Below are 57,671 nucleotides of genomic sequence, written 5' to 3'. Positions count from 1 at the left end.
GCGGAGGAATATTCTAGCCTCTGCTACTGTTTTTTCCCAAACAACTCCTTCCACCTCTGGGACACCTGCCGCACTATATCTTCCCTGGGAATCAACTCATCGGGGTAATCCGGTTTCATCCGGGCATCTATCACAATTGGACCGCTGTAAATAATTTTGTTGTGCCCAACCTCATAGGCTGCATAAATATCCCAGGCCGGGTCAAAACGGGTAAATACGGTCCAGAGAAAACCGGTCTGATCTTTCAGGGCATCGGCATCGTCGACCAAAATTACCAGCGGCCATTCTTGCAATTGCTCCCGGCCGTGTTCCACAACCTGGCGGGCCAACTCCGGCGCTGCGGAATAAGCAGAGCCGGAAATCATCAGGCAGCCACGGCAGTAAGGTTTGATTTTATCAATGCCGGCAATCGGGCCACCGGTATACTCTCCCGGCAGGTCACGCACCGGGTCCCCCAGGCCCAGCATAATGGCCTTGCTGCCCTGGTTAAACTTGCGCCCGGTGTAATCAAGGGTATCCATGGCCGTATTATTGATAATGAACAGGTCCCTGGCCGGATTGAACCGCGCCAGCACACTTTCCAGAAATACGGGGAACTTCTTCAAATCAACCGGGACGTCAGTAATCATGAGGACCTTGGTCAGGGACAGTTGCCCCTCCCCCAGTATTCTAAAGGCATGGGCCAATGCTTCCCGGTGGTAGCTTTCCCTGACCACAGCCCCGGCCAGGGTATGGAACCCTGCTTCAGCATAAGTCCACAAGGCCCTGACGCCGGGCATAATCAGGGGAAATATCGGTGCCAGCAGATCCTGCATCCATTCCCCAATGAAATAATCCTCCTGGCGGGGCTTACCCACTACCGTGGCCGGATAAATAGCGTCTTTGCGGTGATAAACCTGTTTGACGTTAAACACCGGAAACTCGTGAACCAGCGAATAATACCCGTAATGGTCCCCAAAGGGTCCTTCCGGTTTTCTTTCAAACGGGGGCACTTCCCCGCAAACAGCGAACTCGGCCTCGGCAATTATAGGATGCGGGTGCCCGTCTATTTCTGTCATGTTCAGTTTTTCCCCCATTAAAAAGGACGCATATATCAATTCCGGCAATGATTCAGGCAAAGCGGTAATGGCCGCGATGACCAGCGCCGGCGGGCCGCCAAGGAAAAGGGTTACAGGCAGGGCCTGTCCCCTATTTTCCGCCTCGTGGTAATGAAAACCGCCGCCCTTATGAATCTGCCAGTGCATACCCGTCTGGTTTTCCGAAAATATCTGAATCCGGTACATGCCCAGATTATGCTCCCTGGTTACCGGGTGTTCCGTATAAACCAGCGGCAAAGTGACAAAAGGCCCGCCATCCCCCTGCCAGCTCGTCAGGACAGGCAGCTCTTTCAAATTTACTCTCGGCTGCCGCACCTGGAGCACAGGCGCTTTGGCAGGGCTTACGCGGCGCAGGCCGCTTTTGGCAATGCTGAAGAGCCAGTCCCTTTCCTGCCAGAGGTTGGATAATTTGGGCGGCAAAAGTTTGTCCATCGCCTGGGTAATTTTTTTAACAATCGCTTCCGGCCTCGGTCCTATGGCCATCTCTACCCTTTCCCGGGTGCCGAATAAATTTGTGACCACAGGAAACTTGCTCCCTTTAACATTGGTAAAGAGCAGGGCCGGCCCTTCATCTTCAATTACCCGCCGGTGAATTTCCGCCAGTTCCAGATAGGGGTCCACCTCAGCATTAATCTCGATTATCTGGTTTTCTCTTTGCAGCATCTTGATAAAACTTCTCAGGTTTGTATGCATGGTTACTCTCCTGTAATTTTTTTATCTCGTGACAAAGCTTGTCGGCTGCCACCGAGGCATTTGCCACCAATTGCCTTATTTCCCAATCTTCAGCCCCGTCAATGTGCACCCCTGCCACCACAGCAGCAACCAGGCCTGTTTCCCGGCAAAGCCGCTCTCCGACGGACGCGGCCATTTCCGCATCCTTATGCCCGGGTACAGGGGTAATCCAGGTATCACATGAAAGGCAGCCCTGATCCTGCAGACTTGTGCGGGGTACGCTTAAAGTCGTTCCGCCTACATGAGGTTTTTCCCCGCCCGTCAGAGTAATAGCAATCCCTTCGCCGGTTATGACAGCCAGTATATTTATTTTGTAGCGGCCCTCACCGGAGGAAACCCTGATTTCTTGCATGCTTTCATTCACCCGATATAACATTACTGTATGAAAATTCCTCTTCCCCGGTAAACATTATTTTATGATATCTTTTATCCAATCAATGCTTTTATATCAATATTATATTCCCTGATTTTGCGGTAAATCGTGCTTCTCCCTATATTTAACCGGGCCGCGGCTGCGCTGATACTGCCGCCGCAATCAACAATAGCCTTTTTAATGGCTTCCTTTTCCAATTCCTGCAGGGTTCCCGTCTTTGCGGCAGCGGCCTTTTCTTTCTGCCTGTTCCTGATATTTTCGGGCAAATCCCGGGGCGTTATTTCTTCACCTTCAACGACATTCACCAAACCCTCAATTACGTTTTCCAATTCCCTTATATTCCCCGGCCAACTGTATCCCTGCAATATTTCCAGGGTTTCCGGCAACAATTTTAATTCAGGTCTACCGACTTTTGCCCTGTATTTATCCAAAAATGCGTTTACCAGCAGCGGGATATCGTCTTTTCTCGCACGCAGGGGAGGAATAAAAATGTTGACAACATTCAATCTGAAATATAAATCCTGACGGAAAGCGCCCTCTTCAACCATTTGGGCCAGGTTGCGGTGCGTAGCCACGATAACCCTTGCATCAACTGTCTTGCTTTCCTGCCCGCCAACCCGGAAAAACTGCTTCTCCTGCAGCGCTCTCAATAAACTGACCTGGGCCTGCAAAGGCATATCCCCTATCTCGTCAAGAAAAATTGTCCCCTTATCAGCCAATTCAAATTTACCGGGTTTTCCGCCTTTGCGCGCCCCTGTAAAAGCACCTTCCTCGTAACCAAACAACTCACTTTCCACCAGTTCGGGCGGAATAGCAGCACAATTCACAGCTACAAAAGGCCCGTTCCGGCGGGAACTTTCCTGGTGAATGGCCTGAGCCAGCATTTCCTTGCCTGTCCCTGTTTCACCCTGCAGTAAAACGGTTGAGTCATTCTTGGCTACCCTTTTGCATATGGAAATCACCTGTTGCAGGTATTTGCTTTGACCGATAATCTGGTCAAAGGTATAGCGCACCACGTTTCCCCGTTCAGGTAAACCTCTTCCGGACTTTTTACCTGTTACCTCCGAAGCGCTTTTGTCTTCCGGGTTAACAATAGCCACCATTCCCTGGGGGCTGCCGTCCGGGCCGTATATGCGTTTAGTTCTGGTATTGACCGGTGTGGAACCGTTTTTTGTGCTTACAGTCAGTTCCCTGGTATGGGAAGTGGCGCTTTCTATCACCCACAAGTTATTCAGATTAAATAATTCCTCGATGTTCTCTCCCAGGCATTCTTCCTTTTTAAGGCCCAGAATCTTGCAGGCAGACTGGTTCATTTCCCGCACAATTCCGTCTTCGTCAATCATGACCGCGCCTTCCCGCATCAATTCCACAAGGCCTTCGTATTTCGCCCTGTTCAGATTAAACCTGGTCTGTATATCAAGCAACCGCATTTCCCGTTCAATGTTCTGGGCAGCCATTTTAACCATGCAAAACACCCGGTCACTGCCTTTTCCGCTTTCACCGGTTACATCAAGTGTCCCAAGCGTTTTGCCCCCAGGGCCTTTTATTGGTACAGCGGCACAAGCCAAAATATGGTTTTCCCTGACATAATGCTCCGTAGCAAAAACCGTTACCGGTTGGTTTTCTGCCAGCGAAGTTCCGATAGCATTGGTCCCCTTGAAACGTTCAGACCAGTTGGCTCCTTCGCACAGCATAACTTTCCTGGCATGACTGGAAAAATCATCGTCAGTGAAACACTTCAAAAGGTAACCTCTGGCATCGGCCAAAATCACCATAAAACCCAAACCCCGCAAGCACATAAACAGGTCTTCCATAATAGGGGTGGCTACCTCTACCAACTGCCGGTTTTCCTGAATAGTTTCCCGCAATCGGGCCGGACTCAAGAGCTCGTTTTTTTTCACTTTATGGTGGTTAACCTCGTATTTGCGGCATCGCTCCCATGAACGCTTTATAATAGGATCCACCTGGACCGGGATTTCCCCTGTTTCCATAAAGGTGTTCCACAGACCCGCTTCATTATTCCCCATACCCTCACCCTTTGCCGGTAAAGTTTTTGCGTGATTAGTTCCTTTTCTTTCGTACCTCCATTATACCAAGGATAAGCTATTTTTTCAGCAAAAAAAAGGACTCCATTTTCAGGAGTCCCCGGTTTTTCATCTGTTAAAAGTTATAAAGAGTGTCAATTTCTTCGCCGGTAAAGTCCCATGTAGTATTATGCGGCGGGCATTCTTCCCGGAAAAACTCGGGTAACCGGTCATGTTCCCTGGTAAACCCGGCCGCCTCATTGAATGCGCGTTCAGTCCGTAGCACAGACTTACCTAATTCGGTGATATCGTCATTCGTAAGGTTCAAACCGTACTCGGCATTAATCATGTCTACGATAGCCTGAAAAGCATCGGCGTTATCCAGGATACAAAAAGCCACAAACAGGCAAAGCCCTGCGCTGTCCAGTGCTGCGGTGGCGATTTGCAGGTTTCTGGACAACTCTATGTTGCCTTCTTTCCCCAGTGGATTTACCTCTCCACCCACTTTTAAAACATTGGTGGCCACAGAATAACCGGCTGTATGGTCAGCTCCCATCGGCGAAGTAGCGTAGGTCAAGCCGATTCCTTTAACGGCCCGGGGGTCATACGCGGGCATAGCCTGCCCTTTGACCACGGGAACCCTTGTAACGCCCAGGGCCTTGCCCGTGAAGGCAGCGCCATTGCCAAGGATGCGGCCAAGGTAAGTACTTTTTTCGATTTCCTTCAATAAGTTCAACATCCCCGGTCCATCGCCGAAGGGGATTACCCCTCCTTCCATAGCAACACCCATAGTTACAGCGGTTTCTATGGAATCAATGCCAATATCGTCGCAAATGCGGTCGGCCTGGGCGATAATGTCCAGGTCATCTATGCAACAGTGAGCTCCAAATCCCCAGATGGTCTCGTACTCAAAACCAGCCGTCAGGTAATTTCCGTCTTTATCATTATATATCTGCGAACAACGGATTACACAACCGGCATGACAGCCATGGGTGGGTTTTCCGTTTCTGCTGACAATTATATCATGCATTGTTTCACCGCTTATTTTATTAGCATGTTCGTAACGGCCCAAACGGAAATTTTGCGTCGGTAACCCGCCGGCTTCATTGATTATATTGACTAACACATTTGTACCATAGGTGGGCAATCCCTGGCCCGTGACGGGATGTTCCCGCAACCCCTTGGCCAGCCTGCGGGCAGCCTCTTTAAACTTTTCCTGGTCCGCAATAGCAACGCCCGGAGCGCCGGCATCGTCTATGGTAATATATTTAACCTTTTTTGCACCCATTACCGCCCCCAGACCGCCACGTCCGGCGCTGCGCAGATTGCCGTCGGGGTCTTTCACCGAAATATTGGCTGCCGCCATACGGGTTTCTCCGGCCTGGCCGATAGTTAAAACTCCGATCTTGCTGCCAAATTTCTCCGTCAGTCGGGCAACTACTTCGTAATTTCCCTTGCCCACCAGTTCGTTTTCTTCCTGCACCCGGCAGCCATTTTTATCAACATGAATGCTGTAAAATTTATCCCCTTCCGGCTGTCCCTCAATAATCAGCGCCTTTATGCCCAGCCTGGCCAGCTTTTGGGCAGCAGTGCCACCGGCATTGCTCTCCTTAATCCCACCTGTAAGCGGGCTCTTGGCGCCTACAGACAACCGCCCTGAATTGGGAGCAGCCGTGCCGCTCAGCAACCCGGGCGCAATTACCAGTTTGTTGTTTTTGCCTAAGGGATGACAAGTTGGTTCCACTTCTTTACCCACAATCGCCGAGGTCAAGGCCCTTCCGCCCAACCCCTTCCATTCAGCGGGGACATCTTCCACGGTAACTGTCTGGTTCGTCATGTTTACACGATAAATTTTCATAACCAAAAGACCTCCCTTTATTTTTAGTTTTGGCCGGGCGGCAAATTGCTTCCGGCGCCCTTACGTTTGCATTTCCACAACAGCAGGACATGCAAATCTGAAGAAATTTCATCATATGAATTGCCGCCTTGTATTTTTAGAAGCAATTCTCGTGCCAACCATAATAAAATAATGCTGGTCCCTGAATTACAGGATTTTATCGGTCTTTTGGACTTTTATGACGTTTCCCGTTTTGGTACTTTCTCGTGCAAAGAAATCGTAATACACCATGTAAAACCAGTAATTAAATACAATATGCCTTTTCTCATAATGAAACACCCGTCTCAAATTAAAACAAGCCTCTTCTTTTTCAGAAGAGGCTTGTTAACTATATTAACAAGCGCCTGTTAACTGCTTTCCTGATTGTTTGTCCACGCAGGTGTTTTATTGTTACCGCCAACAGTACTGCCCATACCGTCATACCTGCCACAGCGCCCAAAACCATAACCGTCACAAAACCGCTGTTCATCCCTTCAATCCCCGGTTTCCTTATCAGGCTTATCCATGAGGAGATATAAAAAACCGTCACGCCAATTACATAGCCCAACCCCAAAGACGCCATGATTTCAAGGGCGCTTCTGGCCCAGGCATAAAGTCTGATAAACATAATCCCGCATATAAGCATAAAGGCGGAAAACAGCACCTGCAATATCGCAAACCAATAAAAATTGTCGTTATAGTATTCTAACACACGGCCGAAAATACTTGGCATACTGTTTTGCAGATATATCATTTCCTCCTGTTCCGCCGATGCCGCCGAACCTGGATAGAGCAGGTTCAAACTCCCGGACAGTACCATTTGACCGGCAATGATGATAAATAACCAGCCAATAAGCCAAACTGACAATGGCTTCTTTGCCAAACTCCCCATATTATATATCCCCCCACAGATACACCACAATACACCCAACAACCTGACACCAATAGCCAATTTCTCTTCTCTGACAAACAAGCACCTATCCCATGCCGGAACAGGTGCTTTAAATAAACCTGAAAAGTTATTGGCTTAAAAAACTGTATTGATTGTGAAAAAAATAACTTACCTGGCGTCCCGCCTCCCTTATTGCAGTTCATTTAATAGACAAGCTCTTTTTAATGTTTTTTATAATTTATGTATGAATTCCTTCCTGTAAAAACACTTTTTCCGTAAACGGTTGCATTTGGCCGTCGAGTGGTCATATAGGCGGTTGAATGGTGTTCCGTGAAAAAAACGCGACCCTGTGGTCGCGTTTTTTGTAGGATGTTTGCTACATCATATACCGCGATTCGGGGCTACAGCAGTCGCAGCCTCTGGGCCAAGCACAGCCTGCTTAAAGGTATCCAGCCCCACCCGGTCAATAAGTTCTCCCAGGCGTTCATTATGCCTGGCATTTCCCTTGTACCAATTAATAATTTTATCAACCAGCTCTAAAACCTGGTCGGGTTCAAGCTGATCAGCAATCCTGTCCCCCAACCGGGGTTTAACGCCGGCGTTACCGCCTACCATCACAACATAACCTTTAGATGTTCCCATTATGCCTATGTCCCTTACCGCCGGTTCTGAACAGGAGTTCTGGCAGCCGGAAACAGCCATCTTGAATTTGCCTGGTAATTCCATGCCGTGATATTTTTTATCCAATTCCAGCCCCAGCCCTACGGCATCCTGCTGGCCGCGCTTGCAGAATGTGGTGGCCGGGCAGATTTTTACGCTCCTGACACAGAGCCCGACAGCATGTCCTGGATCCATGCCCAGGTCATTCCAGGCTTTCTCAACATCTTCATGCTTCAGACCTACAATGGCCAATCGTTGCGCAGAAGTAACCTTGATCACTTCCGCACCATATTTCTCCGCCACATCGGCAATTTTTCTCAGGGTTGCCGGATTGGTTATACCGCCCGGTATATGGGGAACAATGGCGTAGGTTTTTTTGTCTCTCTGCAGTACTGCCCCTTTGGGTTGAGCCAAAGCCTTCGCTTCTTCGCTGGCCTCACCGAACCCGGCGCTGTTCAGTCGGGTCAACAGTTCTGTCTCGTCTATACCATGGGTCCTGGCCGCTCCGGCAACGGTTTCCGCCGTGGCAGACGGACATCCCAGACATTGCATGCCCATGGCCCGAAATACATCGGCCGTTTTGGGGTTTAATTTCAATACTTCGCCTACCGTCATATTTCTGGTTATCTGCATGATATCCGACCTCCTTATAATCAAAAACCAATGGCTCAATTCTGTCTTTCACTAGTTTTTCCACTTACGCCTTCAATATGTAATGCAGCTAACCAATATGTGATTCATTTAGTTTATACTACAGTTAATCAAGGGACAGACACTGGACGGGGCAGCTATCCACACAGGCCCCACACTCTATGCAGGCCTCAGGGTGGACTTGCACTGCCTTACCGTCCTCAACCCGCCAGACGCCCTGCGGACAGACATCGGCACAGGTTCCGCACCCTATACATTCTTCTACGTTTATTTTTGGTGCCATGTTCTATCACTCCCTTTTTATATAATGCAATTTTTAAGCATAGGGACCCATTAGTTGCTCAATGATGGGTCCCTTCTACCACTTTAACCCCTTTGGCTTCAACTACTTTTTTAATTTGGTTTTTAAAAGGGCATTTCTGGTAGTCCTCCAAATCCATACACATGCAGGAACTCAAATGCAGAACATCCAGGTCATAATTCTTCAGTTTTTCTACCAGTCTGGAAACCCGGCGCCCACTGCAACCCCCGCAGGTAAAGAAGCCAATAAGTTCGGTGTCAGGGCCGTACTGTTCGAAATGTACTTTTCGGTTATTAAAGGCTTTCAGGCAGCCCACGCCGGGACACACTTCAGAGACAATGTTGCAGCGGACCACCGCCACTTTGGTAGTCTTCTTCTCTTCTTTGTTCTTGCCGGAAACCATGGAAAAGTACCTGTCTTTTGTCTCCTGTACCAAATCTTCAGTTATTTCATCAATATTTTTTTCCCTGGCCAGTTTTTCCACTGCGCTTTTGGCCATTTTCCTGACGAAACCGGGCACCTTTTCCATCTCACGCAAAGCTTCTTCTGTCCATTTCATAAGCGCCACTCCTTTATAATCGGCAACCGGTGGCCCTGCGCCCCGATCGCACCCTAATACCATTAATCTGCAGTTTATGATTTTTCCGCTGTTATAATCAGGTCATTGGACTCTTCTTTGGACCACGCCCTCTTTTTATAATTTCCGTAAGTCTCTATATTTTTAAAGCCCACCTCAGCCATAACTGCCAGCAAATCGTGCCGCCGCCACGGGGTCAATGGCTCTGACAGTACGTGGAACTTCCATTCTCCAGCCTTCTCCCGTTGAAAAACAAGGATGTTAAACTGTACCTGTTCATCGCTTATCAGATCCGTCATCCTGAGAAACAGAACTTCTTCCCGGTGGTCGCGGTAAACATTCAGGGGCATGTACCTTTCTCTGTTTAAAAAAACTTTATCGTAATTTCTCATTTGAATTATAAGGATTCCGTTATTCTCCAGACAATCATAAAACTCCTGGATGGTTGCAACCAAAACTTCCTTTTCCCTGATATGGGCCAGTGAATTGCCCAGGCAGGTAACCATATCAAACTTCTGATTCAATTGTCCAAGGCCGTCCGCCCCCATTTGGTACAATTTCACCACAGCACTGGCAATTTTGGCATTTTCCCCGGCTTTTTCAATCATTTCCCCGCTGGGGTCTATCGCTGTAACATCCAGCCCCCATTGAGCAAACATGATAGCGTGTCTGCCGGTGCCGCAGCCTACATCCAAAACCCTGCTTACACCTCTGGCGGCAACAGTTTCTTTAAAAAAAGGCCCTTCATTCCGGAGTCTCGTTTCCCAATCAATCATTTTATCATAATAAAAACCAAAAACCTCAAAAATATTGATGTTATCCTCCAGCTGCATGAAAACCACCGTCCTTCTCCTGACCTCACTGAAACCGGTCCTGCCTTCATTGTACAAAAATAAAAAAACACCCACTATGACGTGGGTCCGAAAAAACTGTGATATATATCACATTCGACCACGGGCTTTTAAACCGTATAATACCTGGACTTATAAATGTCCATAAGCTGCTTAATTTTTTCTTCTTCCACAAAACCGGTAAAGCTTTTGGTTTCAAAATACCGCTGCGGAAAACAAATATTTTCCAGGCGGTAACCCAGTTTTTCCTTTAAATCGCGTTTTAATCGGAAAACTTTCTTTCCGAGTTCACCTAAACTTTCTTCATTCCAGTCCAGGCCAATAGCTCTTAACGCCGAAACCACCGTTCGCCTGTCATACACGTTCCGGGCAAACAGGCAGATGACAAGGGAGTTTAGTATGTTTCGCTCAATTTCCTCGTTAATAATTTTGTCAACCACCTGCTCAGGGTCCCACCCCTGCAGCTTCTGGTCTATCGAGTAACCGGCATTATCCAGGTGAGAGTGCCTTGCCCCAACGGCCTGCCCAAATATAAAAGCGTGTCCGGTGTGATATCCGGCCATTTCATGACCACCGAGGCACATGGCAAAATCACAGCCACCGTATTTGGCGGCGGCGTACCATGTCCCCCTCGCCAGGTCCCTGTAAAAATCCGAATCCATAGCCACCAGCCGGTCAATTATCTCTCTGTAGACAGAGGCATTGCCAAAGGCAGGCCGACAGCCGATCATTTCTTCCCTAACCAGTTGCTTTTCAAAAGCCTCCGTCAGCCAGCCCAGCAGTACCCCCGTTGAAATACTGTCCAGGCCGTAAAGCTCTGTCTTTTCAATCAACTCCAACAATTGGTCTCTGTTGTCAATACCAAGGAACGAACCCAGGGCAAAAACCAGCTCATGATCGTAAGAGATAGGAGTTGTATAGTATTCGTAATGGTCTCCGAACTGGCGCCTGACCTGGGCAATGTGAATACAGCCAATGGGACACCCGGAGCAAGCCAGTTTCCTGACCAGACTGTGCTTGGCAAAAGCCTCGCCGCTGATCTCCTCTGCCCCCGCAAAGCTCCCGGCCTGCAGGTTCTTGGTAGGCAAACCGTTCATGGCATTTAAAGGCAGGACATTTACAGCCGTTCCCAGCCCATGATACTTATCCATCACTTCCGTTTCTACAACCCTCTGGTATATTTCCTTGTAAACCCGCTGGTATTCCTTTTTATCAGTAATAGCCAGCCCCTCTTCCCCTTTTACTACCATAGCTTTTAAATTCTTGCTGCCAAAAACGGCGCCCAGTCCCAGGCGGCCAAAATGCCGGTATGTATCCACGTTTACACCGGCAAAAGAAATTAACTTTTCCCCGGCGCGACCGATGCGAATACAACTGCGCAGCCCAGAACCGGTCTCTCTCCTGCGCAGAATCCGGCCTGTCTCCTCAACAGTCAGCCCCCACAAAGGTTCTGCGTTCTTAAACTCCACTCCGTCAGCAGTAATTACCAGATAAGTTGGCTTAGTGGCTTTTCCCTTCACAACTATAGCATCATACCCGGTAAAACGCATGGCCAGTCCCAGCCGCAGCCCTGCATAACTTTCACCCAGCTCCCCCGTTAAAGGAGAACGAAACATGGCCACTACCTTGGTCACCACAGGAAAAATCGTTTCCATAGGTCCTATGGCGAAGACAATAGGTTGGTCACCGTCCAAGGCATCCTTCTCCGGCATTATATATTCGTCCAGTAATTTTGTGGCCACACCTACCCCGCCAAGATAAGCCAGTAAATCTTTGCGATTATGCGCCTTTATCTTTTGCTTGTTCAGGTCAATCTCTAATACCCTGATACCGTTCGCATTAATCATTTCGAACCTCCATAGTGATTACTTGGTGTGGGCAATAACGGGTACAGGTGCCACACTGAATACATACGATGGGCTTTTTTTCATCTTCATCAAAGAAGATGGCCTCAACACTACAGGCTGCCACGCACTTGCGGCAGCCAGTGCAAAGGTCTTTTTTGAAAATTACCCCGCCTCCCGGTCTTTCTACCAAGGCCTCCGCCGGGCAGGCTTCCGCACAGGCAGGTTTCAGACATCCCCGGCAGATAACCGCCAGGAAACTGCTTTGCAGACCGCCTGTCGATCTGATCTGAATGGCACTGCGTCTCGGCGAATAGTCATTGTGTATGACCCTGGCGCAAGCCAGCATGCAGGAATAACAGCCTATACACTTGGCCATACCCGGAGCTTTTAGGATTTTTGCTTCTGCCACCTGCATCACCTTCTGAATGTGAAATATGTAACAATTCCTATGATATTAATTATATCACACCGCGGACACTGTTCAATGGAAAATTCATCCCCGGCCGAACGGCCGGGGATGAATTATTTAACGACAATATTCACCAGTTTCTTGGGCACGGCAACAACCTTTACCACCTGTTTGCCTTCGATCAGCTTTTGCACAGACTCCTGGTCCATAGCAAACTGCTGCAGCCCGCCTGCATCCAGACTTGCCGGCGCCATCATTCTCTCCTTCACTTTACCGTTGATCTGGATGACAATTTCCACTTCGTCCTGGACAGTTGCAGCCGGGTCATATTTGGGCCATGGCTGAGTATGCACACTATCGGTAAACCCTAGTTCATGCCACAGTTCCTCCGCTATGTGCGGCGCAAAGGGCGCCAGCAGCAAGATCAGGCTGTTCATAGCCTCAGCTTCTACGGCGCTGTTGCGTCTTTCATTCTTATCCCTGTACTGGTACAGAGCGTTCACCATTTCCATGATCGCGCTAATAGCCGTATTGAAGTTGAAACGCTGGCTGATATCGTCGGTTACTCGCTTTATTGTAACGTGGGTTATCCGGCGCATTTCCCTGTCGGCCGGAGCCATTTCCTCCACATGGGCAGTGTCATCCAAACCCGAAACATAATTATATACCAGCCGCCAAACCCGGTTGAGGAAACGGAAAGCCCCTTCCACGCCCTGGTCGCTCCATTCCAGGTCTCTTTCCGGTGGCGCGGCAAACAGGATAAACAACCGGGCCGTATCGGCGCCGTACTTGGCAACGATTTCCTCGGGACTGACCACATTGCCCTTGGATTTGGACATCTTCGCGCCGTCTTTTAAAACCATACCCTGCGTCAACAGATTGGTAAAGGGCTCCTCAAAACCTACTAAGCCGGCGTCATAGAGCACCTTGGCAAAAAACCTGGAATAAAGCAGGTGCAGAATCGCATGTTCCACGCCGCCGATATATTGTTCCACCGGCATCCAGTAATCCACGGCCGCCCGTTCAAAAGCAACTTCCGTTGCGTGGGGGCTGCAGTACCGCAGGAAATACCATGATGAACAGATGAAGGTATCCATGGTATCGGTTTCCCTCTTCGCCGGCCCGCCGCAGGTCGGACAGGTGGTATTCACGAACGAAGGGCATTCTGCCAGCGGCGACTGGCCTGTGGGCTTGAATTCCACATCGTCAGGCAGCATAACCGGTAACTGTTCCTCGGGAACAGGTACAGTACCGCATTTATCACAATAGATGATGGGGATGGGCGCTCCCCAGTACCTCTGCCGGGAAATTAACCAGTCCCGGAGCCGGAAATTTACAGTACCCCGGCCTATTCCCTTTTCTTCCAAATATTTTATTATCTTATTCAGAGCTTCTTCGTTCGGCAAACCGTTAAAGGGCCCGGAATTTATCATAATACCTTGCGCTTCAAAAGCCTCTTCCATCACGGCAGGCGGTTCCGTTCCCTCCGGTACGATTACGGGCCTGATGGGCAAATTATATTTGGTGGCAAAATCAAAGTCACGCTGGTCGTGAGCCGGTACACCCATAACCGCCCCTGTACCGTAATCCATTAAGACATAGTTGGCTATGTACAAAGGAATTTTTTCGCCGGTCAACGGGTTAATGACATGGACACCGATAAAAAGGCCCTCTTTTTCATTATCCCCCGAAGTCCTGGCTATTTCGTTTAATGCCTGGGCCTTTTGCACAAACTCGGTGGCTACTGCTTCGTAGGCAGTACCCCTGGTCAGTTTTTCCACCAAAGGATGCTCCGGCGCAAGAACCATGAAGGTAACGCCGTATATAGTATCGGGTCGCGTTGTATAAACGGTGATTTCATCGTCCGTCTCGGCCACCTTAAACCGGACCTCGGCGCCTTCGCTACGGCCGATCCAGTTTTCCTGCATGATTTTTACCTTATCGGGCCAACCCTTTAACAGTTCAATATCTTTAAGCAATCGGTCTGCATAGTCGGTAATCTTGAAAAACCACTGAGCCAGTTCTTTTTTACCCACCTGGGCGCCGCAGCGTTCACAGGCCCCATTGACAACCTGCTCATTGGCCAGCACCGTCATACAGTCAGGACACCAGTTAACAGCCGATTTCTTTTTGTAGGCCAACCCCCGTTTATAAAACAGGAGGAAAAGCCACTGGGTCCATTTATAATAATCGGGCAGGCAGGTGGTAACCTCGCGTTCCCAGTCATAGCTAAAGCCCAGCCTCTTTAACTGGTTCCGCATGTTTTCTATATTGCTCAAAGTCCATCGGGCAGGCGGTACGCCATGCTTAATCGCCGCATTCTCAGCCGGCAGTCCAAAGGCGTCCCACCCCATAGGATGCAAAACGTTATAACCCTGCATGGTTTTAAATCTGGCGACCACATCGCCGATCGAATAGTTGCGCACATGGCCCATATGTAAATTCCCCGAAGGATAAGGGAACATTTCCAGCGCATAATACTTGGGCTTACTACGGTCATCCTTTACTTTGTGTAAACCCATGTCGTCCCAAATCTTTTGCCATTTAGTCTCAATTTCTTTAAATGAATATTTTTCTTTCACGACTACACTTCCCCCTATGCTGTAACGTTAACAGTTTAAACTCAGCAACACTGTAGTTAAGCTGTTTCTATATTTGCCGCATCCTGCAGGTTATATTCCTCGATGGCCATCTCACGAAGCTTGTATTTCTGGATTTTTCCGCTGGCCGTCATTGGAAACTCTTCGACAAATTTTATATACCGGGGGTGTTTGTACTGGGCGATACGCCCTTTGCAAAACTCCCTGACTTCCTCCTCCGTCATCTCCACCCCTTCGCGCAGCCTAATCCACGCCATAACTTCCTCGCCGTATTTAACATCAGGTACACCGACAACTTGCACATCCAGTATCTTGGGGTGGGTATAGAGAAATTCTTCTATCTCCCGCGGGTAAATATTTTCCCCTCCGCGGATAATCATGTCTTTCACCCGGCCGGTTATTTTGCAGTACCCGTTTTCATCCATGACAGCAAGGTCTCCCGTATGGAGCCATCCATCTTCGTCAATGGCGGCATGGGTCGCTTCCGGCATCTTGTAATAACCCTTCATTACATTGTAGCCCCTGGCGCAAAGTTCGCCCTGTACACCCCTGGGCACTTCTTCCCCCGTTTCGGGATTCACAATTTTCACTTCTACACCGGGAATACTCCGCCCCACGGTGGTCACCCTGAGTTCAATCGGGTCGTCTACCCTGGTCATGGTAATAGCCGGGGAAGCCTCTGTCTGACCGTAAGTAATGGTAACTTCCTTCATGCCCATCCGTTCCATAACCTGCTTCATCGTTTCAATGGGGCAGGGCGAACCGGCCATAATCCCCGTCCGCAGGGAACTGAGGTCATATTTGTCAAAATTGGGCAGGTTTAATTCAGCAATAAACATGGTTGGTACCCCGTGGACGGCCGTGCAGCGTTCCTTTTCGATAGTCTGCAGCACCTGCACAGGATTATAGGATACCAGCGGTACCATGGTGGCTCCTGATACAACGCAGGTCATGGTGCCCAGGACACAGCCAAAACAGTGGAACAGGGGTACCGGGATACAGAGGCGGTCCTTATGGGAAAAGTTCATGCAGTCGGCAACCGCTATGGCATTATTGACAATGTTTTTATGGGTTAGCATTACTCCCTTCGGAAAACCGGTTGTACCGGAAGTGTACTGCATGTTAATTACATCATCAGGGTCCAGGGAACGCTGCCTTGCATCCAGTTCCTCATCAGAAACCGATTTCCCCATTTCCATCATTTCATCCCATGAAATCATCCCCGGCGGACAGTTTTCACCGATGTAAATCACGTTTTTTAACAAGGGAAGCCGGGCAGATTTAAGTTCGCCCGGTTTACATTCTTGCAGTTCCGGGCATAATTCCGTAATCATGCCTGTATAACTGGAATCCCGCCAACCATCAATCAATATGAGCGTGGTGGAATCCGATTGCTTCAGCAGGTATTCCAGCTCAAAGACTTTGTAGTTAGTATTGACAGTCACCAGTACAGCACCCATTTTGCCGACAGCGAACTGACTGATCACCCATTCCGGTACATTAGTGGCCCAAATCGCCACATGGTCGCCCTTTTTAATTCCCAACTTCATGAAACCCTTTGCCGCCAGCCGGCAAACTTCGTTAAACTGGGCGTATGTATAACGCAACCCTCTGTCTGCATATACCAGAGCCTCGTTATCAGGATAGGTTTGGGCCTGTTTGTCCAGCAAATCTCCCACCGTAATATTCAGAATTTCATTTGGCTTGGTAATGTCTGTTCCACTCAACTACTTTGACCCCTTTCGTTTAAGTTCTACTTCCCCTAAACAAACCAAAAACCTTTCGCCCGCAAGGGACGAAAGGTTAACTTCCGTGGTACCACCCTAATTGGGAAACAGCAGTTTCCCCACTCGGCAGGATAACGGCCTGTTCCGGTATAGGCTACTGTTTTCACCTATACAACTCAGGAGCGAGTTCAAAGAAATTTCTTACTGCCTTGCACCCCCCGGCAGCTCTCTGAAAAGCAAATTCCTTTTACTACTCTCCGTCATCGACTTCTCTTTTCAAATGTATGTCAATTATTATAAGTTAAAGACCGGTAAAAGTCAATCGTTTAATAGCGGACAGATGCAGCAACTTCCGCCAGGTCTGCCTCTATATTATCAGCTTCCAGAACCTTTGAGAAGACCTCAATTATCTTCGGGTCGAACTGAATACCGCTGCCTTTGACAATGTCGGCCAAGGCGCTTTGTTTGCTATAACCCTTTCTATAGGGCCGGTCCGTAGTGATGGCATCAAAAGCGTCAACGACCGAAATAATTCGAGCCCCCAGAGGAATTTCTTCTCCTTTTAACCCGGCCGGATACCCACCGCCGTCATAATATTCATGATGGTATAAAACAATAGGAATTACTTCTTCCAGAAAAGGAACGGAAGAAAGAATGGTGGCGCCGATTTCCGGATGTTTTTTAATTTCCTTAAATTCAGCCGAAGTCAGCGGACCCGGTTTTTTGAGGATAATTTCACTTATCCCTATCTTGCCTATGTCATGCAGGATAGCAGCATAAAAAATATTCCGGATATCTTTTTCAGGCAGTTTCAATTCCCGGGCCACTGCAACGGCATAATTGGTTACCCGTTCTGAATGCCCTTTGGTATATGGGTCCTTTGCATCGATTGCAGCAGCCAAAGCCTGAATAGTATGGGTATATAGTTGGCTGATCTGCCGGTTAGCCTGAGCCAACTCCCTTGCCACCTGGGCATTGATATCGGCCATCGCTAAAAGTTTTTGCTGGTTTTCCCGCTCATTAATTAAAATTTTTGTGATAAATAAACAGCTTAACAGGTAAGCAACAACGATAAAAATGCCTTCAATAACGAGCAGTTCGACCTGACCGGACTTGTACCACGTTTTAAACCCGGGCCAGGAAGCTAGCAGATGCAGAGCAAGTGATACGGCCGCAGCATTAAAAGCGCCGGAACAGTTATATACCAGCCCCGCATAAATGGTGGGGATCCCATAAAAAAAGAACATGAACTCCTTGTAGGGTGTTGGCACAATAATAGAAAATACGCTTATAATAAGAAAAAAAACCAAAATGATCAAAAAAGAATACTTATTTTTTTTGAGTGCAGTTAATATGGAAATATCCCACAGACGCTGTTTTTTAAAACCGCTTGCCATTACACTTCTCCTTAAGTAATAAGAACTGTAAAGAAAATGATAATAATTATTCGACACCCACTGATTTTTTCCTTGCTACATTTCAATAATTTTTTTTAATTTTTTGGCAATTATGAAAATAGATTTCGGCCATTAATACATAAAAAGCCCCGCTTTCAAGCGAAGCTTATCGCACCGGCCAACCTGCAAATCTAAAAAACGCTTTTAAAAATCTACCACTTTCGCATCCGCCCAAAGATGTTCCAAATTATAGAAGTCGCGGTCTTCTTCCTGAAAAATGTGTACCACAAAAGTTCCGTAATCCATTAATATCCAATGGGCATCTTTCATCCCTTCGATCCGCAAAAAGTCAGCATCTTTTTCTCTTAGTTTATCTTTTATGTTTTCCGCAATTGCCTGTACCTGGGTAGAAGAATTTCCGCTGCAAATTAAAAAGTAATCACAAACGGGAGAAATATCTGTTAAGTCCAAAACCACAAGGTCCCTGGCCTTTTTGTCTTCCGCAGCCCGGATAGCCGCGTAAATCAATTCCTGAGTATTATCTGCCAAAACTCAATCCCCCTAAATAAATCTTGCTATTGTTATATTCTATGGAAAAAAAGGTAAACCTGTCAAGGGGTCTTCTGTCCCGCCCCGGAAAGTATAAGGGCATTACGGGCCTCGATACTTTTGGGATGAATAATTCCGTTTTTGGCGATGACATAATTCAAGGTGGAGTTAAGCCCGGCCAGCACGGCTGCGTCTAAATTTTTTGCCGCCAGCTCTCTTAGCCTGTCTACCCCTGGAAACTGGCGTCCCGGTTCTATCATATCAGCCACAAAAATGACCTTATCCAGTGTAGTCATATTTTCGTCTCCCAGGGTATGGCGGCGAATAGCGTTTAATATTTCTTCGTCTTGCACACCAAATTCCCGCCGGGCTATTTCCGCCCCCACTTTTCCGTGCAGCAGGTCAGGAACCTGCCTCTCCAAGAAATCAACTGACAGTTTAAACCCGGCGCTTAAATCCAGCAGTTCCAGGGCGCTTCGGTTCCTGGCACAATCATGTAAAACAGCAGCAATACGGGCCTTATCTAAGTCAATATGAAAACACCTGGCCATCTGTTCAGCCGTTTTTAACACGCCAATGGTATGACGAAACCGGTGGTCGTCCATCATCCGCCGTAGTTTTTCGAGGTCAATACCGTCAATCATGCTTCTCGCTCCCCATTAATGAACCATATATTAAACTATTTTACATGCAGGTAAACATTTCCTTTATTACAGGCAAAAAACCTCCATCTTAAAAGAAGGAGGTTTGGCAAGTAAGGCCCTATTGGGCTCCTTCGCCTCTGGGCTTGGCCTCATTAACAGTAAGAACCCGGCCATTAAATTCTTTGCCATTCATCTCTGCAATTAACCTGTCTGCATCTTCGTCTTCTACTTCTACAAATCCAAAGCCTCGCGACCTTCCGGTCTCGCGGTCAGTTATTATTCTACTGCCAACTACCTTACCGTGAGCGGCAAAAGCTTCCGCTAATTCTTCCGGCTTGGTAGCCCAAGGCAAATTTCCGACATAAAGGGTCCGCACCAAAACCTTCACCTCTCTTTCAATTTCTGCCACAACTGAAACAAAAACACTGGCCCAACCCTTGGTAGGATGTTGGTAGCCAAAAACGAGTTTTAATTTAAAAGGCACCTGGGTTCTTGAACCCAGGTACCTTTTTTAAAAACAGACAGCTGCCTGATACACCCACGTGGAACCTCGAGATTTGAAAACCCAAAACAATAAGTTTTTATGTCTTTTGTTTCTAGTAGTATTATGTTCAAAATGAATCACTATATGCTGTAAGTCTTTTGGTAAATTGCACAAATGTTACTAGATTTCTACGAACAAATTACCTGTACAGTTTATGCCTCTCGATGTATTTTTCCACGCATTCAGGGACAAGGTATTTAATAGGTTCACCATTTTTAATATAATGCCGTATATCCGTGGAAGAAATATCAATCCGGGGTATTTCAAAGGTAAAGATTCTACCCTGAAATGACGGCGGCAATCCTTCTATCTGCCTGCGCATTTCAGCTAAAGTATACCCCGGTCTGGTAGCTGCGGCAAAATAACACAGTTTCATTACTTTATCAACATTTTTCCAGGTCGTTATTTCCAACATGGCGTCGGCGCCGAGAATAAAATAAAGCTGCGTCCCGCTACCAAACAGTTCGTAAAACTTTTTTACAGTATCAACGGAGTAGGAAAGACCCTGCCGGTCCAATTCTTCCCTGGAAACCTCGAAATAGGGGTTTGACTCAACAGCCAAACGTACCATTTCGCAGCGGTGTTCTGCCTGAAGCAACTTTTCATGTTCTTTATGCGGAGGTTCTTTGGCCGGTATAAAAATTACTTTTTCCAGGCCAAACCGATGCCTGGCAAATTCAGCAATTATCAAATGGCCAAGGTGTATCGGGTTAAAAGTTCCTCCCATCAATCCAATTCTTCTTTCATTAGCTTGTATCATGCAAAATCAACCCCTGTTAATGACAGTTATAACAGGTTCCAGAGTATTACAGGCAAAAAGAAGCAACCAATTTCCTTACGAGAACCGGCAAGGGATATTAAGAAACAAGGTGATTTTCATGCTGAATATCCGGGACTATCTCGAGGATATCCACCATATTTTATCTGTCCAAAGCCCAGCCCAATTTAAAATGTTTATTTACCGGTATATGCCCAATGACCCACGGGCTCAATATCTGTTATCACTGGACCGAAATGAACTCAAGTTATATATGAACCGGCTCAAAAAGCAAATGCTCCCATGGATTGAGGAATCATTGGAAATTATGTCTGATGACCCTTTGCACTAATCCGGCCAGGGACGGTCGGTGGCCGCCGATTAACCCCTCACCTGTCCATTGCCAAAAATAATATACTTTGTTGTTGTTAACTCGGGCAGGCCCATGGGGCCGCGGGCATGGAGCTTCTGGGTACTGATACCGATCTCGGCACCGTAACCGAACTGGAAACCGTCGGTAAACCGGGTGGAAGCATTGACATAGACAGCCGCTGCATCGACTTCCTCCGTAAACCGGCGGCTCTTATTGTAATTGTTGGTAATAATGGCCTCTGAATGCTTAGTCCCGTATTTATAGATATGGTCTATTGCTTCATCCATATCCCGCACAACTTTTACGGCCAGAATCAAATCAAGAAATTCTGTATAATAATCTTCTTCTGTGGCGTCTTTAACCCAGGGAACAATCGCTTTTGTTTTTTCACAACCCCTGATTTCCACATTATATTCATCCCTCAATTTGTTGAGCAACGGCGGTAAAACTTTATCGGCCACCTCTTCGTGCACAAGCAGTGTTTCCATGGCATTGCAAACGCCGGGCCGCTGTGTCTTGGCATTAATAACGATATTCATGGCCATATCCAGGTCGGCTTCATTATCGATATATACGTGACAGTTGCCTACCCCCGTTTCAATAACAGGTACCGTGGCATTTTGTACCACCGTTTGAATCAGTCCCGCTCCGCCGCGGGGAATGAGGATGTCAATGTATTCGTTTAATTTAAGCATGACATTCACGGCTTCCCGATCGGTGGTTTCAATTAACTGGATAGCGCCCGCAGGAATACCGGCAGAAGTGGCGGCATCAGCAATAATTTCAGCTATCCGCTTGTTAGAATTGAAAGCCTCTGATCCGCCTCTTAACAAAACGGCATTTCCCGTTTTCAGACACAGCCCCGCCGCGTCTACTGTTACGTTGGGCCTTGCTTCGTAGATCAAGCCGATAACCCCTACCGGCACTCTGATTTTACCTATCTGAAGTCCATTGGGCCGTTTCCACATATGAATAACTTCTCCAACGGGGTCCGGCAGAGCGGCAATAGCCCTTAATCCATCCGCCATTTCCTTAACTCTGTCGTTGGTTAGCAACAGCCTGTCCAAAAGGGCCGTGGACAGTTTCTTTTCACGGCCGGCCTGCATATCAATGCTATTGGCTTCCAAAATGTCATCCGTTCTGGCTTCCAAAGCATCTGCCATAGCCATCAAAGCCTTGTCTTTGACAGCCGAAGACAGATGGCCCAGTTTGCGGGCCGCCTCTTTTGCCTTTTGGGCCTGAGCAATTACCTTTTCTTTTACCATCACACTTCTCCCCCTAAATACATATTACCAGGTTATCACGGTGAATTACCTCATCGTAGTCTTTATAACCCAAGATGTTTTCAATATCTTTTGTTTTGGCGCCTTTTATCTGCATAAGATGGTTATGGTCATAGTTCACAACGCCGCGGGCTATCTCTTCTCCTGTAGTCCTGGCCAGACTGACGGTATCACCGGCCAGAAAATCGCCCTGTACATCGACAATTCCGGAAGGCAACAGGCTTTTCCCTTCATCAATCAATGCCTTGCACGCGCCTTCGTCAATGACTATTTTACCTTTTACAGCGGAACCGAAAGCAATCCATTTTTTCCTGGTTTGCAGCCGGTTGTGTTTGGGCAGAAACAGGGTGCCGATTTCTTCCCCTTTCACAATATCTGAGAGAACCTGCCTCCTGCGTCCATGGGCAATAATAACAGGTACTCCGGAGGTCATGGCCAGTCTGGCGGCGTGAATTTTGGTGGCCATGCCGCCGGTCCCTAGGTCAGACCCGGCACCGCCCGCCAACTGTTCTATGGCCGGCGTAATTTCCTCTACCACATTGACAAGTTGGGCATGCGGGTCGGTCTTCGGATTACCTGAATACAGGCCGTCAATATCTGATAAAATCACCAACAGGTCCGCGTTAATAAGACTGGCCACCATGGCAGACAATGTATCGTTATCACCAAAACGTATTTCCTCTACGGCTACCGTGTCATTTTCATTAATAATAGGCAGCACATTCATTTTCAAAAGAGCGCTTAAGGTATTCCTGGCGTTGGAAAACCTCTTGCGGTCCATCATGTCTTCACGGGTCAACAACACCTGGGCTACGGTGCCGCCATACTCGGCAAACATTTTTTCGTACATATGCATGAGAATTCCCTGACCCACAGCGGCTACAGCCTGTTTTTCGGGAATGGACCTGGGCTTTTTGCCCAGTCCCAGGCGGCCCATTCCGGCCCCTACAGCGCCTGAGGAAACCAGGAGCACCTCTTTTCCTTGATTCCTCAGATCCTGCAGCTCCCTTACCAATTGTTCCATCTGCCGCAGGTCCAGCTTTCCTGTATGGTGGGTTAACGTGCTGGAGCCGATTTTCACCACTATTGTTTTGGCGTCCTGAAAATTCCTGAAACTCTTTATGCCGGTTTCCATCTCTGGTCACTCCGCTTTTACAGATTAGGCTATCTGTACTAGTTGGGCAGTTCTATCTGAGGTTTGGTCTTTGAAGGCCGGTATAACAAAATGACGTGCCCGATAAGCTGAATGAGATGAGCATCCGTTGCGCTGGCCACCCTTTCAGCTATCCGGTCGATCTCTTCGGCGCAATTGTTTAAAACCCTTATTTTGATTAATTCACGGGCCTCCAGGGCATCATCGATTTGCTTAATAACATTGGGCGCCAAAGCGCCTTTGCCAATCTGAATGATGGGGTCTATGCCGCTTCCCATGGCTCTCAGAAAACGCTTGTGTTTACCTTTCAGGTCCCGTGTACTAGCGTCATTCATCTACGCTAGCCGCACCTCCTTGCATTCCTGTGAGGAAATTTCTTTCCCCAATTAATACCTATTATTATAGCACAATTTAATAAATAAAACACAGAAATAAAACAAAAGTTGAAAAAAGCAGGCTGAAAACCTGCTTTATCACCCAATTTTTCTCATATCATCCCGGTCCTTCCGGGTTTTGCGGCGCCGGTTTTCGTAACCGGGCTCTCCTTTTTTCCAACCGCTGTTCATTTTGCTTCGCTCAATGACTAAATTTTCTTCCTTGATGACGAAGTCATTCCTGGCAGTACAATAGTACGTACGGTCTCCCTGCCTGCAGTTGCCACACTCCAAGCAATCCATTGAAAAGTTATACCTCCATTCAAGCGACTATCTTCTAAATAACATATTCAAATTCCAGGTCTTTAATACGTACAACATCACCGTCCTTGATGCCTCTCTTTCTAAGTTCGTCTTCTACGCCCATCCTGCGCATGATCTGTTGAAAACGCTTGACGGCTTCCTCGTTTTCAAAATCAGTCATGGCAAAATGTTTTTCGACTTCCCTGCCTTCAACCACATAAACACCATCTTCATATCTAACGGTAAACCTTGGCGCTTCGCTTACCTTGGTAACTTTCAAATGTTCTACCTGAGTGGGAGCATCGGTAAGTTCATCCAATAGTTCGGCCAGTCTGTACACAAGAGGCTTTACCCCTTCAGCAACTGCGGCAGACATGGGAAATATTTCGTGCTTATCCCCTAAATACCCCTGTAAGCGGGCCAGGTTTTCTTCCGCTCCGGGCAGGTCCATTTTATTGGCAGCAATGACCTGGATCCGTTGGGCTAACTCTTTGTTATATAATTGTAATTCGTGGTTAATCGTTTTGTAGTCTTCAATGGGGTCCCTTCCTTCGGAACCCGATATATCAAGTACATGCACCAAAACCCTGGTTCGCTCGGTGTGGCGTAAAAAATCATGACCTAAGCCGGCCCCGGCGTGGGCTCCTTCAATAAGGCCGGGTATATCAGCCATGACAAAACTTTTACCTTCGTCAACAAAGACCACTCCCAGATTGGGGACCAAGGTAGTAAAATGGTAATCGGCTATTTTGGGTTTAGCCGCCGAAACTACCGAAATTAACGTGGACTTACCGACATTGGGAAAACCTATCAGGCCCACGTCGGCCAAAACCTTAAGCTCCAATTCCACCCAGCGTTCTTCACCCGGTTCGCCCTTTTCCGCAAAAGCAGGAGCCTTATTCTGGGCCGTAGCAAAACGGGCATTGCCCCGTCCGCCGCGACCGCCCCGCGCTATGACGGCAGTCTGCCCGTGTTGGGTGAAATCGGCCAGGAATTCTCCTGTTTCCGCGTCTTTAACCACCGTCCCCACGGGAACCCGGACGATAAGGTCCTCGGCATTTTTCCCATGCATGTTTTTTCCGCCCCCGTGTTCTCCACGGGCAGCCTTATAATGGCGCTGGTAGCGGAAATCCACCAGTGTGCGTAAACCTTCATCAGCCTGGAACACGACATTGCCGCCCTTTCCCCCGTCGCCGCCGTTGGGCCCTCCTTCGGGGACATATTTCTCCCGCCGAAAAGCAACAACGCCGTTTCCCCCATCGCCACCTTTTACATAAATCTTCGCCTGATCATAGAACATCATCAAATCCCCTATCTAATTTCAATTATATTGACAAATTTGAGCCTGTCAAACGTTAATTGACGTGCTACTAAAGATTTCTCTTCCGTTTAAAAGGTTCCTGCCGAACCCGGTAAAAGCTTTATTGCAAAAGTCGAGTAATAGCCTCACTGACAGGTTCGAACAGTGTCTCAACAACCGTAGAAATATTCGGTACCGGCAGCCTCAGGACTGCCAGGAAGCTGAATAACATGGCCGCCAGCATTAAAGTGCCAAACACAGCCAGCACCCGCCATTGTTTCTCCCTGATCAGGGGCGGGACTTCATAAGCTATTATCAGGATAAAAATTGAAATTAACAGCGGAATCAAATCTTGTCCTCCCAGAAAATTTCATAGAATTGATTATTTTATCGTAAAAGGATCCGAGATGATATTCGTTCTCCTGACCTTTCCCTCAACTTTAATGGTTACCGGTAAATCAGGGTAAATATCATACCAGTCCTTTTCAATTTCCCGCCAATAATCGGGGTACCGGCGGTGAATGGAGACACCAAACCCGAAAACATCTGCTCTCAGTTTTTTCTGGGCCTTTCGGAGGGTTTTCCAGGCCAGTCCTTTCACTGCGCGGGAAAAGGTGGCATTTAATTTTTTCAAGACCTTTGGGTCCCCTACCTGTACATCTCCATCTACTTCCCCAATATTGGCCTCCGCATAAATGTTGACTTCCATGACTATACGCCCATTTTTTATAATAGGTTTAAAGCGGCTGTCGGAACTTATCTGCAGAAAGGACAGTTTTCCCTTGCCATTCTCTGCACTTGCAGGAATAATGCCGCCCTGCGCCTTTCCCAGAATATACAAAAACCCCTTGGTTTCCTCGGGCGTCAATCTGCCCACCATTTTTTCCCCGCGGAACACGGCCAAACCATCCAGGGCTATCGTCTGCCGGGGCTCCATCTGCTTTCTCTGGCTGCCGGCAGCTTCCGAGGAAGCAATGGTTCTCACCATGGGAGCTACAGCATCCCAGCCCGGTTCCAGGAGCGCTTGGGTAAATAAATTTAAATCCACGGGATAGGATTCCGAGACCAGGGGGCTGGTCTTGGTTAGAATTTCCGTAATTTCATTGGTGAGGGTTTGTTCAAGTTCCGGCATATTTGCCAAAATGGTCCGGGCATCCTCCTTTCCGACAAGAACCCAGTTTCTGAGCCGGATATCTTTGTGCCGCTGCAGGTAATCAAGGATATCGCCGATACCCTGGCGGGCTGTTTTCTGTCCGATCAATATGATATCACTGTGGTATAAGACAAGGGTCCGCGGAGCCCGATGAGTCATATTCCGCTCAGCATCGTAAAGAGTATTGCCAACTTCGGCAACCAGCCAATCGGGGTTTTTTTCTTCCGCCGGCTGCTGCCTGCCGCCCAACTGGCGGGACCTGACCACCAGGGCGCTGGTCCGGTATTTCTGCCGGTTACCCTCTTTAAACCGGTCTATCCCCAGGGCGGAAACAATGGATAAGTCCTCCACTTCCCGCCGGCTCCAGCACCCGCCAGTAAATATCATAGTAAAAATCAGAATTACTGTAACAACAATTTTTCTAGGCATTCCGCCGACCACCCCTCATTCTGATTGTTGCTACCAGCAACAAAAACGCCGGAATGAAAAGTTCAAACACAAAGGCATATATGGGAAAAACCTTCGATATAAAATCTACCAGTTCCCGGGAATTTCCAAACATCGATACAGAGAAAACCAGGGTGATAATACCCATCGGATAAACCAGCGGCCGTTCATTTTCCACTTTAAAAAACTGGGCGCAGGCCAGGACCGCCGCCAGGTAAAAAACCGCCACCTTGATGGTAATGCCGGCCACCCAGACAATTACGATAACCGCTTCCACCCTTTCCAAAAACTCCCCCAGGCTTATGTATTTAGCCAGTTCCAGAGTTGGAAACATAAAATGGGAATCCTGTAGAGATCCAAAAACCATGGTGCTGGCCATAATCAAAGCACCCAGGATAATCGCTATAAGAAGAACAGCAATAATTAATGTGTTTCTGGCTTCTTCGGATTTATTCAGGTACGGCAGCAACATCAGGATCACCGCCACTTCACCCCGCCAGGCGCTTGGCGTCAACGAACCGAGAATAACAGGCTTAATACCTCTTTCCAGCACCGGCAGTAAGTTGCCCGGGTTCATTTCGCCAATGTTGAGGGTAATTATTATAAGCAAGACCCCGATAAAAAGCGGAAACACAAACTGGTTCATCCGTACTACTACTTCAAACCCGTTCCTCACCGCGGAAGCCGCCAGCATTACTACCACAATATTAAAAACCAGCAGCGGCGTTTCCGGCAAAAAGGCGGTAACCAGAAAATCGCCAAACTCCCTGACTATAATGGCATTAACATGGAGAAAAAAAATAAAGTAAAGCAGGCCGATTGTTTTCCCCAAAACAGGGCCCACCAATTGCGGCGCATATTCAATAATGGTTTGATCGGGGAAATACAAACCCAGTCTGGCACAAACCAGGGACACGGTAACGCCAAAGCCTGTGGCCAAAAAGAATACGGAAATCCAGCCATCTCTTCCGGCCGTCTCGCTTGTTATAGCCGGAACAAACAGGAACGCCGTTGCTGAAACTACGGTTACCAGCAAAAAAAGCATCTGGGTACTGGCTATTTTTTCGTCTTTCAAAATCACTGTGGTTTCCTCCTGGCAATTTTACGTGAAATACGATTTTCATTATTTTCGTTTCTTTTTCTTTCTTCCGGCGCCTTCGGCTTTTGGCCGTATTTCTGGCGCGCCGCGTCTTTATAGCCGTACGTCCGGGGCCGAACAAACATGGACCACCAGGGCGCCCGGAAAAACATATCCTTCAGGTCGCGCAAACTGGTAGGGGCCAGCGGGGAAATATACGGAATACCAAAAGACCTCAGGGCGCATAAATGGATCAAAATGGCCAGTAACCCCGTCATGATGCCGAATAAACCCAAAAAAGCAGCCAGAACCATCAGGGTAAACCTCAGAATTCGAATGGAAAATGAGCCTGAATAAGACGGCAGCGTAAAGGAGGCTATCGCCGTCAGCGCCACTACAATAACCATAGCCGGTGATACCAGGCCCGCTGTTACAGCCGCTTCCCCAATTACCAGAGCGCCAACAATACTGACCGCCTGACCGATAGTTTTGGGCAGCCGGACGCCCGCTTCCCTCAACACTTCAAAAGTACCTTCCATTAAAATGGCCTCCACAAAAGCCGGAAAAGGCACCCCTTCCCTGGCGGCGGCAATGGAAATCAGTAGAGGGGTGGGTAGCATTTCCTGGTGGTAAGTAACTATGGCTATGTAAAAAGCCGGTAGCAGCAGTGCACTATTAAGCGCTCCAAAACGGATCAGTCTTATAAAGGTGGCAAAAGGCCATCGTAAGTAGTAATCTTCACTGGCCTGCAGCATCTGCGGAAAGGTTACGGGAAGCAGCAGGACAAAAGGAGTAGTATCAACCAGAATGGCCACCTGCCCTTCCAACAGCCCCCCCGCCACTTTATCAGGTCGCTCCGTAGAATTTACCGTTGGGAAAATCGACAGAGGGGCATCCTCAATGAACTCTTCAATATAACCACTCTCCAGGATGCCATCCACCTTGATCCTCTTTAACCTTTCTTTGACCTCCGCCACTATTTTCTCATTCACTACCCCGTCTATATATGAAATGCATACGGCTGTGTTGGTCAGGGTACCGATTTTAATTGTCTCAAATTTTAAGCGGGGCGACTTAATCCGCCGCCTGATCAGGGTAATATTGGTCTGCAGACTTTCTGTAAATCCTTCCTTGGGCCCGCGCACCACCGATTCCGTTTCCGGTTCCGTGACTGCCCGCTGAACCCAGTTCTGCGTTGAAACAGCAAAATAATTGTCCAGGCCGTCTACCAGTAAAACCGTTTCGCCGGTAAGTACGGCTGCCAACAGGTCCTTCATGTTGTTGGAAGTTTTTACTTCCGTAAAGGCCAGCAGTTCTTCAGCAAAAACATCTTTGTTCTGCAAGGCAGGTCCTTTGTTTTTCAACTGGACCGCGTCATACATAAAGGTCTTGACCATGTCGTCTGTTAGCATCTTTTTGTTGACCAGCCCGTCAATATAAGCCATAGCTGCTTTCACCGAAGGCGTGGTCCCAACCACAAACTCCCTGAGGACAAAATCGCTGCACCGGTCAAAAGCTACCCGCAAATAACTGATATTTTCTTCTAAATTGGCAGAAAGACTGACCTTTTCCAGTTTATCATAGGATATACTTTTTTCCGGCGCCGGTTTGGCAAATATTCTTTTTAGTATCCGTTTCCACTTTTTCAGCATTATTTACACCTGCCGTTATTTATGATGCCCATGTCTACCAAATTCATTCTATAAAAGGCAACTTATGCCACAAAAACATAAATAATCTAAAATTACCAGGGGCATAATTAAATTTAAACCCTGTGGTTTAAAAATTAGGTGTGAGGGGAAGACATAAATGTTCCGGTTGTTAAAACATATGGCTAAACAACTTGTAAAAAACAAAAACAACAACCAGTCTTCTGAGGCGAAAGAAAAGCTGGTTCCTTTCCCTGCAGTCAGAAAAAACCTGACCTGGTTCAAACAAGTTTTAAATGATTCTGATGACCTCATTATCCGGGAATTCAGCAATGCCGACCTGGCGGGCATTGAAGGAGCCTTGCTGTACCTGGAAGGCATGGTCAACAACGACATAGTAAATAATGTCCTGTTGCCGGCCCTTTTGCGGGATGATATCCTGATCCACAGCCTGGGAGAAACAGAACCGGCCATCCGCAAGGACCAGATTGATAAAGAAATAGTGCCTGTAGGCGGCAGCAAATTGGTTGATGATTTGCATGCGGCCCTTTTGTCGTTGATGTCTGGAGATACCTTGGTATTATTGGAAGGAATCTGTCAAATTTACGTCTTTGAAACCAAAGGCTGGAAAGAAAGGGAAACGGCCGAGCCACACTCTGAACGTATTGTCCGCGGCCCGCAGATTGCTTTTGTAGAAAAATTAACCATTAATATGGCCTTGATCAGGCGGCGCTCCCGAAACCCAGAAATAACTTTCAGAAAAATGAACATCGGCAACGAATCTAAAACTGATATAGCTGTTGTTTATCACCGGAAAAAAGTTCGGCAGCAGGTGTTAAATGAACTGCTCCACCGGATTAACAGCTTAAACATAAACAACCTGCAGGATTCAGGTATGCTGGAAGATTATATCAAGGATAATCCCCTTTCCTTTTTCCCGCAATTACAATATACGGAAAGGCCCGATAAAGTAGTGTCCAGTATCATAGAGGGCAGAGTCGGCATTATTGTGGATGGTTCTCCCATGGTCCTGCTGGCGCCGGCGCCTCTGGCCGTTTTTTTTCAAAGTGCCGAAGATTATTATGAAAACTGGCAGTTTGGCACCATTATCAGGTGGACCCGTTTCCTGGCTGCTTTTATTTCCACAAGCCTGCCCGCCCTTTATATAGCGATTATTTCTTATCACCCGGAACTGCTGCCCATGCGCCTTGCTTTTTCTATAGGGGCAACACGCCTGACGGTGCCTTTTCCGGCCTTTGTGGAAGCTTTGCTGATGGAATCTATTCTGGAACTGTTGCAGGAAGCCAGCATCAGATTGCCCCAGCCGGTAGGCCAAACTATCGGCATTGTCGGCGGTCTGGTTATCGGCCAGGCAGCCGTCCAGGCAGGAATCATCAGCCCGATTATGGTTATCATTATTTCCATTACAGCCATTAGTTCTTTTGTCCTTCCGGCATATAACTTTAACCTGGCCACCAGGCTCATCAGGGTGCCTTTTATTTTATCCGCCGTATTCCTTGGCTTTTACGGTCTGGTCCTGGCCTGGTTAACCACCCTCGCCCATCTGTGCCAGTTAAAAACTATGGGCGCCAGTTATATGGAAGGTATCACACCATTCAGCAAGAAGTCCCTGGATACCATTATCAGGACTCCCAAGCGGTTAACGGGCAAATGAACGGATAATCCCCAAGCCTTGGATAAAAAGGAGTGCAAGTTTCATGCGGAATAACAAAGTAATTACGAAGTGGCAGTGGTTTAGCGCTATCATTTGTAGTGTCATAGGCACCCACATACTTGTACTGCCACGTTTGGTGGCCCAGGTTTCTGAGCAGGATAGCTGGATTACTTTTTTAACTGCAGGCCCCGTTACCTTGCTGAGCGCCTTCAGTTACTATTATGTTTCTGCAAAGTTTCCCCAAAAAAACCTTTTTCAATATTTGCCCCGGGTTTTGGGGAAATTTTGGGGCCATGTAATAACATTAGTAACACTAATTTACATTCTGCTCTATCTGGGCTTATCTACCCGGATGTTCGCCGACGGGATCAAGACTTACCTGTTAGAAAGTACTCCTTTGGCCATTATTACTTTTTCTTACATACTGGCAGTTGCCTATCTGGCCAAAGGAGGGGTTGCCGCCATGTGCAAGGTCTTTGATATCCTTTTACCGGGTATAATTTCAGGGGTGCTTCTGGTCATTATTCTGCCAATGAAGGAAGCCGACTGGGGACACCTGCTGCCCATTCTCCCCGAAGGCATAGGGCGGGTGTTTGCGGGCGTGCCGGTAGTCATGCAAGCCTTTATCGGCTGCAGTCTGATAGGATTTTTTATGCCTTTTACCAAAAACCCAAAAACATCCCTTCCCCTGTTGAGCGGTCTTGTTTTGTCTATCTTATTACTAACCTTTTTGATGATAACCATATCTACATATTTCGGAACCGAAGAATTAAAACACAGTCTATACCCCGTTTTGTCCATGGCCCGGGGAGTACAGTTTCCCGGCTCGCTAATTGAGAGAATGGATACCTTTTTTACATTGGTTTGGGTGCCTATTTCTTATTCCACCACAGTGGTACAATTCTATATTGCCGCAACCGGCATCTCGGGATACCTGCCAAAAATTAAAGAAACGGCGATATATTTGGGGCTGGCCGTTTCCATAATCATAATATCTTCAAGTCCTAAAAACGTATTACAAAATTTATCTTTAAATTTTTATACAGATTTTGTGGGGATTCTTATATTTTTCGCCCTGCCGCCGGTAATGGTATTGGTTACCTTTATAAAAGGAGCGAAAAGCAAATGAAAAAAAATGCCTTCGTAGCTATAGCGATGCTTTTTACACTGCTTTGTTCCGGATGCTGGGATATGCGGGAAATTGAGCAAAGGGGCTACATTATAGGATTGGCTCTGGACACCTATCAGGATTTGCAAGACACCCTCACACCCGTGCAAAAAATGCGTCCGCAGTCGGGCAAAAAAAAATACGTCATGACCGCTCAAATCCCAATTTGGAAACTGGGCCAGCCGATCGCGGGTGGGGCAGGAGGCGGCGGTGTCGGAAAACAGAAAGCAACCTGGAACCTGTCTGTGGAAGGTAATTCCCTCATGGAAATGAACAGGGAACTGGCTACCCGTTCAGCATACCCGCCCTTTTATGATGATATGGTTGCCGTAGTGATCAGCCAGGACTTAGCCCGGCAAAATATCGTACCTTTTTTGGATTTTATGTTGCGGGACATTGAATTTCGCCCTGCAGTAAGATTATTTGTGGCGGAAAAAAAGGCGAGGGATATCCTCTCCGTGATCCCGCAAATAGAGAGTTATTCGTCTCAGTACCTGTGGGGCATATCACAGAATAACTACAAAACGGGGCGTATGCTGTTTAACGTAACTTTAGGCGATATTTCCGAATATCTTTATGCCGATCAGGATTTTGCCCTTCCCCTGGTCAGAAATGCCAGAAATGAAATAAAAAATGCCGGCGCTGTGGTTATCAGAAAAAACAAAATGGTGGGACAACTGAACGAGCTCGAAACAGCAGCCCTTAACATGGTTAATAATAACTTCAAAGGGGGCGTGGTTACTTTTACGTGTCCCGATCATCCAGAGGAAATCATTACCTATGAGGTCCGGCAGGCCAAAACACTGATTTGCCCGGAAATCAAAAAAGGCCGTTTCCATTTTCGGTTAGAAACGTACCTGCAAGGGAATGTGGCAGAAATAGAGTCTGCCAGGTTTCGCGACGCAGGCTCCCAGGCATTTCTGGAAAAAGTCAGCGCCGAAGTAAGTAAAACCACGGAAACAAATATCAGGCATACCCTGACCAGGCTCCAGAAATATAAGGCCGATGCCGCACAGTTAATTACTCAGGTAAAACAGAAAAAGTACAAGGCATGGAAAAAGACAAAAAGCGAATGGCGGGATAAATACTTTCCCCTCGCAACCTTTGATATCCAGGTAAAAGCACAGGTACAATACATCGGCACCACAAAATGAAAACGCCTTTGGCAAAGCCAAAGGCGTTTCGTGTACAAACATACCTTCATTGATTATTGAGATACAGCCTGCGGATATACACTGACCTGTTTTTTATCTTTGCCTTTACGCTCAAATTTTACTACGCCGTCAATAAGTGCAAAGAGAGTATCGTCTTTGCCCTTGCCGACGTTATTCCCCGGATGAATTTTGGTCCCCCTTTGGCGAACCAGGATATTCCCGGCAGTTACAACCATGCCGTCATGACGCTTAACGCCCAGATACTTGGGGTTAGAATCACGGCCGTTACGGGAACTGCCGACTCCCTTTTTATGAGCAAACAATTGTAGATTTAACTTGATCATGAGGTCCACCTCCTCTTTTTCAACTGAACATAATCGCCATAGTCCCTGACCAGTTCCTCCAAGCCCATAACCATTGACCCCAGCAAGGCGTCTATCTGGCCCTTTCGCCGGTCATCCAGAGCCAGACTGCCATCTGGTGCAGTGGGCAAAACCAACCGTAACCAGCCGTCGTCAACGGACAATTCTGCGGGCTGTACCTGCAAATAATCGGTAATACCGTTAGCCGTAGTTATGGTTAAAACAGAAACGGCACAGCAAATTAAATCGTATTTTTCAATTCGGTCAGGCCCCAGGCCATGCCCTTTAGCTTCAAAGCCGATTACCTGGCCCAGGTTATTATAAAAAACATCCACATTAATCATAAACCAAACCTGATTAAGCCTCGATTTTCTCTACCACTACCTTGGTATAAGGCTGGCGGTGTCCGGCCTTTCTACGGTAGTTCTTCTTGGGCTTATATTTGAAAACAATGATTTTCTTGCCTTTAGTTTGTCCCAAGACCTTGAAAACTACTTTAGCGCCTTCTACCAGGGGAGTACCCACTTTCAGGTCTCCATCTTTGCTAACGGCAAGCACTTCCTTAATCTCCAGGGTTTCGCCCTCATTAGCGTTGAGTTTTTCTACCAGGAGCACATCTCCCTCCTTAACCCTGTACTGCTTGCCTCCAGTCGCAACGATAGCGTACATAGCGACACCTCCCTTACTGTACTCGCCGATTCCAGGCACGCAAAGCGTTTTGGAAAAGCCTGCCTCGAGCGGTTTTCAGGCACAAGCCGCCTAATGTGCCTACAATACAACATTTTAAATGAAGTAGCTGGCTTTGTCAAGGCTGTTAAATTGGCTGTGCGCCGGAATACGGAGGACGCAAAATGTTCACAAAACGTTCACAAAATGTTCACGAAGTGGGCATATATCATAGCTAAACTTTAATCAAGCCAACTAAAGAAAAGGAGCTGGAAAGATGAACAATCAAATAATAGTATCCACAGAAAAAACCGAAAAAATAAGAATTAGGCCTGCTGTATTAACCAAGTTTGTGACAAACATAACATTCAGAGCGGTATGCCAGTTTTTTATAATAGGCGTAATGATTTATGCAGGGTGGAACTTCTATGGTTTTTATGAATATCTTCGAGGAAATGGTGAAATTCTTGCCCCATACCGCCCACCGGTTGTCGAGGCATTTTTACCCTTTGCCGCGGTTGTTGCTTCAAAGGTGATGTTTGTAACTGGAGAAATTGATTCCGTCCACCCAGCGGGACTGGTAATATTCATAGCAATTTTATTGACAGCGTGGATATTCAGGAGGGGTTTCTGTTCATGGATTTGTCCTATTGGAACCTTGTCCGAATACCTGGGCAAGTTAGGTCAAAAAGTAATGGGTAGAAACCTAATGATGCCCAAATGGCTGGACATACTTTTGCTGGTTTTAAAGTACGTGACATTGCTGGTGATACTAAAGTTACTCCTTTTTCTACCAACCACCGAGGCGGAAATTTTTATGCAGACACCATTTTACAAAATCAGCGACATCAAAATGTTAGAATTTTATTTGAATATTGGTCTGGTAGGTATTTTGGTTATTATCATTCTTATGTCTTTGTCCTTTTTGTTTAAAACCTTTTGGTGCAGATATTTATGTCCCTATGGTGCACTCCTTGGTATCATCGGTATATTTAGTCCGGTTGTTTTAAAGAAAAACAATAACAGTTGTATCAAGTGCAATAAATGTAACCAAGTCTGTCCAAATAAAGTAAATATAAAAGAAAAAAATCAAATTGTAATTTCTACCGAATGTATAGGATGCACCTCATGCGTCTCCACCTGCCCCCAACCGGATACATTGAAGTTTACGGCGTTCGGGCAACTGCAGGTTAGCCCCTTGGTATATTCTGTTGGTGTACTAGCAGTATTTTTCGGAGTAATTGTTATTGGAATGCTTACAGGACACTGGGAATCCAGTTTGGACATATCTGATTTTAAATCACTATACCAGCAGATGTTGGGAGGGTTCTAGTAAAGTGAATAGTAAAATGAAAAGGAAGGGCATTGTTTTTTCAATAATATTGGTGATCTTAGCCGCACTGTATTTAAGTCTTGCACAATATTTTGATGTCGTGGAAGCAACCAAAACCCTTATCGCCGGTAATACGGAAGTAAGCGTTTGCGCCTCATGCCATAATTTAGGCATGTATCTTAAAATGCCCAGAGAAACTCTTTGCAGTAGCTGCCACGAATACCGGTGGTCCGCAACTTCTGAATATGTTCATGAAAAGCACGTCCAGGAACAGAACTTTGACTGCAAATTCTGCCATTCTGAACAGGAAAATATAAACCAGGAACCAATCAATATAGATGAAGTTACCTCCTACATAACCAAATATTTGGACCAAAAATTCCCCGGAGATTGGCAGGTATCCGGAACTACTCTTCAAAAAGGTTCCTATATAGAAAACGGTAACTACAGAATTGCAAAAGAAGTTGCCGGTCTCTACAAGGGCAGCATGGTCTCAATTTATGTCGGCCAGACCAGGATTTCCAGTTCTGTTACCGATCCAAGCGGCAGACCGCTATTAGCCGGTTATCCTACGCCGGATACCGTAGCCCAGGTCATGAAAAGTGGTAAAGCGGTACTGACAAATACTTCTTCAATAGGGATAATCACTTACCAGAAAATATTTATGCCGATCAAAGCAAAAGGAAAAACCGTTGCAGTTATGAGCGTTTCCATTGTCCAGTGATAAAAGCCTTTGGCACAATACACCGTTACCAGCCACTGATTTTTCCTCTTATCGGCAGGTATGGCCAAAACAACGTAGAAATTGAAATAATTAATACACCCTTACTTACAACCGGACAAGGAGTGAAACATATGCTTACCGAAGAGATTAAAATTCCTGCCGACGGTCGACCCATCGAAGCCTTTACCATGTACAAAAAAGCAAAACCCGACAGAGCCTTCCTGATTTTACCGGGCCGGGGCTACACTGTTAATCATTTTCTGCTGGACTTCCTCTGGCGCATGGCCGCCGAACAGGGCTTCTTCGCCGTCAAAGCCGAGTACAGAGGTTACACTTACAGGCACCTGGGCCAACCTTACGACCATAACCATGCCACCAATGATGCCCGCTTTGTGCTGGATTACCTGGCCAGCCTGGGTTATGAAGCAGAAAATACCGTATTATGCGCCAAATCTTTGGGCACTATAGCGACGTGCAACCTGGTGGTCGAACATAACAGGCGCTTTCATAAAGTTATCCTGCTTACTCCTGTGTTATATGTAAATAAAAATGACGGTGTTTTCCCGGCCTGGGTAGAGTTCAATGAAAAAGTTAGACAAGCCTATCTTGTTTTTGGCAGTAATGACCCCTATTGTGACCAGACAACAGCCAGGACGACTTTTCCCACCGCCCGGATCGATTGTTACGAGGGCGCAGACCATGGGCTGCACCTGGTCGGCAATTATGCGGAAACAATAGAGATTAACCGGCAGATAATCGAGAAAGTCAAAGATTTTGTTAAATAGGAACGCTGCACGGTGCCGCTGTGGAGGTAAAACACACGTTGCTCCGAGGCTACGTCTTTCCAATCAAGGAAGGGTGGGTGGGGTCCTCCGTTACCGGGAGCTTGGTGCTGCAAAACCTGGCCCGGCAGGCAGTGTTCCCGAACTCGATGGCTCATATTGCATTTCTAATAAGTTAGGCCGCCTCCCGTCCGGGCCACTCAACCAGTTTGAGCGCCGGACTTCCCGGCGGCCTTCGCCATCTTCGGACATGCGGGAACCCTCTGCCTGCCCGGCTGCGGCTTTGCGGGCGCAGTCGCTCCCAAACGGTAGCCGGAGAACCCCACCCCACCCTTCCACCAGTACAGCGGCTAGTGTTCTGAAATGTTTCACCGGGCAACGGCCGCTTCCTCCCTTACCCGAGACAGAGCAGGCATGAGTTCCCACATGTCCAAGGATGGCGAAAATACCGGCTTGAGGCTTTAGTATTTACTCTGCAGAATATCAAAAAACCGCTGCACATTAAAGTAACAAGTTGCGACTTAGTGGAGGGCGGATAGACAGTGTTTACGACAGTGAGGGCTTGAAATTGCCGTTTCCGACACGGACGTCGGAAACCCGGCCATTGAGTCACGGATGACGATTTGGCCGGGTTCGGCAATTTCAACCGAACGGAGTTTACACTGTCTCTGCCCGTAACTTCTAAGCAACGGTTACTTTATGTGCAGCGGTTTTCCCGACTGAGCCGTTAGGGGATGCCACGGGAAAAGTCTGCAATAAAGCAAACATTTTTATGCGCATATTAAATCTGGTTTTTACCAATACTAAGCCCAGTGAAAGGAGTAAAATTATGACTGACCGATTTTTCCTGGGCGTTGTCGCCGGTTTGGCCGGAGCAGTGGTTATGGTTATTTTAAACTTCCTGCTCAATTTGATACCAGGCGTCCAAATGGAGTTAATTTTTGGCGTTTCCAAGATATTTGTCCCCAAAAACCTGGTCGGTACCCTGGCCGGAGGAACGGTCGGTGTTATTGCTCACCTGATATGCGGCGGTCTGGTAGGTTTAATTTTCCTTGTCATCCTGGAAAAAACCGGACTGAGCTACCCTGTCTTAAAAGGTGCTATCCTGGGACTGGGTTGCTGGTTCGTCGTGAATGGCCTTATCGGCAAATTTTTGGATCTTGGCATGCAGGATAAATTCATCGACAATATACTCATTATGCTTATTCATATTCCCTATGGTATCATTACAGCATGGATAATCTACCGGTATCATCCGAAAACCTTTGCCCGGACGTAACAGAAACTTACCGGAGATGCCTAAAAACAGACCTATTTGTGCAAGTCTACAACCCGCGCTTTACAGTATGTCCGGTAAACCTTGGTTATCTCCACCGGGACCGTTTCCCCGATTAAAGCACTGGCGCCTTCCACATCCACAATGAAACCGTTAACCCGGCCTATACCGTCGTATACGTTGGAAGCATGCGGTTCCTCAATTCTGACCTCCAAAATCTGCCCAGGGCGTACGGGAACACCTATAGCCTCAATTTCTGACTGGGAATAGAGAGCCCTGATATTTATAACTTCCTGGTGGTAGTGTTCGCATCCCCGGATAAGGATACTTTTCTTCGTTTTGGCTTCCAACTCCCTGAGTTGAGCACCACCGCTGCCTATCAGCAGAGAAGCTACTGATGGGTGGACCTCAACCAAAATCGCTTCCGCACTGGTATGCTGGGCAAGCTTAAAAATTTCATTCTTCGCCCGAATGCTTATTGTCTCTTCTGATAAAACTTTACCCCGGCCGTCACAATAAGGGCATGGTTTTAACAAGACGTTCTCCAGTCCTTGCCGGACTTTTTTCCTGGTCATCTCAACTAATCCCAATTGTGTCAAGCCAAGTACGTTGGTCTTGGTCTTATCTTTGCGTACTTCCTCTTCCAGTTTCTGTAGTACCATCCGCTGGTGTTCCTGGTCAGGCATATCAATAAAATCTACGATGATAATGCCTCCGATATTTCTCAACCGAAGCTGGCGGGCTATCTCTACGGCGGCATCAAGGTTGGTTTTCAATACCGTATCTGCCAGATTGGTGGACCCCACATATTTGCCCGTATTTACATCTATAGCTGTCAGGGCTTCTGTCTGGTCAATAACAATATATCCTCCACACTTAAGCCACACCCTGGGCTTAAGAATTTTTTCAATTTCCTCGTCAACGCCAAACTTTTCAAATAAATTATCCTGTTCGTAAAGGGATACTCTGCTCTTTAACTGTGGCGTTGTAAGCTCCATTAATTCCAGTACTTTTTCATATTCATAACGGGAATCAATAACCAGGTTATCAATATCTTCTGTGAAAATATCGCGCAAAATGCGCTGGACCAATTCCAGGTCCTTATGTATCAGGTTAGGGACCGGACCGTGACATGACCGGTTCTGAATCTTTTTCCATAACTTGGTCAATACCGTGACATCCTGTACCAGTTCTTCTTCGTCCATACCCTCGGCAATGGTCCGGACTATCAACCCCATATTCGCCGGCTTTACTTTTTCCGCCAGGGCTTTTAGCCTCTCCCGCTCACTTTCATTCTCTATTCGCCGGGAAATTCCTATGTAGTCTACGGTAGGCATTAATACCAGGTATCGGCCCGGTAATGTAATATGAGTAGTAACCCTGGCCCCCTTAGTGCCAATTGGTTCTTTAGCAATCTGAACCAAAATTTCCTGGCCCTCTTTCAAAACATCGGTTATATTGACATGGTAATTGCTTTTAGCCTCTTCGTCTGTTGTCGTCCTGGGCGGCACCGCATCTTCCACAAACAGGAAGGCATTTTTTTCCAAGCCAATATCTACAAAAGCGGCCTGCATACCGGGCAGCACATTTTCCACCTTTCCCTTATATATATTGCCTACAAGCCGTTGGTTCAGGGATCTTTCTATATATATTTCCACGACTACTTTATCTTCCAAAACGGCTACCCTGGTTTCCTCTTCCCGTACATTGACCAGTATCTCCTTTAACAAATTATCACCCCCTTCTACGACCAACAAATATCATGGTGAAACGCAGGCGAAAACTATTTACCACAGAGATTTCCATGCCGCTAACGCGCCACCAACAGAGAATGAAAATGTTTATTTCCAGGGTAGGGCACAGAGAACACGCAGAAACACTTTTTACAATTCTCCGTGTCCTCTGCGTACTCTGTGGTTTAAATTGCTTTCACACACTGAATAACCTGGTTCTGTGCACCCGGGCAAAATCTTTATCCAGGGGCAGGCCGAGGGAAATTAGTCCGCTTAAAACATCTTCCGGTCGGACATTACCCTCCGTACCTGTCTGCAAAACCATTTCCAGCATAATATCGTTCCCCTCCAGCCAACCCCGTAAAGAATATACTCCTTTTCTGATATCTCTCTCCCGCAAGCCTTTCTTGGTCTTTTTTTCCACAACAAGCGCATCTTTTCCAAGGAAGGATTTAATAGCTTCCTGCAATAACTGATAATGTATAACTGCGCCCGGAATGGCCTGCACACGCACCAGATATTCGGAACGGTTGATAACTGCCATCAGAGCGGGTTGTTTGTCATGACAACGGTTCACTGCGTTGACCTTTATGCCGGGAGGCAGCGCCTTTTCCAAACGCTGCTTAACCTCCGCCGCCGGTAGTTCTTCCTGCAATTCTAAATCTACCAGTTCACAGGCGCTGGTTACCCCGACGGGTAATGCTGAAGCAAAGGCTATCTTCGGATGCGGGTTGAACCCTTCGGAAAAAGCCACCGGAATCTTCGCCCTGCGCAATGCCCTTTCAAAAGCCTTCATAAAATCCAGGTGGGATATAAACCGCACCTCTTCGCCTTTACAAATCTCCAACCTATACCGGGCCACAGGCTTCCCTCCCCTTAATGTCCAAATCGACTCCCAGATTCGGGCAGACCCCACACCCTGTACACCTGTCAAAACGACAATCAAGGGTAGTCGCTCCTTTAAGAGCGGCTTCATATTCCTTGGCTAAAAACTTCTTACCGACACCGGCATCGATATGATCCCACGGTAAAACTTCCTCCACACCAAATCTACGGCAGGCAAAAGCTTCCGGAGTTAACCTCACATCAGCAAAGGCGGCCATCCATTTATCATAGGAAAACTGCTCATTCCAACTGTCGAATTTGCATCCCCTGCGCCAGGCAGCCTCCAGTACCCGGCCCACTTTTCGGTTCCCCCGCGAAAACACTGCTTCCAAAAAACTCAGTTCCGCATCATGCCAGTTAAATTTAATTTTCCTGTTTTTTAACAAGCCGGCTAAAAACCTTTGCTTTTCTTTTAAAGTATCAATATCATTCTGAGGTTCCCACTGAAAAGGCGTATGAGCTTTAGGTACAAAGGAAGAAGCGCTGACGGTAACCTTCAGCCTGCCTGCCTTTGCGCCAAGTTCGCGCTGACCCAAAGCTACGACCTTGCCGGCCAGCTCGGCAATACCCCGTAGGTCTTCCTCTGTTTCCGTGGGGAGACCAATCATGAAATATAGCTTAACAGCCGTCCACCCTTCTTTGAAAGCGGCACCGGTAGCAGCCAGTAGGTCTTCTTCAGTCACGCCTTTGTTAATCACATCTCTGAGTCTTTGGGTCCCCGCTTCAGGCGCAAAAGTCAGTGTGGGCCTCCTGACCCGCTGGACTTCTTTGGCCAATTCTATGGAAAAAGCATCTGCTCTGAGGGACGGCAGGGAAACGTTGACTCCATGTCCACTATAGATATCCAACAATTTCTTCAGGGTTTCCTCCACACAGGAATAATCGGCGGTGCTCAGGGAAGATAAAGAAATCTCATCGTACCCCGTATTTGCCACCAGTTCCTCGGCCTGCCGCAGTAAGGTCTCCGGACTTTTCTCCCGTACCGGGCGATAAATCATACCCGCTTGGCAGAAACGACAGCCTCTGCTACAGCCTCTGAGCACCTCAAGCATGATCCGGTTGTGCACCACCTCCAGGTACGGCACAATAGGACTGGTAGGGAAATCAGCTTCATCAATATTTCTGACCAGGCGCTTGGTGACTTTCGCCGGAGCATTGGGGTTATTGGGTCTGATCCCGGCAATGGCAGCATCGTCTTTATAATCCACGTCGTAAAAACGCGGCACATATACTCCCTGCACCTGGGCCAACCGTTCCAGGAGGCCGGTTCTGGAGAGTTTTTCCTGTTTGGCTGTTTTCACGACATCCAAAACCTCGTAGAATACCTCTTCCCCTTCCCCGATAACAAAAGCATCAATAAAGTCAGCCAAAGGCTCAGGATTGTAGGCACAAGGCCCGCCCGCGATTACCAGCGGGTAGGATTCGTCCCTATCCCCGGCCCTTACGGGAATACCGGCCAGGTCCAGCATATTGAGGATGTTGGTAAAACTCATTTCATACTGCAGGGTAAAGGCCACTATATCAAATTCCTTTACCGGTTTATATGACTCCAGGGCGAAAAGTGGTATATTTTGCTGCCGGAGCAATTCCTCCATGTCAACCCAGGGGGCAAATACCCTTTCCATCAAGGTGTCCGGGCGTTTATTAACTACATGGTACAGTATTCTCAACCCCAGATGCGACATACCTATTTCATAAACGTCGGGAAAAGCGAAAACCACTTTCAGGTCCACCCGATCCCAATCTTTATGTATAGAATTCAGCTCTGTCCCCAAATAACGGGCAGGTTTTAGAACTTTCGGCAGTAACCGGTTCCGAATAAAATCACGCATCATAGCAAAGCCTCCTGCATCAAGTGTTTACCTGGTTATCAGAAGTAATTCCTCAGATTAATATACCCAAATTTGAGCCTAATCAGGCTGGAAGCGCTTTAAAAAGTTTCTACAAAAAGTTATAATTTCCTTTTTTCATTTCTACAGTTCTCCCAAGGTCATGTTTATTTTTCCCTCCAAAAGTTTACTTATAATCTCGTGCTCTGAAAAGACCCCGGTAATCCGCTGCCCGCTGTCTACCCTCACGACCAGGTTATATTTCTGGGGTACAAAATGCCGCACCAGTTCCTTTAATTGCACATCTTCCAGAGCAACCACATGCCGGGCAAGCATTAACCGGCGGACAGGCAGGTCCTGTTGCTTACGGTTTAGGTACCTGATAAAGGCAAACATGATTGAACCTTTGTCCCGAAAGTTTTCAAAGGCCAAAAAAACTCCTATCACAATCAAATTGATGCCGTTTAACCCAAGAACTAACCTGCCTGCACCCAGGAAAACCATGAGCAGGGAAAGAATAAGGGAAACCTTCCGGGCACGGTCAGTTGCTCCTGTCAGGCCGAACCTTTCCGTTAAAAGAGCGCGGTAAATCCTGCCGCCGTCTAAAGGATAGGCCGGAAGGAGGTTAAAAAGGCCTAAGGTGAGATTACACTCGATAAAAAAAGGAACCCACCGTTGGTTCCATATCCCTAACCCCTCCAGCATGTAAAGCAAACCGATAATCAGGAAGTTGGCTAAAGGCCCGGCTAAAGAGATAAATATTTCCGCGTAAGGATCTCCCTCCAACCCTTGTTCTAGCTTGGCTACTCCCCCATACGGCAGTAGTTCCACTTCTGTAACCCGGAATTTATAGTTCAAGGCAGTGATCACATGAGCCAGCTCATGTAAGAGGACCACGCCGAAAACAATTAAGCCTTCCCGGTACTTTCCGGTCAGAATTAGCACTAAAAATAAAACCAGAAAAAAGGTATTTACCTTGACATTAATCCCAAAAACCTTGGCAATTTTCATGTTGACACTTCCTAAGGCTAACGGGTTGCCGCTGTAAAGACGCTGAAGGGATCGACGGGTTTACCAAACCAGATTACCTCAAAATGCAAATGATTTTCCTTGTCCTCACCGTCACCGGCAACTTTGCCGATTACCTGCCCGGCATGAATTTCTTCCCCTTCTTCGACCAGAACTTCGCCTACATTCACGTAATTTGTCATCAACTGCTCATCGTGCCTGACTAAGATGCACTTTTCCCCCTTGTCGCCCATGTAAATACGTTCTATATTTCCACCCGCGACAGCCTTAATGTCTTGATTGGCCTCTGCCGCGATATCAATACCCCGGTGAAATTCAAAAAACTGCTTACCGTCATCAAAGACCCATCCGAAGGGAACCGTAATTTTCCCTCCTACCGGCAGTTGTGGGCCAATTTGGTCCGAAATCTTGGTTATAACCGGCTTAGGCTCCTCATTTGCCGTGTTTTTATCATTTGGCAAAGTAAAATTAAGATATGGCGAAGCCAGCTCACTTATTTTATTTATCACAGGAGAAAAATCCATTTCTTTGTTGAGCAGGTATTTCACCCCACTGCCAACCTTTTTGGCCAGGGGAAAATGCAGGCTGTTTAAACCCCAAACCATTAAAAATATCAATATAGAAACCGTAATCTGCCTGGCCAGACGAAATTTATTATTTCGTTCATTTTTCAGGTAAGGAATCCTTTTCCGCTGGGGAAACCGGGGCAAATAGTTACGGTAGTTAAGAGCTTGAGGCTCCTCTGAAAAAATTTCTGAATCATGAACAAATCTTATCCGCGGTTTAGGTTTTACCAAGGCTTCCTGTTTTTCGCTCATGGGCCGTCCCTCCATGAAATAGCAACTCTCTGGTAAATTAATTATATTGGAGAACCTGCCTGATTATGACAAGCCTTTTCTCTTCATGCTACGGACAAAGAAAAAAAAAGCAGTGCCTTCTCCTCAAACTGAAAGGGAGAGGGCACTGCCCTTTTGGGCTTGTTTTCCCTTAAAACATTATTTTTTCCCGGCGCAGGTTAACGTTCAGTAATAGCCCTATGGCCGTGAGATTTGTCAGCATGGCGCTGCCACCATAACTGAACAGAGGTAACGGGATACCGGTTATCGGCATTATACCTGCAGCCATACCAACATTGACCAGCAGGTGAAAGGTAATCATGGATACTATACCTGTAGCAATAAGAGTGCCAAACATATCTTTGGCATTATACCCTATCAGCACGCCCCGGTAAACCAGTATAAAAAACAATAACAGCAATGAAGCGGCTCCTGCAAAGCCAAGCTCTTCACCCACAACAGAAAAAATAAAGTCTGTCTGCTGCTCGGGAAGGAAATTTAATTGGTTCTGCGTCCCGTGATACAGGCCCTTGCCAAAAAGTCCTCCGGAGCCCAGCGCCACCTGAGACTGAATAACATGGTACCCGGCTTCCCTGGGGTCCTGATAAGGGTCAACAAATATGGTCAACCTTTTCAGTTGGTAGGGTTTGAGTGGTTTATCCCATCCTAACTGGAGCTGTCCAAATAAGACAATACCAACCAATAATGCCCCAATTAATATCACTATTAGCAAATGAAGCGGACGCGCTCCACCGATGAACAGCATCCCAAACAGAATACCGATGAAAACCAGGGCAGTGCCCAGGTCAGGCTGTGCCATAATAAGCAGCATGGGAATCCCTACATGGATAAAACAGGGAATAAGATCCACAAACCGTTCAAGTTTCCCTTGCTTCTTATCAAGATAATTAGCAAAGGTAATGATGATAAACAGTTTGGCAAATTCGCCGGGCTGCAGCAGAAAAGGACCAATCGGAATCCATAATTTGGCCCCATGGGATTCTTTCCCCATTACGGGCACAAGTAATAACAGCAAAATATTTAATATATAAAGATACCTGGCATAATTGCTTAAACTGTTATAGTTGATTCTAAGCACTATCGCAATGGAAATAAAACCAATGATGACCCAGAGAAGCTGTTTCTTCACATAACCGAAGGGGTCATCACCTTTACCGGCCGTAATGTGTGTGGCGCTGCTTAAAATAACCAGGCCAAAAACGATAATAATTAAAACAGTAATTAAAAGGGTGTAGTCAAAATTTCTCAACAGTTTTTTTTCCACAAACATGAACTGGAACGCTCCTCTGTTATTTTGGTAATAGCCTTTCGGCCCTACATTAATTATAACAGAAAAGCCTAAATAGTCCACTTATTAAAAGCCGGCGCCAAAAGGAAAAAATTGGGGGTTACCCAATTTTTTCTTCCAGATTGATTCTTTTCATCCCTAAGACGGGAATGTTTGCATATAAAGCCACACTGTGATCGTCCAAGTTATTGAAGTTTACTTCCAGCGCTTTTTCGTCAATATCCATATATTTGGATATAACCGCTATCAGGTCTTCCTTCAAATTTTCCAAAAGCTGCGGCGATACACTGGCCCTATCCTGAACCAAAACAAGGCGCAATCTTTCTTTGGCCACATTTTTACTGGCCGTGGACTCTTTTCCAAATACCCTGTATAAAAAATCCAGCAAGACCCTTTCCTCCTCCCCGAATGGGTTTTTATCTGAACCGTATCAGGCTCTTTAACTTCTCAACAAAACCTCCCTCAGCTTCCAGGTTCATAAACGGAACATCCTGGCCCGTTATCCGCTTGGCGATATTACGATATGCCTGTCCTGCTTTGGAATTATTGTCCAAAACTGCCGGCTCGCCCCTGTTGGTTGATACCACAATCATTTCGTCTTCCGGTACAACCCCAATCAGGTCTATGGCTAAAATATCAATAATATCCTCAATTCCCATCATGTCGCCTTTTTTAACCATTTTCGGTCTTAACCGGTTGACTATAAGTTTGGGGCTTCTTAAATCTGATGCTTCCAACAAACCGATAATTCTGTCCGCGTCCCTTACGGCGGAAACCTCCGGGGTAGTGACCACAATAGCCCTTTCCGCACCGGCTATGGCGTTTTTGAAGCCTTGTTCAATACCCGCCGGGCAGTCAATGACTACATAATCAAATTCTTTTTTCAGTTCAGCGCAAAGTTCCTGCATTTGCTCCGGAGTTACTGCCGTCTTGTCCTTTGTCTGCGCGGCAGGCAGCAGATGTAAACCCTCAAATCGTTTGTCTTTGATTAAAGCCTGCTTGAGACGGCATTTTCCATGAGTCACATCAACTATGTCGTACACAATTCTGTTTTCCAGGCCAAGTACTACATCAAGGTTTCTTAACCCAATATCAGTGTCAACCAAAACAACTTTATATCCCAAAGCAGCCAATCCGGTTCCAATATTGGCGCTGGTAGTTGTTTTTCCAACCCCTCCCTTTCCAGAGGTAATTACCAGAACTTCTCCCATACTTTTGTCCTCCTCTTTTCGTGATGTTAACCTATCTTCATTTGTTTATCCTGTCCGATTTGATATGCTTCGATCGTTACGACACCATCTTTGATTCTGGCTATTTCCGGCTGATCTGGAGAACCATAGTCTCCATCCGGTGCCCTCGTGATATGGTTAGCTATTCTGAGTTGGGTGGGCTGTAACTTAAAGGCAGCAACCGTTGCAGTTTCATCCCCGCCGGCTCCTGCATGAGCCACGCCCCGCAGAGAACCCATGATAATGATATTACCTCCGGCAATTACTTCGGCTCCCGGATTGATATCCCCCAACACAACCACATTGCCGTCAAATTTAATAGATTGGCCGGAACGCAGGGTTCGCTTAATCAGGATCGTATTTTCATCCCCATCAGGCGCGATTGCAAAAGTATTTTTAGTTTGGAGGCCATGGTCATTTTTCTGGGAAGTCATCCCTTCACCCTCGCTGTCCATTTCCAGGGTAAGCTCACTGTTTTTTCCCTTCCGAAGCAATAATTTCTTAGCTTTGGAACTTTTGTTCTTCCGCAACCGAATCCCCTCCTGGGTTTATTCCCATTAACGTTTCAATATTTCCCATATTCACCAGCCAATTTCAAAAATTAATGTTCTACATGCGTGAGCCAAATCCTTCAAGTAAATAGAAAAAAAACGAGGTCTTTTTGCCCCGTTTTTCTCAAAAATTTAGACAAATTGCTCTATTCCTCTGCATCACGGCCGCTATTGTTTTGCTGCTGATTGACTTTAAAATATGCGGCTAAAACATCCCGGGCCACATATCCCGCGGAACTCCCCCCGTGCCCGCCATATTCGACAATGGCCGCTACTGCCACCTGCGGATTATCATAAGGGGCAAACCCGACGAACCAACCATGGTTATCACGTTCCAGGCCTGTTTTTGGGTCTTTGCCCGTCTGGGCGGTTCCTGTTTTACCGGCAACCTTTATAGGAAAACCGGCAAACACCGACGCTGCTGTACCACCCGGTTCCGTTACCGCTGCCATACCCCGGCGAATAACAGCCAGAGTTTGCGGAGACACATCAACCTTTTGCATTACCTCCGGCTTGTTCTGTTTGACAACCCTGCCCTGATAATCAGTTATCTTATCGACAATATATGGTTTATAACGTATGCCCCCATTGGCAATAGTTGCGATGTAATTAGCCATCTGCAGCGGAGTATAGAGGTTATCACCCTGGCCGATAGCCATGATAACGGTCTCAAATTCCCGCCAGTCTACCAGCCAGTATTTGTCGATCTTATACTGGGCCCGCTTCTGGCGCAATTCTGATTCTTTCTTCCTTTCGAGAGATTTTCTTTCGCGCTCAGACTGGGCATTGGCTATTAACTTATCATATTTTTCTTCTATGGCTTTATATTTCTTCTCATATTTCTCCTTGAGGGGCCCTTCGTTTAATTGTCTCTTCCACTCAGGGGTAGGTACACGGCCCGTTTTCTCACCGGGCAAATCAATGCCTGTTTTCTGGCCCAGGCCATACTGCAGCGCATACTTCGCAATATTCTCCACTTTGGCCCTCAATCCCATCTGGTAGAAGTAAACGTTGCAGGATACCTGGATGGCTTTAACCAGGTCAACCCGGCCGTGACCCGACGGTCTCCAGCATTTATAAGAACGCCCGTATAAAAATACGGAACCCGAGTCATAAATGGTATCGCTGGGCCGGGCTTTTTTCGTTTCCAAAACGGCCGTTGCAGTAACCATTTTGAAGGTGGACCCCGGTGCATAGGGCATCATGGCCCGGTTGTTAAAGGCAGGAAAAGGATTATCAGGGCTGAAAAGCGCTTCAGATTGAGCCTTAGTAATTTTACCGTTAAATATATTAGGATCAAAACCTGGTTTACTGGCCATAGCCAATACCTTACCGGTCCTGACGTCCAGCAACACTACGGCCCCGGCCCTGGCATTGGGATATTTTTTGTCGGTGCCCTTAGTCTGCAACTGATACAAAACCCTGTCGAGGGCTTCCTCAGCCGCCTTTTGCACGTTAAAATCAATATTGAGGATAAGGTTATTACCGGCAACAGGCGGCCTTATATCCAGCTCCCTAACAGGATGCTGGTTCCGGTCCACTTCTACCTGTCGGTCCCCGTCCACACCCCGCAATACACTTTCGTAAGTATTTTCCAGTCCGGCCTGGCCGTATCTATCACCTAATTTGTAACCTTCGTTTTTCTTGGCCTCCAACTGTTCTTTTTTGATCTCCTGAATATACCCCAATATATGAGGAGCAAAATTACCGTAAACGTACTGCCGCATAGGTTCCACGTTTATTTCCACGCCCGGCAGTTCCTGTCGGCGTTCTTCGATTTTAGTAACAATGTCCAGGGGAACATCCTTTTTTATTTTTATAGGCTCGAATTTCCTGACATTGGCGTCATTTATAGCCGCATTTATTTCCTTTGGGTCCATACCTAGAATAGCGGCCAGTTTTTTTACCACTTCCTCCTGGTTCTTTAAACCAAGGTAGACAATAGAAACGCTATAAACAGGCCGGTCTTTCACCAGTACTTTTCCATCCCGGGTTCTGATTTCACCCCGCGGGGCAGGGATAGAGACAAATTTAATCCTGTTCTGCTCCGACATGGTTTTGAATTGTTCAGTCTGTATAAGCTGAAGATACCCCAAACGAGATATGAGGATAATAAAGATTACCGCAACCAACGCTAAAAATATTTTTAATTTCACTTTTACTACCTTTGTTGGCATAGGTATAATACACTCCTGTTGAACAAATTTTAATAATCAGGTTGCCGGAAAAATCTCTTCTGGGTAGATTTATAAAACTTGCCGTAAATAAAAGGGGATAAACAGGAATTATAAATAAGGGTGGGAAAAATAACATTTTGGAAAACAGCGACATAATTAGCAGGGAAACCTTCTATACTAAGGCCCAGCAAAAAGACCAGGCTTTGGTTTAACCATGTGGCGGCAATAACCGTTAAAATAGGAATGAAAAAGTTTTCCTTATAAACCTTCTTTTCCAGCAGACCGAAAAGAAAGCCGGTCACTAACATAGGAAAGGCATTTAACCCAATAAAGTGTCCGAAAAATATATCTTCTGTCAAGCCACCGATCAATCCTGCCAAAACCCCTTCTTTGGGCCCTTTTAACAAAGCATAGAAAACCACAAAAATTAAAATTAAATCCGGCTTAACACCGGCAACGGGAAAAAAGGAAAAAACGGTGGATTCAATAATGTAGCTGATAATAAAAAGGAAAGTAAGAAAAGCGTAACGCAACTTTACTCCCCCTCTGCCAGGCCGGAAGTTTCCGGAGCAAATATCTGCTTAATAATAAATACTTCTTCAAGCCGGTTAAAATCAACAAAAGGACGTATCAAAGCCACTTTTACCAGACCGTTGGATTGAGTCTGAATTCTTACTACCCGCCCTATAGGCAATCCCTTTGGAAATATTCCTCCCAGCCCGGAAGACACCACCACCTGGTTTTCCCTGATAGGAGCATCTTTGGGAATGTGAATCATCCTGACATAGCCGGAATTATCAGATAATCCCTCTACAACGCCCGGCGTTCTGGTGACCTGGACAATACCGCCTACAGCGCTGTTGTTATCCAGGATTAAAAGGACATCGGAGGAATGTTCCGCCACATTGATAATTCTTCCGACCAATCCTTTATCAGTGACTACCGCCATATCTTTTTTGATACCGTCCGCATTGCCCCGGTTTAAAGTGATGACCTTAAACCAGTTGCTGGGGTTATGGCCGATTACGGATGCCGCTACAAGCTGGTAATTACCGGCGATTGAATCTTTGAAGTCCAGCATTTCCCTCAATCTGAGGTTTTGGTATTCATACTCTTTTAGCAGGTTATTCTGTTTTTGCAGCTCCGCTATCTGCTTCTTCAGTTCATCATTTTCCTTTTTGATTTTGCCGAAGGATAACAGAGCCGACATATTTTCCGATATACTATTGGTTACCTTCATAACCCCGGCCTGAATCGGAGAAATTAGGTCTTTTACTATCTCTTCCGCTTTGGTAAGGCCCTGCCTGTCGAATGACGTGTAATGTATAAGAACCAATACACCTATAACAACTACCAGGACCCCCATTGTATACCTGTTAAACAAGTACCGGAACAATGGGATCCCGCCTTTCTAGCTGATTTTTTTGGGCGAAATTAATACTCTTTTGAGCACGTCAAGGTTTTCCAACACTTTACCTGTCCCAAAAGCCACACAGAAGAGAGGCTCATCTGCCACATGGACAGGCATGCCCGTCTCTTCGCTGACCAGTTTGTCCAGGCCTCTTAACAGAGAACCTCCACCAGCCATGACAATTCCCTTATCCATAATATCTGCGGCCAGTTCCGGCGGAGTCTTTTCCAAAGTCACCTTAATTGCTTCAAGAATGGCGCTTACCGGTTCTGATAAAGCTTTATACACTTCCTCTGAGGTAATATTTACTGTTTTGGGCAAACCTGTGACCAGGTCTCTCCCCCTCACTTCATAGCTTTCAGTTTCGGGGAAAGGGTAAGCGGTACCGATTTTAATCTTGATCTCTTCCGCAGTACGTTCTCCGACCATTAAATTATAAGTACGTTTGATGTGCTGCATAATGGCTTCGTCCATTTCATCTCCACCGATACGTATGGACCGGCTGGTAACGATACCACCCAAAGATATGACTGCCACTTCACTGGTTCCACCGCCAATATCAACAATCATATTGCCCGTCGGCTCATGAACCGGAAGCCCGGCACCTATAGATGCTGCCATGGGCTCCTCGATAAGATAGGCTTCCCGGGCGCCCGCCTGCAGGGCAGCTTCCCGGACAGCCCTTTCTTCCACAGCGGTAACTCCCGACGGAACGCACACAACCACCCTGGGCCGCACCAAAAACGAGCGTTTTTTCAGCGCTTTGGTGATAAAGTACCTTAACATACTCTGTGTTGTGTCAAAGTCAGCTATTACTCCATCCTTCATAGGCCTGATGGCCACTATATTACCCGGCGTCCGGCCAATCATCTGCTTGGCTTCTTCACCAACGGCCAAAACCTGGCCCGTATCCCTCTGAATAGCGACGACGGAAGGTTCGTGCAGAACTATGCCTTTGCCCTTCATATAGACCGATGAATTGGCAGTTCCCAAATCTATGCCCATATCCTTAGAAAACAACCCAAACATTTCTTTAAAGGTCCCCTTTCAATTATGGTGATTTTTGTTTTGACGCTAGATTAAACCCTCTTGTTTCAAGCTGGTAAAATTATTATCTCCCAATATTACATGATCAAGTACTTCTATACCAATTATTTCACCAACCTCAACCAGTCTCTTGGTAATTAAGATATCTTCTTTGCTGGGGTGCGGGTCACCACTGGGATGGTTATGAGCGACAATTAACGCTGCGGCGCTTTTTTTAATAGCACTTTTAAAAATTTCCCGCGGATGGACCAAAGAAGCATTGAGATGCCCTATGGAAACGGTTTCAATGTTTAGTACCTGGTTCTTTGTATTTAACATGATGGCCAGAAAATGTTCCCTGTCGTAATGCCTCATCTTCTCCATAAGAATGCCCGCCACATCTTCCGGGGTCCTGATAGTATATTTCTTTTCCCCGGCTAAAAGGCTCAGTCTGCCGGCCAGTTCCAAAGCAGCTTTTACCTGGGTGGCTTTGGCCAGTCCAATTCCTTTAATGCTGCTTATTTCCTCCACGCTGGCTCCCACCAGTTCCTTCAATCCTCCAAAGGCGCTGAGCAATTGGGACGCCAGTTGAACCGCAGTGCAGGTCCTGGTCCCGGTCCCCAACAGGATGGCGATCAGCTCAGCATTGGATAAACTGCCCGGCCCCTCAGTTAAAAGCCTCTCCCTAGGTCTTAGTTCCTGAGGCATTTCTTTAATTGTTACATGGTAACCGGTAACTCCCAAAATTTAAACGCCCTCTCTATTATTATCTTTCCTGAAACGAAGAATATCAACGCCAAATCCTTTGAGTATTTCTGCCAATAATGGAATAGGCAGACCTACCACATTAAAATAACAACCTCTGATACCTGCCACAAATAATCCTCCTAACCCCTGAATACCGTACGCGCCGGCTTTGTCCATCGGTTCTCCTGTGGCAACATAAGCATTGATATCATCATCTGATATGTTTTTAAAGCAAACTTCCGTTTCCTCAAAGGCTTGCACCGTCTTGCCGTCTTCGGCGTCAATCACAGCTAACCCTGTTATTACCTGATGTGTTGTACCTCGCAGTGCTTGCAGCATGTTGACAGCATCGGTTTTATCTTTCGGTTTGCCTAAAACATGGCCGTTTAAAACAACAATAGTATCAGCGCCGATTACAATTCCGGAAGCAAACTTACCGGCCACATTTTGAGCCTTTTGCAAGGCCAAATTCATGGCCGTGTCAGCGGGAGTCATGGCGGCAGGTATTTTTTCATCAATTGCACTGACCTGTACTTGATAAGGAAGACCGACGGCATCCAATAACTCTCTGCGCCTCGGCGAAGCAGAAGCCAAAATAATTTCTTTCATTTACTTAATCCCTGCCCTATAATTTACGGTATATAATATACGCCAGGAAAAAACCAAGCACAGTGGCTATATTTATTTTGAGGGTAAAACCCAGAGTAACGGACATAACACTAAGGTTTATAGTCGTGGGCGGGTTAATTCCCACAGAAATTGATTTCATAATCTGCGGGAACCGGTCACCCAGTAATTCACCGGCTATGCTTCCCAAAAGTCCGCCGATGACAAATAACAGCGCCAGCGCCCAGGGACCATGATAACTTTTCAAGCCCTTCATCTGAAGCCTCCAACATAAAATATGTTTAACCCTTCAACATAAAAATAGAGCCCTCACTTCTTATCTTCCCTTATGTGGGTTCAACTATGCCAAAATTCTTGATATATGGTTAGGCTCTCATTTCAGTGTACCATTTTTGACATTTAATGACAAGCTAAACTGCAAATTCTTTAGTATTTTAACCCCGAATAAGTATGTACCTTTATAGGAGACAGTCAGCACGGAGGAGGGAGCAATCTTTCAACGCAAAAAAGCCAGGTAGAAATCTACCCGGCTGCATCGAGAACAGGCCTTTAGGCAGGTAGTACCCATTCATGAACGGGCTGTTTTTTCATCAAGTGCTGGCGAACTATATGTTTTACTTTTTCGGGGTCCACATTTCCATATAATACCGTTGGCAGGCCAGGCAGTTTCACCTCTACCAGGGGCTCATAAGAACATGCCCCTTTGCAGCCAACAGGCACCAATACGGCATCACAACCCACCTGCTTCAGTTCCTCCCCGAACGCTTGGAACACATGGCGAGCGCCCGCTTTTATGCCACAAGTGCCCATGCCCACAGTGATGCGGGGTTGTGCTGAATCCGGGGCGAGTTGTTTCTCGGCCAGAGCGGTTTGCTTTAATTGTTCCAATTCCTGTAAATTCACCCAATTCACCCCCCGATAAAAGACAATTGTTTGAAAATTGTTACTAAAGCTTTCGACATCATTACGAAAAAACCTTTAAATTGTTCTCTGCCTTATTATGGGTAAGGTGGAAAAATAAAATTGGGTGGTTTGCGCCTACTTCCTTATTGCCCCAAAGGGGCATTTTTTAAGACAAGCTTCGCACTTGGTGCATTTTTCCGGGTCAATCTCATGGGTCTCCCGAGGCTTGCCTTTAATGGCCCCAACGGGGCATTCCCTGGCACATAAACCGCACTTTTTGCATTCTTCAGGAATTATCCTGATGCGCGAAAGTTTTTTGCAAACTCCTGCCGGGCACACCTTGTCCCGGACATGAGCCATATATTCGTCTTTAAAATAACGTAACGTGCTGAGAACCGGGTTTGGGGCTGACTGGCCTAATCCGCACAGGGACGTTTCTTTGATGCCCTCAGCCAGTTCCTGCAGCAGGGGAATATCATCTTCTTTCCCCTTACCTTCTGTAATGCGTTCCAGGATTTCCAGTAACCTCTTTGTACCGATCCGGCACGGCGTACATTTGCCGCAGGATTCATCACGGGTAAACTCCAGGTAAAACTTGGCTATATCTACCATGCAATCGCTTTCGTCAAGAACGATCATGCCCCCGGATCCCATCATGGAACCGAGTTCCAGCAAAGTATCATATTCGATGGGCGTATCCAGCAAATGGGCCGGAATGCAGCCGCCTGAAGGCCCTCCTGTCTGGACAGCCTTAAGGTTTTTCCCGTCGGGAATACCACCGCCGATGTCATAAATGACATGGCGCAGGGTTGCCCCCATGGGAACTTCTATTAAACCGGTGTTATTAATCTTACCGGCTAAGGCAAACACCTTGGTTCCCCTACTTCGCTCGGTGCCAAATTGCGTAAACCACTCGGCCCCGTTTAAAATAATGGCGGGAATATTGGCCAGGGTCTCCACGTTATTGATAAGTGTAGGGTTCCCCCAAAGGCCTTTTTGGGCCGGGAAGGGCGGCCTGGGGCGGGGTTCCCCCCGGTTGCCTTCTATGGAGGTTATTAAGGCTGTTTCTTCTCCACATACAAATGCGCCCGCCCCCAGGCGTACCTCTATATCAAAGGCGAAATCCGTCTCAAAAAGGTTTTTCCCCAACAGCCCCAGTTCCCTGGCCTGCTCAATGGCATGGGAAACCCGCTCAACAGCAATGGCATATTCGGCTCTTACATAAACAAAGCCCTGGCGGGCCCCAATAGCATAACCGGCAATAGCCATTGCTTCCAGGACGGAATGGGGATCACCTTCTAAAATACTCCGGTCCATGAATGCCCCCGGGTCTCCTTCGTCGGCATTACATATGACGTATTTGGTGTCTCCGGAGGATTTGGCAGTCAGTTCCCACTTAAGACCTGTCGGGAACCCTCCTCCGCCGCGGCCTCGCAAGCCGGATTTTTTTATTTCGGCGATAACCTGATTCGGCGTCATTTCCTTTAAAGCCTTCCCCAAGGCCTTATAGCCGTCTTTGGCTATGTATTCGTGGATATCGTCGGGATTAATCTGGCCACAGTTGCGTAACACTACTCTGGTCTGGTTCCTGAAGAAGTTGATGGCATCAAAACCGGTCTTTTTCTCTTTAGTTTCCGGCTCCCGGTACAGCAGGCGCTCAACAATGTTTCCCTTTTTTATGTGTTCCTCAATTATTTCTTTTACGTCACCCACGGATACTTCGCAATACATAACGCCCCCCGGGTGAATCAAGATAATAGGCCCACGGGCACAAAAGCCAAAGCACCCCGTATGCACAATCCGGACCTGGTCAGCCAGCCCCGCTTCATCTATTGCTTTTTCTAAAGCCTTGTATACCTCCCTGCTCTCCGAAGAAACACAGGCTGTCCCGTGACAGATCAGGATATGAGAACTCTTAGTCATTGCTTACCTCCTTTGCAACGTGCCAGCATCTATTTTTGCTGATATTCCCTGATAATTTCACTAAATTGTTCAACGGTAAGCCGCCCCTTCACTTCCTCACCTATAGTAACCACGGGGGCCATACCGCAAGCGCCAACACACCTGGTCGTTTCCAGGCTGAACAGGCCATCTCTGGTTATTCCACCCGGTTTCAAGCCAAGCTCTTTATCAAGCCAGCCCACCAGCTCCCCTGCTCCTTTAACATAACAGGCTGTACCCAGACAGACACCAATATCATGCTTGCCTTTCGGAACTAATGTAAAACGACTGTAAAAAGTCACAACCCCGTAAACATCGGCAAGCGGCAGGCCCAAACCTTGTGAAATACGGTATTGAACCTCCTCCGGCAGATAGCCGAATATTTCCTGGGCCTTGTGTAAAACAGGAATCAGGGCCCCGGGCGTTCCCCTATACTCTTCTATAACTTTATCAAGTTCCGCAAACTGCGTTTGTCGGCATTGGCCTTCACAATTTTCCCCCATTTTTTCACCCCTAAATATTAAAACTATTTATATAACAAACTAATTGTAGTTTGCCTTATGCGCCGTTTTTGTATACTTTAGGTTTGCCGGGCGCACCAGAACAAATTCGCCTATCGGCGATTCTTTCTTGAACTATACAAACGATTCACTATTATAGGGTTGGCTAATGCCAAC

Annotated in this window: 58 protein-coding genes and 1 other annotated feature; of the genes, 8 read left to right on the top strand and 50 right to left on the bottom strand. The window is 46.9% G+C overall.

The features are described 5' to 3' along the window. Positions 1-23: 23 nt before the first annotated feature. The 18 genes from ACSNJE_RS12245 to nadD all read right to left on the bottom strand — a co-directional run bounded on the left by ACSNJE_RS12245 (position 24) and on the right by nadD (position 20,511). Positions 24-1,790: a UbiD family decarboxylase gene (locus tag ACSNJE_RS12245; protein WP_495252755.1), complete on the bottom strand. Its 1,767-nt coding sequence runs from the start codon at positions 1,788-1,790 to the stop codon at positions 24-26. Then, positions 1,726-2,181: a prenylated flavin chaperone LpdD gene (lpdD, locus tag ACSNJE_RS12240; RefSeq protein WP_495252754.1), complete on the bottom strand. Its 456-nt coding sequence runs from the start codon at positions 2,179-2,181 to the stop codon at positions 1,726-1,728. Before lpdD ends, ACSNJE_RS12245 begins: the two co-directional genes overlap by 65 nt. Before the next feature lie 74 nt (positions 2,182-2,255). Further along, positions 2,256-4,229 carry a sigma-54-dependent Fis family transcriptional regulator gene (locus ACSNJE_RS12235; RefSeq protein WP_495252753.1) on the bottom strand — a complete coding sequence of 658 codons (1,974 nt, stop codon included), beginning with the start codon at positions 4,227-4,229 and terminating at the stop codon, positions 2,256-2,258. A gap of 133 nt (positions 4,230-4,362) precedes the next feature. After that, positions 4,363-6,084 carry an aldehyde ferredoxin oxidoreductase family protein gene (locus tag ACSNJE_RS12230; RefSeq protein WP_495252752.1) on the bottom strand — a complete coding sequence of 574 codons (1,722 nt, stop codon included), beginning with the start codon at positions 6,082-6,084 and terminating at the stop codon, positions 4,363-4,365. A gap of 367 nt (positions 6,085-6,451) precedes the next feature. Beyond that, positions 6,452-6,994, bottom strand: coding sequence for a hypothetical protein (locus ACSNJE_RS12225; protein ID WP_052218005.1), 543 nt, complete (start codon positions 6,992-6,994; stop codon positions 6,452-6,454). Between the two features lie 381 nt (positions 6,995-7,375). Next, positions 7,376-8,287 carry a ferredoxin-like domain-containing protein gene (locus tag ACSNJE_RS12220; protein WP_052218007.1) on the bottom strand — a complete coding sequence of 304 codons (912 nt, stop codon included), beginning with the start codon at positions 8,285-8,287 and terminating at the stop codon, positions 7,376-7,378. A gap of 124 nt (positions 8,288-8,411) precedes the next feature. Next, a complete protein-coding gene (locus ACSNJE_RS12215) occupies positions 8,412-8,588 on the bottom strand; it encodes an ATP-binding protein (RefSeq protein WP_013121335.1) in 177 nt (58 codons plus the stop codon). 58 nt (positions 8,589-8,646) lie between these two features. Then, on the bottom strand, positions 8,647-9,165 hold the full coding sequence (locus tag ACSNJE_RS12210; RefSeq protein WP_495252751.1) for a CGGC domain-containing protein: 519 nt from the start codon (positions 9,163-9,165) through the stop codon (positions 8,647-8,649). A 74-nt stretch (positions 9,166-9,239) separates the two neighbouring features. Continuing rightward, positions 9,240-10,016 (bottom strand): class I SAM-dependent methyltransferase, encoded by a 777-nt coding sequence (locus ACSNJE_RS12205; RefSeq protein WP_495252750.1) that lies wholly within the window; start codon positions 10,014-10,016, stop codon positions 9,240-9,242. A gap of 128 nt (positions 10,017-10,144) precedes the next feature. Continuing rightward, a complete protein-coding gene (locus ACSNJE_RS12200; RefSeq protein WP_052218011.1) occupies positions 10,145-11,881 on the bottom strand; it encodes an aldehyde ferredoxin oxidoreductase N-terminal domain-containing protein in 1,737 nt (578 codons plus the stop codon). Then, on the bottom strand, positions 11,874-12,296 hold the full coding sequence (locus ACSNJE_RS12195; protein ID WP_052218013.1) for a 4Fe-4S dicluster domain-containing protein: 423 nt from the start codon (positions 12,294-12,296) through the stop codon (positions 11,874-11,876). Before ACSNJE_RS12195 ends, ACSNJE_RS12200 begins: the two co-directional genes overlap by 8 nt. 107 nt (positions 12,297-12,403) lie before the next feature. After that, positions 12,404-14,872, bottom strand: coding sequence for a leucine--tRNA ligase (gene leuS, locus ACSNJE_RS12190; protein WP_495252749.1), 2,469 nt, complete (start codon positions 14,870-14,872; stop codon positions 12,404-12,406). Positions 14,873-14,928: 56 nt separating this feature from the next. Continuing rightward, positions 14,929-16,617 (bottom strand): AMP-binding protein, encoded by a 1,689-nt coding sequence (locus ACSNJE_RS12185; protein ID WP_013121341.1) that lies wholly within the window; start codon positions 16,615-16,617, stop codon positions 14,929-14,931. Between the two features lie 61 nt (positions 16,618-16,678). Continuing rightward, positions 16,679-16,890: a binding site (T-box leader), on the bottom strand. 53 nt (positions 16,891-16,943) lie between these two features. Continuing rightward, positions 16,944-18,014, bottom strand: coding sequence for an HD-GYP domain-containing protein (locus tag ACSNJE_RS12180; RefSeq protein WP_052218017.1), 1,071 nt, complete (start codon positions 18,012-18,014; stop codon positions 16,944-16,946). Between the two features lie 204 nt (positions 18,015-18,218). Beyond that, positions 18,219-18,563, bottom strand: a complete 345-nt coding sequence (rsfS, locus tag ACSNJE_RS12175) for a ribosome silencing factor (RefSeq protein WP_052218019.1) — start codon at positions 18,561-18,563, stop codon at positions 18,219-18,221. Between the two features lie 62 nt (positions 18,564-18,625). Next, a complete protein-coding gene (yqeK, locus tag ACSNJE_RS12170) occupies positions 18,626-19,207 on the bottom strand; it encodes a bis(5'-nucleosyl)-tetraphosphatase (symmetrical) YqeK (protein WP_013121344.1) in 582 nt (193 codons plus the stop codon). Positions 19,208-19,325: 118 nt separating this feature from the next. Then, a complete protein-coding gene (locus tag ACSNJE_RS12165; RefSeq protein ID WP_083436869.1) occupies positions 19,326-19,586 on the bottom strand; it encodes an RNA recognition motif domain-containing protein in 261 nt (86 codons plus the stop codon). 304 nt (positions 19,587-19,890) lie between these two features. Beyond that, entirely contained in the window at positions 19,891-20,511 is a 621-nt protein-coding gene (nadD, locus tag ACSNJE_RS12160; protein ID WP_052218021.1) for a nicotinate-nucleotide adenylyltransferase, read from the bottom strand. A 118-nt stretch (positions 20,512-20,629) separates the two neighbouring features. Between nadD and ACSNJE_RS12155 the strand changes: the two genes are divergently transcribed. After that, entirely contained in the window at positions 20,630-20,860 is a 231-nt protein-coding gene (locus tag ACSNJE_RS12155; protein WP_152909011.1) for a hypothetical protein, read from the top strand. A 29-nt stretch (positions 20,861-20,889) separates the two neighbouring features. Here ACSNJE_RS12155 and ACSNJE_RS12150 read toward each other — a convergent pair whose 3' ends face one another. The 9 genes from ACSNJE_RS12150 to ACSNJE_RS12110 all read right to left on the bottom strand — a co-directional run bounded on the left by ACSNJE_RS12150 (position 20,890) and on the right by ACSNJE_RS12110 (position 29,624). After that, the gene (locus ACSNJE_RS12150; RefSeq protein ID WP_427916560.1) at positions 20,890-22,149 is read right to left on the bottom strand and encodes a glutamate-5-semialdehyde dehydrogenase; all 1,260 of its coding nucleotides are present in this window, start codon (positions 22,147-22,149) and stop codon (positions 20,890-20,892) included. Positions 22,150-22,159: 10 nt separating this feature from the next. Further along, a complete protein-coding gene (gene proB, locus ACSNJE_RS12145; RefSeq protein WP_052218027.1) occupies positions 22,160-23,299 on the bottom strand; it encodes a glutamate 5-kinase in 1,140 nt (379 codons plus the stop codon). Between the two features lie 38 nt (positions 23,300-23,337). Then, positions 23,338-23,652, bottom strand: a complete 315-nt coding sequence (gene yhbY, locus ACSNJE_RS12140; RefSeq protein WP_052218028.1) for a ribosome assembly RNA-binding protein YhbY — start codon at positions 23,650-23,652, stop codon at positions 23,338-23,340. A 138-nt stretch (positions 23,653-23,790) separates the two neighbouring features. Then, a complete protein-coding gene (locus tag ACSNJE_RS12135; RefSeq protein WP_013121351.1) occupies positions 23,791-23,994 on the bottom strand; it encodes a hypothetical protein in 204 nt (67 codons plus the stop codon). Positions 23,995-24,028: 34 nt separating this feature from the next. Next, complete coding sequence (gene obgE, locus ACSNJE_RS12130) at positions 24,029-25,294, bottom strand: GTPase ObgE (RefSeq protein ID WP_495252748.1); 1,266 nt, start codon at positions 25,292-25,294, stop codon at positions 24,029-24,031. 121 nt (positions 25,295-25,415) lie between these two features. Continuing rightward, entirely contained in the window at positions 25,416-25,643 is a 228-nt protein-coding gene (locus ACSNJE_RS12125; RefSeq protein WP_052218033.1) for a hypothetical protein, read from the bottom strand. A 33-nt stretch (positions 25,644-25,676) separates the two neighbouring features. Then, positions 25,677-26,876 carry a Ger(x)C family spore germination protein gene (locus tag ACSNJE_RS12120; protein WP_052218035.1) on the bottom strand — a complete coding sequence of 400 codons (1,200 nt, stop codon included), beginning with the start codon at positions 26,874-26,876 and terminating at the stop codon, positions 25,677-25,679. Continuing rightward, positions 26,869-27,975 carry a GerAB/ArcD/ProY family transporter gene (locus ACSNJE_RS12115; RefSeq protein WP_052218037.1) on the bottom strand — a complete coding sequence of 369 codons (1,107 nt, stop codon included), beginning with the start codon at positions 27,973-27,975 and terminating at the stop codon, positions 26,869-26,871. The genes ACSNJE_RS12120 and ACSNJE_RS12115 overlap by 8 nt, the downstream gene beginning before the upstream one ends. Further along, positions 27,972-29,624 (bottom strand): spore germination protein, encoded by a 1,653-nt coding sequence (locus tag ACSNJE_RS12110; RefSeq protein ID WP_495252747.1) that lies wholly within the window; start codon positions 29,622-29,624, stop codon positions 27,972-27,974. The genes ACSNJE_RS12115 and ACSNJE_RS12110 overlap by 4 nt, the downstream gene beginning before the upstream one ends. 157 nt (positions 29,625-29,781) lie before the next feature. Between ACSNJE_RS12110 and ACSNJE_RS12105 the strand changes: the two genes are divergently transcribed. Genes ACSNJE_RS12105 through ACSNJE_RS12095 form a run of 3 tightly spaced genes read left to right on the top strand, consistent with a single transcriptional unit; the run spans position 29,782 to position 33,618 of the window. Further along, positions 29,782-31,296: a spore germination protein gene (locus ACSNJE_RS12105; protein ID WP_495252746.1), complete on the top strand. Its 1,515-nt coding sequence runs from the start codon at positions 29,782-29,784 to the stop codon at positions 31,294-31,296. 43 nt (positions 31,297-31,339) lie between these two features. Further along, positions 31,340-32,425 carry a GerAB/ArcD/ProY family transporter gene (locus ACSNJE_RS12100; RefSeq protein WP_495252745.1) on the top strand — a complete coding sequence of 362 codons (1,086 nt, stop codon included), beginning with the start codon at positions 31,340-31,342 and terminating at the stop codon, positions 32,423-32,425. After that, positions 32,422-33,618, top strand: a complete 1,197-nt coding sequence (locus ACSNJE_RS12095) for a Ger(x)C family spore germination protein (RefSeq protein ID WP_495252744.1) — start codon at positions 32,422-32,424, stop codon at positions 33,616-33,618. The genes ACSNJE_RS12100 and ACSNJE_RS12095 overlap by 4 nt, the downstream gene beginning before the upstream one ends. Positions 33,619-33,671: 53 nt before the next feature. On the opposite strand, the gene rpmA is transcribed toward ACSNJE_RS12095, so the two are convergent. The 3 genes from rpmA to rplU are packed head-to-tail and all read right to left on the bottom strand — an operon-like array spanning position 33,672 to position 34,649. Then, entirely contained in the window at positions 33,672-33,962 is a 291-nt protein-coding gene (rpmA, locus tag ACSNJE_RS12090; protein WP_052218045.1) for a 50S ribosomal protein L27, read from the bottom strand. Next, positions 33,959-34,324 (bottom strand): ribosomal-processing cysteine protease Prp, encoded by a 366-nt coding sequence (locus ACSNJE_RS12085; protein WP_052218048.1) that lies wholly within the window; start codon positions 34,322-34,324, stop codon positions 33,959-33,961. Before ACSNJE_RS12085 ends, rpmA begins: the two co-directional genes overlap by 4 nt. Before the next feature lie 13 nt (positions 34,325-34,337). Continuing rightward, positions 34,338-34,649 (bottom strand): 50S ribosomal protein L21, encoded by a 312-nt coding sequence (gene rplU / locus ACSNJE_RS12080; RefSeq protein WP_013121362.1) that lies wholly within the window; start codon positions 34,647-34,649, stop codon positions 34,338-34,340. Between the two features lie 274 nt (positions 34,650-34,923). On the opposite strand from rplU, the gene ACSNJE_RS12075 reads away from it, so the two are divergent. The 3 genes from ACSNJE_RS12075 to ACSNJE_RS12065 all read left to right on the top strand — a co-directional run bounded on the left by ACSNJE_RS12075 (position 34,924) and on the right by ACSNJE_RS12065 (position 37,488). Next, positions 34,924-35,979 carry a 4Fe-4S binding protein gene (locus ACSNJE_RS12075; RefSeq protein ID WP_052218050.1) on the top strand — a complete coding sequence of 352 codons (1,056 nt, stop codon included), beginning with the start codon at positions 34,924-34,926 and terminating at the stop codon, positions 35,977-35,979. Between the two features lie 4 nt (positions 35,980-35,983). Further along, positions 35,984-36,703: a cache domain-containing protein gene (locus tag ACSNJE_RS12070; protein WP_052218052.1), complete on the top strand. Its 720-nt coding sequence runs from the start codon at positions 35,984-35,986 to the stop codon at positions 36,701-36,703. 131 nt (positions 36,704-36,834) lie between these two features. Further along, positions 36,835-37,488 (top strand): alpha/beta hydrolase, encoded by a 654-nt coding sequence (locus ACSNJE_RS12065; protein WP_495252743.1) that lies wholly within the window; start codon positions 36,835-36,837, stop codon positions 37,486-37,488. 90 nt (positions 37,489-37,578) lie between these two features. On the opposite strand, the gene ACSNJE_RS12060 is transcribed toward ACSNJE_RS12065, so the two are convergent. Further along, entirely contained in the window at positions 37,579-37,857 is a 279-nt protein-coding gene (locus ACSNJE_RS12060) for a hypothetical protein (RefSeq protein WP_495252742.1), read from the bottom strand. Between the two features lie 457 nt (positions 37,858-38,314). Between ACSNJE_RS12060 and ACSNJE_RS12055 the strand changes: the two genes are divergently transcribed. Next, complete coding sequence (locus ACSNJE_RS12055; protein ID WP_474774347.1) at positions 38,315-38,764, top strand: hypothetical protein; 450 nt, start codon at positions 38,315-38,317, stop codon at positions 38,762-38,764. A 32-nt stretch (positions 38,765-38,796) separates the two neighbouring features. Here ACSNJE_RS12055 and ACSNJE_RS12050 read toward each other — a convergent pair whose 3' ends face one another. The 19 genes from ACSNJE_RS12050 to ACSNJE_RS11960 form a co-directional block, all read right to left on the bottom strand. Next, positions 38,797-40,491, bottom strand: a complete 1,695-nt coding sequence (locus ACSNJE_RS12050) for an Rne/Rng family ribonuclease (RefSeq protein WP_052218059.1) — start codon at positions 40,489-40,491, stop codon at positions 38,797-38,799. A 199-nt stretch (positions 40,492-40,690) separates the two neighbouring features. Next, on the bottom strand, positions 40,691-41,356 hold the full coding sequence (locus ACSNJE_RS12045; protein WP_474660446.1) for a TIGR03936 family radical SAM-associated protein: 666 nt from the start codon (positions 41,354-41,356) through the stop codon (positions 40,691-40,693). Further along, on the bottom strand, positions 41,343-43,214 hold the full coding sequence (locus tag ACSNJE_RS12040) for a TIGR03960 family B12-binding radical SAM protein (protein WP_152909013.1): 1,872 nt from the start codon (positions 43,212-43,214) through the stop codon (positions 41,343-41,345). The genes ACSNJE_RS12045 and ACSNJE_RS12040 overlap by 14 nt, the downstream gene beginning before the upstream one ends. A 138-nt stretch (positions 43,215-43,352) precedes the next feature. Beyond that, positions 43,353-44,219, bottom strand: a complete 867-nt coding sequence (locus ACSNJE_RS12035; protein WP_495252741.1) for a M50 family metallopeptidase — start codon at positions 44,217-44,219, stop codon at positions 43,353-43,355. Between the two features lie 17 nt (positions 44,220-44,236). Then, positions 44,237-45,055, bottom strand: a complete 819-nt coding sequence (locus ACSNJE_RS12030; protein ID WP_495252740.1) for a M23 family metallopeptidase — start codon at positions 45,053-45,055, stop codon at positions 44,237-44,239. Between the two features lie 169 nt (positions 45,056-45,224). Beyond that, positions 45,225-46,364 (bottom strand): rod shape-determining protein RodA, encoded by a 1,140-nt coding sequence (rodA, locus tag ACSNJE_RS12025; protein ID WP_052218065.1) that lies wholly within the window; start codon positions 46,362-46,364, stop codon positions 45,225-45,227. Between the two features lie 118 nt (positions 46,365-46,482). Beyond that, positions 46,483-46,770 carry a cell division topological specificity factor MinE gene (gene minE / locus ACSNJE_RS12020; RefSeq protein ID WP_013121371.1) on the bottom strand — a complete coding sequence of 96 codons (288 nt, stop codon included), beginning with the start codon at positions 46,768-46,770 and terminating at the stop codon, positions 46,483-46,485. Between the two features lie 28 nt (positions 46,771-46,798). Beyond that, positions 46,799-47,593 carry a septum site-determining protein MinD gene (gene minD, locus ACSNJE_RS12015; protein ID WP_013121372.1) on the bottom strand — a complete coding sequence of 265 codons (795 nt, stop codon included), beginning with the start codon at positions 47,591-47,593 and terminating at the stop codon, positions 46,799-46,801. A 26-nt stretch (positions 47,594-47,619) separates the two neighbouring features. Next, complete coding sequence (minC, locus tag ACSNJE_RS12010) at positions 47,620-48,105, bottom strand: septum site-determining protein MinC (protein ID WP_495252766.1); 486 nt, start codon at positions 48,103-48,105, stop codon at positions 47,620-47,622. Positions 48,106-48,308: 203 nt separating this feature from the next. Further along, entirely contained in the window at positions 48,309-50,339 is a 2,031-nt protein-coding gene (gene mrdA / locus ACSNJE_RS12005) for a penicillin-binding protein 2 (RefSeq protein WP_495252739.1), read from the bottom strand. A gap of 29 nt (positions 50,340-50,368) precedes the next feature. Beyond that, positions 50,369-50,872 carry a rod shape-determining protein MreD gene (gene mreD / locus ACSNJE_RS12000; RefSeq protein WP_461569340.1) on the bottom strand — a complete coding sequence of 168 codons (504 nt, stop codon included), beginning with the start codon at positions 50,870-50,872 and terminating at the stop codon, positions 50,369-50,371. A gap of 2 nt (positions 50,873-50,874) precedes the next feature. Further along, the gene (gene mreC / locus ACSNJE_RS11995; RefSeq protein ID WP_013121376.1) at positions 50,875-51,735 is read right to left on the bottom strand and encodes a rod shape-determining protein MreC; all 861 of its coding nucleotides are present in this window, start codon (positions 51,733-51,735) and stop codon (positions 50,875-50,877) included. Positions 51,736-51,750: 15 nt separating this feature from the next. Next, positions 51,751-52,779: a rod shape-determining protein gene (locus ACSNJE_RS11990; RefSeq protein WP_013121377.1), complete on the bottom strand. Its 1,029-nt coding sequence runs from the start codon at positions 52,777-52,779 to the stop codon at positions 51,751-51,753. Positions 52,780-52,824: 45 nt separating this feature from the next. After that, complete coding sequence (gene radC, locus ACSNJE_RS11985; protein WP_013121378.1) at positions 52,825-53,520, bottom strand: RadC family protein; 696 nt, start codon at positions 53,518-53,520, stop codon at positions 52,825-52,827. Between the two features lie 3 nt (positions 53,521-53,523). Then, a complete protein-coding gene (locus ACSNJE_RS11980; protein ID WP_052218069.1) occupies positions 53,524-54,132 on the bottom strand; it encodes a Maf family protein in 609 nt (202 codons plus the stop codon). 16 nt (positions 54,133-54,148) lie between these two features. Continuing rightward, positions 54,149-54,406 (bottom strand): DUF4321 domain-containing protein, encoded by a 258-nt coding sequence (locus tag ACSNJE_RS11975; protein WP_013121380.1) that lies wholly within the window; start codon positions 54,404-54,406, stop codon positions 54,149-54,151. 293 nt (positions 54,407-54,699) lie between these two features. Beyond that, positions 54,700-55,053 (bottom strand): (2Fe-2S) ferredoxin domain-containing protein, encoded by a 354-nt coding sequence (locus ACSNJE_RS11970; RefSeq protein ID WP_041587809.1) that lies wholly within the window; start codon positions 55,051-55,053, stop codon positions 54,700-54,702. Between the two features lie 135 nt (positions 55,054-55,188). After that, positions 55,189-56,976: an NADH-quinone oxidoreductase subunit NuoF gene (nuoF, locus tag ACSNJE_RS11965; RefSeq protein ID WP_495252738.1), complete on the bottom strand. Its 1,788-nt coding sequence runs from the start codon at positions 56,974-56,976 to the stop codon at positions 55,189-55,191. 29 nt (positions 56,977-57,005) lie between these two features. Beyond that, positions 57,006-57,497, bottom strand: a complete 492-nt coding sequence (locus tag ACSNJE_RS11960; protein ID WP_013121383.1) for an NADH-quinone oxidoreductase subunit NuoE family protein — start codon at positions 57,495-57,497, stop codon at positions 57,006-57,008. Positions 57,498-57,671: the final 174 nt, after the last annotated feature.

It is taken from the genome of Thermincola sp. GK-1 (genome assembly GCF_059412445.1).
Note: the sequence above shows the minus strand (reverse complement) of the source record. Positions and strands in the feature narration are given on the sequence as shown.

Coding starts and splice junctions, on each gene's coding strand:
- ACSNJE_RS12075 (WP_052218050.1), top strand. CDS start 34,924: ATGAACAATCAAATAATAGTATCCACAGAAAAAACCGAAAAAATAAGA.
- ACSNJE_RS12030 (WP_495252740.1), bottom strand. CDS start 45,055: ATGAGCGAAAAACAGGAAGCCTTGGTAAAACCTAAACCGCGGATAAGA.
- ACSNJE_RS12220 (WP_052218007.1), bottom strand. CDS start 8,287: ATGCAGATAACCAGAAATATGACGGTAGGCGAAGTATTGAAATTAAAC.
- ACSNJE_RS12135 (WP_013121351.1), bottom strand. CDS start 23,994: ATGGATTGCTTGGAGTGTGGCAACTGCAGGCAGGGAGACCGTACGTAC.
- ACSNJE_RS12215 (WP_013121335.1), bottom strand. CDS start 8,588: ATGGCACCAAAAATAAACGTAGAAGAATGTATAGGGTGCGGAACCTGT.
- obgE (WP_495252748.1), bottom strand. CDS start 25,294: ATGTTCTATGATCAGGCGAAGATTTATGTAAAAGGTGGCGATGGGGGA.
- nuoF (WP_495252738.1), bottom strand. CDS start 56,976: ATGACTAAGAGTTCTCATATCCTGATCTGTCACGGGACAGCCTGTGTT.
- ACSNJE_RS12210 (WP_495252751.1), bottom strand. CDS start 9,165: ATGAAATGGACAGAAGAAGCTTTGCGTGAGATGGAAAAGGTGCCCGGT.
- ACSNJE_RS12230 (WP_495252752.1), bottom strand. CDS start 6,084: ATGAAAATTTATCGTGTAAACATGACGAACCAGACAGTTACCGTGGAA.
- mrdA (WP_495252739.1), bottom strand. CDS start 50,339: ATGCCAACAAAGGTAGTAAAAGTGAAATTAAAAATATTTTTAGCGTTG.
- ACSNJE_RS12065 (WP_495252743.1), top strand. CDS start 36,835: ATGCTTACCGAAGAGATTAAAATTCCTGCCGACGGTCGACCCATCGAA.
- ACSNJE_RS12105 (WP_495252746.1), top strand. CDS start 29,782: ATGTTCCGGTTGTTAAAACATATGGCTAAACAACTTGTAAAAAACAAA.
- ACSNJE_RS12055 (WP_474774347.1), top strand. CDS start 38,315: ATGACTGACCGATTTTTCCTGGGCGTTGTCGCCGGTTTGGCCGGAGCA.
- ACSNJE_RS12110 (WP_495252747.1), bottom strand. CDS start 29,624: ATGCTGAAAAAGTGGAAACGGATACTAAAAAGAATATTTGCCAAACCG.
- ACSNJE_RS11990 (WP_013121377.1), bottom strand. CDS start 52,779: ATGTTTGGGTTGTTTTCTAAGGATATGGGCATAGATTTGGGAACTGCC.
- ACSNJE_RS12120 (WP_052218035.1), bottom strand. CDS start 26,876: ATGCCTAGAAAAATTGTTGTTACAGTAATTCTGATTTTTACTATGATA.
- minD (WP_013121372.1), bottom strand. CDS start 47,593: ATGGGAGAAGTTCTGGTAATTACCTCTGGAAAGGGAGGGGTTGGAAAA.
- ACSNJE_RS12225 (WP_052218005.1), bottom strand. CDS start 6,994: ATGGGGAGTTTGGCAAAGAAGCCATTGTCAGTTTGGCTTATTGGCTGG.
- ACSNJE_RS12205 (WP_495252750.1), bottom strand. CDS start 10,016: ATGCAGCTGGAGGATAACATCAATATTTTTGAGGTTTTTGGTTTTTAT.
- ACSNJE_RS12095 (WP_495252744.1), top strand. CDS start 32,422: ATGAAAAAAAATGCCTTCGTAGCTATAGCGATGCTTTTTACACTGCTT.
- yqeK (WP_013121344.1), bottom strand. CDS start 19,207: ATGATTGACGGTATTGACCTCGAAAAACTACGGCGGATGATGGACGAC.
- ACSNJE_RS12235 (WP_495252753.1), bottom strand. CDS start 4,229: ATGGGGAATAATGAAGCGGGTCTGTGGAACACCTTTATGGAAACAGGG.
- ACSNJE_RS12085 (WP_052218048.1), bottom strand. CDS start 34,324: ATGATTAATGTGGATGTTTTTTATAATAACCTGGGCCAGGTAATCGGC.
- ACSNJE_RS11960 (WP_013121383.1), bottom strand. CDS start 57,497: ATGGGGGAAAATTGTGAAGGCCAATGCCGACAAACGCAGTTTGCGGAA.
- rplU (WP_013121362.1), bottom strand. CDS start 34,649: ATGTACGCTATCGTTGCGACTGGAGGCAAGCAGTACAGGGTTAAGGAG.
- nadD (WP_052218021.1), bottom strand. CDS start 20,511: ATGATACAAGCTAATGAAAGAAGAATTGGATTGATGGGAGGAACTTTT.
- ACSNJE_RS12100 (WP_495252745.1), top strand. CDS start 31,340: ATGCGGAATAACAAAGTAATTACGAAGTGGCAGTGGTTTAGCGCTATC.
- ACSNJE_RS12200 (WP_052218011.1), bottom strand. CDS start 11,881: ATGATTAATGCGAACGGTATCAGGGTATTAGAGATTGACCTGAACAAG.
- proB (WP_052218027.1), bottom strand. CDS start 23,299: ATGGAAACCGGCATAAAGAGTTTCAGGAATTTTCAGGACGCCAAAACA.
- ACSNJE_RS12035 (WP_495252741.1), bottom strand. CDS start 44,219: ATGAAAATTGCCAAGGTTTTTGGGATTAATGTCAAGGTAAATACCTTT.
- ACSNJE_RS12155 (WP_152909011.1), top strand. CDS start 20,630: ATGCTGAATATCCGGGACTATCTCGAGGATATCCACCATATTTTATCT.
- ACSNJE_RS12195 (WP_052218013.1), bottom strand. CDS start 12,296: ATGCAGGTGGCAGAAGCAAAAATCCTAAAAGCTCCGGGTATGGCCAAG.
- yhbY (WP_052218028.1), bottom strand. CDS start 23,652: ATGAATGACGCTAGTACACGGGACCTGAAAGGTAAACACAAGCGTTTT.
- rpmA (WP_052218045.1), bottom strand. CDS start 33,962: ATGATCAAGTTAAATCTACAATTGTTTGCTCATAAAAAGGGAGTCGGC.
- ACSNJE_RS12040 (WP_152909013.1), bottom strand. CDS start 43,214: ATGATGCGTGATTTTATTCGGAACCGGTTACTGCCGAAAGTTCTAAAA.
- lpdD (WP_495252754.1), bottom strand. CDS start 2,181: ATGCAAGAAATCAGGGTTTCCTCCGGTGAGGGCCGCTACAAAATAAAT.
- ACSNJE_RS11980 (WP_052218069.1), bottom strand. CDS start 54,132: ATGAAAGAAATTATTTTGGCTTCTGCTTCGCCGAGGCGCAGAGAGTTA.
- ACSNJE_RS11975 (WP_013121380.1), bottom strand. CDS start 54,406: ATGAAGGGCTTGAAAAGTTATCATGGTCCCTGGGCGCTGGCGCTGTTA.
- rodA (WP_052218065.1), bottom strand. CDS start 46,364: ATGTTTGTGGAAAAAAAACTGTTGAGAAATTTTGACTACACCCTTTTA.
- ACSNJE_RS12180 (WP_052218017.1), bottom strand. CDS start 18,014: ATGGCAAGCGGTTTTAAAAAACAGCGTCTGTGGGATATTTCCATATTA.
- ACSNJE_RS12245 (WP_495252755.1), bottom strand. CDS start 1,790: ATGCATACAAACCTGAGAAGTTTTATCAAGATGCTGCAAAGAGAAAAC.